43 protein-coding genes (1 of these 43 only partly in view) are annotated in these 57,671 nt (G+C 44.7%); 25 read left to right on the top strand and 18 right to left on the bottom strand.

What is annotated here, in order from left to right; translation table 11 throughout:
- On the bottom strand, positions 1 to 936 hold the 5' portion of the coding sequence (sapA, locus tag AB4482_RS13570; protein ID WP_372131661.1) for an ABC transporter substrate-binding protein SapA. The gene continues 687 nt to the left of window position 1, outside the view; the window shows 936 of its 1,623 coding nt (coding positions 1-936); it begins with the start codon at positions 934 to 936; its stop codon lies off the left edge, out of view.
- A 102-nt stretch (positions 937 to 1,038) separates the two neighbouring features.
- Entirely contained in the window at positions 1,039 to 2,061 is a 1,023-nt protein-coding gene (pspF, locus tag AB4482_RS13565; RefSeq protein ID WP_017060309.1) for a phage shock protein operon transcriptional activator, read from the bottom strand.
- 273 nt (positions 2,062 to 2,334) lie between these two features.
- Here pspF and pspA point away from each other — a divergent pair, with 273 nt between their 5' ends.
- From pspA to AB4482_RS13530, 7 genes are all read left to right on the top strand, one after another.
- Positions 2,335 to 3,006 carry a phage shock protein PspA gene (gene pspA / locus AB4482_RS13560; protein WP_108121478.1) on the top strand — a complete coding sequence of 224 codons (672 nt, stop codon included), beginning with the start codon at positions 2,335 to 2,337 and terminating at the stop codon, positions 3,004 to 3,006.
- Positions 3,007 to 3,020: 14 nt separating this feature from the next.
- Positions 3,021 to 3,254 (top strand): envelope stress response membrane protein PspB, encoded by a 234-nt coding sequence (pspB, locus tag AB4482_RS13555; protein ID WP_004734605.1) that lies wholly within the window; start codon positions 3,021 to 3,023, stop codon positions 3,252 to 3,254.
- Complete coding sequence (gene pspC / locus AB4482_RS13550) at positions 3,247 to 3,633, top strand: envelope stress response membrane protein PspC (protein ID WP_029222097.1); 387 nt, start codon at positions 3,247 to 3,249, stop codon at positions 3,631 to 3,633. Before pspB ends, pspC begins: the two co-directional genes overlap by 8 nt.
- A gap of 157 nt (positions 3,634 to 3,790) precedes the next feature.
- Positions 3,791 to 4,825, top strand: coding sequence for an efflux RND transporter periplasmic adaptor subunit (locus AB4482_RS13545; protein WP_108208855.1), 1,035 nt, complete (start codon positions 3,791 to 3,793; stop codon positions 4,823 to 4,825).
- A gap of 1 nt (position 4,826) precedes the next feature.
- Positions 4,827 to 5,912: an efflux RND transporter periplasmic adaptor subunit gene (locus AB4482_RS13540; RefSeq protein WP_108208854.1), complete on the top strand. Its 1,086-nt coding sequence runs from the start codon at positions 4,827 to 4,829 to the stop codon at positions 5,910 to 5,912.
- Positions 5,905 to 9,015: an efflux RND transporter permease subunit gene (locus tag AB4482_RS13535; RefSeq protein ID WP_108208853.1), complete on the top strand. Its 3,111-nt coding sequence runs from the start codon at positions 5,905 to 5,907 to the stop codon at positions 9,013 to 9,015. The genes AB4482_RS13540 and AB4482_RS13535 overlap by 8 nt, the downstream gene beginning before the upstream one ends.
- 76 nt (positions 9,016 to 9,091) lie before the next feature.
- Positions 9,092 to 9,658, top strand: coding sequence for a DNA-3-methyladenine glycosylase I (locus AB4482_RS13530; protein WP_372131665.1), 567 nt, complete (start codon positions 9,092 to 9,094; stop codon positions 9,656 to 9,658).
- Between the two features lie 244 nt (positions 9,659 to 9,902).
- Here AB4482_RS13530 and AB4482_RS13525 read toward each other — a convergent pair whose 3' ends face one another.
- Both AB4482_RS13525 and cls read right to left on the bottom strand, forming a co-directional pair.
- Positions 9,903 to 11,087: a cystathionine beta-lyase gene (locus AB4482_RS13525; RefSeq protein ID WP_017065338.1), complete on the bottom strand. Its 1,185-nt coding sequence runs from the start codon at positions 11,085 to 11,087 to the stop codon at positions 9,903 to 9,905.
- A 183-nt stretch (positions 11,088 to 11,270) separates the two neighbouring features.
- Positions 11,271 to 12,725 carry a cardiolipin synthase gene (cls, locus tag AB4482_RS13520; protein ID WP_372131667.1) on the bottom strand — a complete coding sequence of 485 codons (1,455 nt, stop codon included), beginning with the start codon at positions 12,723 to 12,725 and terminating at the stop codon, positions 11,271 to 11,273.
- A gap of 366 nt (positions 12,726 to 13,091) precedes the next feature.
- On the opposite strand from cls, the gene AB4482_RS13515 reads away from it, so the two are divergent.
- The 4 genes from AB4482_RS13515 (at position 13,092) to AB4482_RS13500 (ending at position 18,147) form a co-directional block, all read left to right on the top strand.
- On the top strand, positions 13,092 to 14,525 hold the full coding sequence (locus tag AB4482_RS13515) for a sodium-dependent transporter (protein WP_050543975.1): 1,434 nt from the start codon (positions 13,092 to 13,094) through the stop codon (positions 14,523 to 14,525).
- A 166-nt stretch (positions 14,526 to 14,691) separates the two neighbouring features.
- A complete protein-coding gene (locus AB4482_RS13510) occupies positions 14,692 to 16,308 on the top strand; it encodes a methyl-accepting chemotaxis protein (protein WP_372131669.1) in 1,617 nt (538 codons plus the stop codon).
- A gap of 178 nt (positions 16,309 to 16,486) precedes the next feature.
- Positions 16,487 to 17,185 (top strand): TIGR01621 family pseudouridine synthase, encoded by a 699-nt coding sequence (locus AB4482_RS13505; RefSeq protein ID WP_017060318.1) that lies wholly within the window; start codon positions 16,487 to 16,489, stop codon positions 17,183 to 17,185.
- Positions 17,186 to 17,193: 8 nt separating this feature from the next.
- Positions 17,194 to 18,147: a class I SAM-dependent methyltransferase gene (locus tag AB4482_RS13500; protein ID WP_372058812.1), complete on the top strand. Its 954-nt coding sequence runs from the start codon at positions 17,194 to 17,196 to the stop codon at positions 18,145 to 18,147.
- A gap of 93 nt (positions 18,148 to 18,240) precedes the next feature.
- On the opposite strand, the gene AB4482_RS13495 is transcribed toward AB4482_RS13500, so the two are convergent.
- From AB4482_RS13495 to AB4482_RS13475, 5 genes are all read right to left on the bottom strand, one after another.
- The gene (locus AB4482_RS13495) at positions 18,241 to 18,858 is read right to left on the bottom strand and encodes a CDP-alcohol phosphatidyltransferase family protein (protein ID WP_017060320.1); all 618 of its coding nucleotides are present in this window, start codon (positions 18,856 to 18,858) and stop codon (positions 18,241 to 18,243) included.
- On the bottom strand, positions 18,848 to 19,498 hold the full coding sequence (locus AB4482_RS13490) for an ATP-binding cassette domain-containing protein (protein WP_017065359.1): 651 nt from the start codon (positions 19,496 to 19,498) through the stop codon (positions 18,848 to 18,850). The genes AB4482_RS13495 and AB4482_RS13490 overlap by 11 nt, the downstream gene beginning before the upstream one ends.
- Positions 19,464 to 21,164 (bottom strand): ABC transporter permease, encoded by a 1,701-nt coding sequence (locus tag AB4482_RS13485; protein WP_017060322.1) that lies wholly within the window; start codon positions 21,162 to 21,164, stop codon positions 19,464 to 19,466. Before AB4482_RS13485 ends, AB4482_RS13490 begins: the two co-directional genes overlap by 35 nt.
- 5 nt (positions 21,165 to 21,169) lie before the next feature.
- Positions 21,170 to 22,336: an ABC transporter substrate-binding protein gene (locus AB4482_RS13480; protein WP_017060323.1), complete on the bottom strand. Its 1,167-nt coding sequence runs from the start codon at positions 22,334 to 22,336 to the stop codon at positions 21,170 to 21,172.
- Positions 22,337 to 22,764: 428 nt separating this feature from the next.
- The gene (locus tag AB4482_RS13475) at positions 22,765 to 23,211 is read right to left on the bottom strand and encodes an META domain-containing protein (protein ID WP_004734625.1); all 447 of its coding nucleotides are present in this window, start codon (positions 23,209 to 23,211) and stop codon (positions 22,765 to 22,767) included.
- 188 nt (positions 23,212 to 23,399) lie between these two features.
- On the opposite strand from AB4482_RS13475, the gene AB4482_RS13470 reads away from it, so the two are divergent.
- Together AB4482_RS13470 and AB4482_RS13465 are read left to right on the top strand one after the other, a co-directional pair.
- Positions 23,400 to 23,663 carry a DUF1289 domain-containing protein gene (locus AB4482_RS13470; protein WP_017060324.1) on the top strand — a complete coding sequence of 88 codons (264 nt, stop codon included), beginning with the start codon at positions 23,400 to 23,402 and terminating at the stop codon, positions 23,661 to 23,663.
- Between the two features lie 109 nt (positions 23,664 to 23,772).
- Complete coding sequence (locus AB4482_RS13465) at positions 23,773 to 23,940, top strand: hypothetical protein (protein WP_017060325.1); 168 nt, start codon at positions 23,773 to 23,775, stop codon at positions 23,938 to 23,940.
- A gap of 57 nt (positions 23,941 to 23,997) precedes the next feature.
- Here the strand turns inward: AB4482_RS13465 and AB4482_RS13460 are convergent, their stop codons facing one another.
- From AB4482_RS13460 to AB4482_RS13450, 3 genes are all read right to left on the bottom strand, one after another.
- The gene (locus AB4482_RS13460; protein WP_017065764.1) at positions 23,998 to 24,300 is read right to left on the bottom strand and encodes a thiamine-binding protein; all 303 of its coding nucleotides are present in this window, start codon (positions 24,298 to 24,300) and stop codon (positions 23,998 to 24,000) included.
- A 127-nt stretch (positions 24,301 to 24,427) separates the two neighbouring features.
- On the bottom strand, positions 24,428 to 24,649 hold the full coding sequence (locus AB4482_RS13455) for a hypothetical protein (protein ID WP_017057116.1): 222 nt from the start codon (positions 24,647 to 24,649) through the stop codon (positions 24,428 to 24,430).
- 253 nt (positions 24,650 to 24,902) lie between these two features.
- The gene (locus tag AB4482_RS13450; RefSeq protein ID WP_017071932.1) at positions 24,903 to 26,141 is read right to left on the bottom strand and encodes a DEAD/DEAH box helicase; all 1,239 of its coding nucleotides are present in this window, start codon (positions 26,139 to 26,141) and stop codon (positions 24,903 to 24,905) included.
- 209 nt (positions 26,142 to 26,350) lie between these two features.
- Here AB4482_RS13450 and AB4482_RS13445 point away from each other — a divergent pair, with 209 nt between their 5' ends.
- Positions 26,351 to 26,977: a LysE family translocator gene (locus tag AB4482_RS13445; protein ID WP_372174700.1), complete on the top strand. Its 627-nt coding sequence runs from the start codon at positions 26,351 to 26,353 to the stop codon at positions 26,975 to 26,977.
- A 267-nt stretch (positions 26,978 to 27,244) separates the two neighbouring features.
- Positions 27,245 to 27,601, top strand: coding sequence for a hypothetical protein (locus AB4482_RS13440; protein WP_017060329.1), 357 nt, complete (start codon positions 27,245 to 27,247; stop codon positions 27,599 to 27,601).
- 142 nt (positions 27,602 to 27,743) lie between these two features.
- Here AB4482_RS13440 and AB4482_RS13435 read toward each other — a convergent pair whose 3' ends face one another.
- Positions 27,744 to 28,868, bottom strand: coding sequence for a M14-type cytosolic carboxypeptidase (locus AB4482_RS13435; RefSeq protein WP_136974637.1), 1,125 nt, complete (start codon positions 28,866 to 28,868; stop codon positions 27,744 to 27,746).
- 135 nt (positions 28,869 to 29,003) lie between these two features.
- A complete protein-coding gene (locus AB4482_RS13430) occupies positions 29,004 to 29,279 on the bottom strand; it encodes a nitrogenase-stabilizing/protective protein NifW (protein ID WP_102333174.1) in 276 nt (91 codons plus the stop codon).
- Positions 29,280 to 29,586: 307 nt separating this feature from the next.
- Here AB4482_RS13430 and AB4482_RS13425 point away from each other — a divergent pair, with 307 nt between their 5' ends.
- The 3 genes from AB4482_RS13425 (at position 29,587) to AB4482_RS13415 (ending at position 33,505) form a co-directional block, all read left to right on the top strand.
- Entirely contained in the window at positions 29,587 to 30,681 is a 1,095-nt protein-coding gene (locus tag AB4482_RS13425) for a NapC/NirT family cytochrome c (protein WP_017060332.1), read from the top strand.
- A gap of 22 nt (positions 30,682 to 30,703) precedes the next feature.
- A complete protein-coding gene (locus AB4482_RS13420; RefSeq protein WP_017071931.1) occupies positions 30,704 to 33,151 on the top strand; it encodes a molybdopterin guanine dinucleotide-containing S/N-oxide reductase in 2,448 nt (815 codons plus the stop codon).
- 141 nt (positions 33,152 to 33,292) lie between these two features.
- Positions 33,293 to 33,505, top strand: a complete 213-nt coding sequence (locus AB4482_RS13415) for a TIGR02450 family Trp-rich protein (RefSeq protein WP_017071930.1) — start codon at positions 33,293 to 33,295, stop codon at positions 33,503 to 33,505.
- A gap of 40 nt (positions 33,506 to 33,545) precedes the next feature.
- Here AB4482_RS13415 and AB4482_RS13410 read toward each other — a convergent pair whose 3' ends face one another.
- Positions 33,546 to 34,283 (bottom strand): HAD-IIB family hydrolase, encoded by a 738-nt coding sequence (locus AB4482_RS13410; RefSeq protein WP_017068049.1) that lies wholly within the window; start codon positions 34,281 to 34,283, stop codon positions 33,546 to 33,548.
- Between the two features lie 639 nt (positions 34,284 to 34,922).
- Between AB4482_RS13410 and proV the strand changes: the two genes are divergently transcribed.
- The 3 genes from proV to proX are packed head-to-tail and all read left to right on the top strand — an operon-like array spanning position 34,923 to position 38,208.
- Positions 34,923 to 36,110 (top strand): glycine betaine/L-proline ABC transporter ATP-binding protein ProV, encoded by a 1,188-nt coding sequence (proV, locus tag AB4482_RS13405; RefSeq protein WP_372111044.1) that lies wholly within the window; start codon positions 34,923 to 34,925, stop codon positions 36,108 to 36,110.
- A 3-nt stretch (positions 36,111 to 36,113) separates the two neighbouring features.
- Positions 36,114 to 37,208, top strand: a complete 1,095-nt coding sequence (gene proW / locus AB4482_RS13400) for a glycine betaine/L-proline ABC transporter permease ProW (protein WP_102333175.1) — start codon at positions 36,114 to 36,116, stop codon at positions 37,206 to 37,208.
- Complete coding sequence (gene proX, locus AB4482_RS13395) at positions 37,201 to 38,208, top strand: glycine betaine/L-proline ABC transporter substrate-binding protein ProX (protein WP_017065955.1); 1,008 nt, start codon at positions 37,201 to 37,203, stop codon at positions 38,206 to 38,208. Before proW ends, proX begins: the two co-directional genes overlap by 8 nt.
- Positions 38,209 to 38,412: 204 nt before the next feature.
- Here the strand turns inward: proX and AB4482_RS13390 are convergent, their stop codons facing one another.
- Complete coding sequence (locus AB4482_RS13390) at positions 38,413 to 38,787, bottom strand: nuclear transport factor 2 family protein (protein ID WP_372111046.1); 375 nt, start codon at positions 38,785 to 38,787, stop codon at positions 38,413 to 38,415.
- 141 nt (positions 38,788 to 38,928) lie between these two features.
- Between AB4482_RS13390 and AB4482_RS13385 the strand changes: the two genes are divergently transcribed.
- Entirely contained in the window at positions 38,929 to 39,795 is an 867-nt protein-coding gene (locus tag AB4482_RS13385) for a LysR family transcriptional regulator (RefSeq protein ID WP_372111049.1), read from the top strand.
- A 28-nt stretch (positions 39,796 to 39,823) separates the two neighbouring features.
- On the opposite strand, the gene AB4482_RS13380 is transcribed toward AB4482_RS13385, so the two are convergent.
- Complete coding sequence (locus AB4482_RS13380) at positions 39,824 to 41,683, bottom strand: helix-turn-helix domain-containing protein (protein ID WP_372111051.1); 1,860 nt, start codon at positions 41,681 to 41,683, stop codon at positions 39,824 to 39,826.
- Positions 41,684 to 41,989: 306 nt separating this feature from the next.
- Between AB4482_RS13380 and AB4482_RS13375 the strand changes: the two genes are divergently transcribed.
- From AB4482_RS13375 to AB4482_RS13365, 3 genes are all read left to right on the top strand, one after another.
- Positions 41,990 to 52,384, top strand: coding sequence for a hypothetical protein (locus AB4482_RS13375; RefSeq protein ID WP_372181095.1), 10,395 nt, complete (start codon positions 41,990 to 41,992; stop codon positions 52,382 to 52,384).
- 27 nt (positions 52,385 to 52,411) lie between these two features.
- Complete coding sequence (locus AB4482_RS13370) at positions 52,412 to 55,927, top strand: hypothetical protein (protein WP_372174697.1); 3,516 nt, start codon at positions 52,412 to 52,414, stop codon at positions 55,925 to 55,927.
- A 62-nt stretch (positions 55,928 to 55,989) separates the two neighbouring features.
- Complete coding sequence (locus tag AB4482_RS13365) at positions 55,990 to 56,940, top strand: OmpA family protein (RefSeq protein ID WP_372125361.1); 951 nt, start codon at positions 55,990 to 55,992, stop codon at positions 56,938 to 56,940.
- 106 nt (positions 56,941 to 57,046) lie between these two features.
- On the opposite strand, the gene AB4482_RS13360 is transcribed toward AB4482_RS13365, so the two are convergent.
- A complete protein-coding gene (locus AB4482_RS13360) occupies positions 57,047 to 57,466 on the bottom strand; it encodes a BLUF domain-containing protein (protein ID WP_017067227.1) in 420 nt (139 codons plus the stop codon).
- Positions 57,467 to 57,671: the final 205 nt, after the last annotated feature.

Raw genomic sequence — 57,671 nt, 5'->3', positions numbered from 1 at the left:
AACTCGAGAGTCACGCAGTGCAGGGTGCTCAGTATTCAGCGCGATGAAAGAGACATTAACCGCCGGAGTAGCAGAAATCTTCAACTCTTCATGAGCCTGAATAATAGGGATTTGGCTAGAAATTGGTGAGTTGAGCACGTCACACTCACTACGCAGAAGCTTGGCAAGTGTGCCTGTTCCACGTTGCGAAGTATCGAACACAACTTGGTCCATTTGTACTTCACCTTTCCAGTAGTGCTTGTTCTTTTTCAAGCGCACTAGGTCGTTGATTTGGTATTCATCTAAGTAGAAAGGGCCAGTGCCGACTGGATTGGAATCGATTCGATTTTTCTCATCCGCTGCAATGAGCTGATTGGCATACTCCTTAGAGTGAATGACTGCATAGCTGGTGGCGATGTTATTGAGAAACGAATTGTCTGGGCGACTTAATTGGAATTTCACCGTTAGGTCATCAACTGCGGTGATATCGACAATCAGGTTTTTGAAGTCGATTCCGGCAAACCATGGGTATAGGCCGCCACCCACATAATGAAATGGGTTTGAACTATCAATGACACGTTCAAAGCTAAACACCACATCTTGTGCATTCATGCTACGAGTAGGGGTGAACCAGTCTGTCGTTTGGAACGCAACATTTGGGCGCAGTTTGAACGTGTACTCTGTACCTGATTTATCAACAGACCAACTTGTCGCCAAGTTCTGTTTTGGTCGGTACGTCATCGGATCAAGAGTGAGCAGTGTATCGAAAATTTGAGGACTCAGCGATTCTGCGGTAATGCCACTATCAACCAGCTGTGGGTTGAAGGTACTAGGATTACCTTGGCCGCAATAAATGAAGCCTTTTTCACGGATTTGCTCGTGATTCACACACTCACCACATCCAGCGAGAAAGCTCAGCGTACAGATGCTCAGTGATAGTCTTATTAGTGCTTTCATAAAAAGAAATACTTTTCGAAACGAGGCGTTAGAGGAGCCTCAAGATCCGGACAATTTAACATTTTATTTATTCGGCTCCAAATAATAATCAAGCGTGGACAGCTATTTATCGTTAGCTTGTCCGACAATCGCGTACTTCCTCACCATTCCACGTAATTGGTTGTAGGTTAACCCAAGTAATTCTGCGGCTTGTTTCTGGTTATATTTGCTCTGTTTGAGGGCTTGGTTGAGTAGCTTGATGTCTTGTTGTTCTTGCCATGCTTTGTAATCAAGCGGCAAAGAAAACAAGCTCTCTGATGAAGTATGGCTGTTAGACGGCTCATTGCCAGTTTCCGGAGAGGAATCTTGCTCTGTTTTCCATGCGGGTTTAAATGGGTTAAACACCAAATATTCAATAGGATATGGATCTTTTCCGTGCTGATAGATAGCTCGCTCAATGACGTTTTTGAGTTCTCGTACATTCCCTGGCCAAGAATAATCCAAAAGCGATTCAACGGCAGAGGGGGCAAAGCCAACAAACAACTCCAATTCCAATTCACGACACATCTTAATGGCGTAATATTCTGCCAGTAGCATGATGTCTTCTTTTCGCTCACGCAAAGGAGGGATAGTAATGACGTCAAACGCCAGTCTATCTAATAGGTCTGCTCGGAATTCGCCCTTTAATGCCATGTCTGGTAAGTCGGCATTGGTTGCACACACCAGTCTGACATTGGCACTTAGCGCCTTTTGCCCACCGACACGTTCATATTGCCCGTATTCAATAACGCGCAGTAGTTTCTCTTGAACCGCAAGGGGAGTGGTCGCCAGCTCATCCAGAAACAGCGTTCCGCCTTCTGCTCTTTCAAAACGACCTTGATGACGCCCTTTCGAACCCGTAAAGGATCCCGATTCATGACCAAACAGTTCTGAATCAATCAAACCTTCACTTAAGGTTGAGCAGTTCAATGAGATCAAAGGTTGATCCCAACGTCTTGAAAGGTAATGCAGTCTTTGTGCGATCAACTCTTTACCTGTGCCACGTTCGCCAATGATCAGAATGGGTCTTTCTATTGGTGCGAGTTGGGAAACTTTATCTAACACAGAGAGAAAGCTAGGTGATTCACCAATGAGGTTCTGCTGCATAGCGGGTCCTTGTATGAATTAATCGCTGGAGAGGTCATGTAAGAGCCATAGTGGTGAAAAATACCAATACTTGGCTAAATTCATCATAGCATGGTTCGAGTTAATCACCATTTTATTGTAAGTAACTGATAATAAATGGCTTAAAAGTTGGCACGCTACTTGGATTATTTATGGTAGGTTTAACAACAAACGTAAATTTTTGAGCAAGTGGATTGATAAAGTCGCACAACGATTTGAAACGCATTTGCCATCATTGTAATTAAGGAGTTCCTCATGGGTATTTTTTCTCGCTTTGCAGACATTGTAAATTCGAACATCAGTGCACTTTTAGACAAGGCTGAAGATCCTGAAAAGATGATTCGCCTGATTATCCAAGAAATGGAAGATACGCTGGTTGAGGTTCGCACTAACTCCGCTAAAGCTATCGCAGATAAAAAAGAGTTAGCACGTAAAGTTGAAGCTATCGAAACTCAGATTCTAGATTGGCAAAACAAAGCGACACTAGCACTGACTAAACAACGTGAAGACTTAGCTAGAGCGGCGCTAATCGAAAAGCAAAAACTTGAAGATATAATCAAAAGCCTTCACACAGAGCAAACCTTGGTTCACGAAACCATCGAAAAGCTGACCAGTGAGATTGGCAAGCTTGAAACCAAAATCGCAGAAACACGTGCGAAGCAGCAAGCATTAATGATTCGTAATAATGCGGCAAGCAATCGTCGTGATGTTCAAAAGCATCTGCATTCAAGCAAAACCCACGAAGCAATGGCGAAGTTTGAGCAATTCTCGCGTAAAGTGGATGAATTAGAAGCTGAAGCAGATGTTTACGCCAAAACAGGTAACGCAAAATCGTTAGACCAAGAATTTGCAGATCTACAAGCTCAAGATGAAATTGAAAAAGAGCTGGTGAAACTGAAGCAACAAGTTGAAAACCGCGATAAATAATTTAGGAGTTGTCTATGTCAACATTTCTAATTGCAGGCCCACTGATTGTCTTTTTAATCTTCGTGGCACCGCTATGGTTGTTCTTACATTACCGCAGCAAGAAGAAATCCAGTAATGGTCTTTCAGAAACGGATCTTCAGCGTTTGCACAAGCTTTCTGCTCAAGCTGAATCGATGCAAGACCGAGTGAAAACACTAGAAAAAATACTGGATGCGGAGTCACCTAACTGGAGACGAAACTATGAGTAGAGAACTGTATCGCGATCCTATTAACGGTAAGCTGTCTGGCGTGTGTGCAGGGTTAGCGAACTACTTTGGCCTTGAAGTGTGGTTGGTTCGTATCTTGGTTATCTCAGCGGCACTGCTTGGTGGTAGCTTTTTGGTGTTATTAGCGTATGTAGCTTTGACATTTATGCTTGAAAAACAACCACCTCAGTATGTCGATCAAATGAAGGCTAAACAGGAGCACACGCTCAAGCAAAAACCTTGGGAAAAAGGGCAAACCGCAGAGTCGTTACTGGGCACTTTAGAGGGTGATTTCCAGAAATTAGAGACTAGTGTCCGCAATATGGAAGCTTATGTGACTTCGGATACTTTCAAAGTCGACCGCGCATTTAAGAACATGTAGTGGTAAACCTAAAAAAGATTAGATAACGGTTTAGGAAAATTTATTCCAAGCCGTTATTTTTTTTAATAATTTTTTCTAAATAAATCTTACGCTGACTGGTAAGTTACATGTGATTAATCTATGTTATAAAAATATTTATAGATATGGATGATCACCAATGTATAGAGCCTCCCTTGTCCTATTGACAGCCTTAGTTGGGTTGTCTGGGTGTGGTAAGGAGCTTCCTCCCGTGCCTGAACCTGAGTCCAGACCCGCCAAACTCTTCACTGTCTCCGTCGGTAATAATGCCTTTGAGCGTAATTTCCCTGCTACCACAGAAGCTGGTGACAGAGCGGTACTCGCATTCCGTGTTCCTGGGTTATTGCAGAGCATCGATGTGACCGCTGGGCAGCACGTGTCTAAAGGCGACGAGCTTGCTAAGTTAAATCCCGATGAATATCAACTACTCGAGAAGCAAGCAAAAGCGAATTTTCAGCTAGCCGATGTTCAATATCAACGTGCGATCAAACTTCGTAAAGATCGTGTGGTATCAGAGCAAGATTTCGACCAAGCGAAAGCGAACCACAATTCAGCTCGCGCGGTGCTTAATCAAGCTAACGCGAATCTTCGCTACACCACTTTGGTTGCGCCGTATGACGGAACCATTTCCATCATTCCTGCTGAAAACCATGAATACATTGCGGCTAAACAAGGCGTGATGAATATTCAAACCAATCAAATTCTTAAAGTCGTCTTCTTATTACCCGACCAACTTATTACGCGCTTTTCATCAGGGTTCGAGATGGATGCAACCATGGTTTTTGATGCGTTTCCTGAAAACTCTTACGTTTTAACCTTCCAAGAAGTTGATACTGAAGCGGATCCCAAAACCGGGTCGTACAAAGTCACCATGGTAATGGAAAGACCCACCGATGTTGGTATTTTGCCGGGTATGTCAGGCACAGTTCATTTAGTTTCAGCGTTAGCAGCCGCCACAAAAATTCCCACATCAGCAATGATGACTGATGGCGATGATGTCTCTGTGTGGCGCGTGAATAGCGACGGTATTGTTGAAAATGTCGCAATCATCATCGATGAAAAGCGCCATATTGTTTCAGGGTTGAACGATGGTGATCGCATCGTAACTTCTGGTGTTAATGGTCTTGAACCGGGCGTTAAAGTTCGAGAGTGGATCAAGGAAAGGGGGCTATAACATGAAAACACTTAAAGTGGCCGCTGGACTGTCGTGCTTGGCTTTACTTACGGCTTGTGAAGATAAACAAGTTGTAGAAGTGAATAACACGCCCTTGGTTAAAGCTATCGAGATTTCAGTCATCGACTTTAGCGACAAACTCTATTTCCCTGCGGTTGCAAACGCTGCCGAGAAGGCTCATCTCAGCTTTCGAGTCGCTGGTGAAATCAATAAGCTTGATGTGAAAGAAGGTGAGCGTGTTTCACGAGGAGACATCATTGCAGAGCTTGACCCTACCGATTATCAACTGGATGTCGACAATGCTCAGGCGCGTTACACGGTAATTAACAGTCAATACAGACGTTCAAGTCCGCTAGTGAAGAAAGGTTTATTGGCGAAGTCACAGTTTGATGAAATTGCTGCTCAACGCCAGATCGCTTATGCCGAACTGGAGCTCGCAAAACTGCGCTTGTCGTTCACTAAGCTTCGTGCCCCTGTTGATGGGATCATTTCTCGTGTCAGTGTTGATCAATATGAAAATATTCAGGTAGGCCAGCAGGTCGTGAACATTCACAGTGTCGAAGATGTTGAGGTTGTTATCCAACTGCCTGACCAGATTTACGTGAATCAGCCTAGCGAACAGCTGTTATCGAATGTTGAGGCTGTGGTAAGAGTACCCAGTGGCAATGAATACACGGCGGCTATTAAGGAGTTCACCACTGAACCTGACCCAAGCACGGGCACGTTCACGGTGACGCTTGCTCTACCTATGCCGGAAGATGATTTAATTCTGGATGGTATGGCCGTTGAGGTGACGTCAAATGGGCGAGATATCGGCTTGGAGTTAAAAGCTGGGGTACTTATCCCAATCGAAGCTGTGTTTAATGCGGATGGCGATGATTTAACGCGCCAGAACTCTTATGTATGGGTGCTTAACGACGACAAGACAGTCTCGAAACAACAAGTCGTGTTAGGAAAAGCAAACCAGGAAACATTGCAGGTAGTGAAAGGATTGGAAATGGGGCAGCATGTCGTTGTTGCAGGCGTATCGCGATTGCGAGATGGGATGACAGTGGAAGTATTGTCTCAGGAGACGAACAATGAGTGAAGTAAATAACAAGCCCCAAAATGACGATCAACAGGGTGATGATCAGATCACAGGTGTTGCTTCTTACTTTATACGTAACAAAGTCATTAGCTGGATGCTATCTCTGATCTTTCTTATTGGTGGTGTTTCAGCATTCTTCGGTTTGGGGCGTTTAGAAGATCCTGCCTTTACCATCAAAGATGCAATGGTCGTGACTTCATACCCGGGGGCAACGCCTCAGCAGGTGGAAGAAGAAGTTACCTACCCACTAGAGAAAGCGATTCAACAGCTTACCTATGTCGACGAAGTGAACTCTATTTCAAGCCGTGGCCTGTCTCAGGTAACGGTAACGATGAAGAACAACTACGGCCCAGACGATCTTCCGCAAATTTGGGATGAACTTCGCCGAAAAGTGAATGATCTTAAGGTTGAACTGCCACCTGGGGTCAATGATCCTCAAGTCATTGATGACTTCGGTGACGTTTACGGGATCTTGCTTGCGGTGACGGGTGATGGTTATAGCTACAAAGAGCTGCTGGATTACATTGATTATCTAAGGCGAGAGCTGGAGTTGGTTGATGGGGTCAGTAAGGTCTCTGTTTCTGGTCAACAACAAGAGCAAGTATTCATTGAGATATCGATGAAGCGGATAAGCTCTCTGGGTCTGTCTCCAAGCACGGTATTTAACCTTTTATCGACTCAAAATATTGTATCAAGTGCAGGAGCAGTAAGGATTGGTGATGAATATATTCGAATCCATCCAACGGGTGAGTTCCAGAACGTTGAACAGCTTGGAGATTTGATTCTTACGGAAGGTGGCGCTCAAGGGCTTATCTATCTAAAAGATGTGGCGAATGTAACTCGTGGTTACGTTGAGGTACCGAGTAACATCATTGGTTATAACGGCGAACTCGCGCTTAACCTGGGTGTCTCTTTTGCGCAAGGCGTGAACGTGGTCGCAGTGGGTGAAGACTTTGATCGAAGACTCGCCGAGCTTAAATATCAACAACCCGTCGGTATCGACATCTCCGAGGTTTATAACCAACCTAAAGAGGTGAACAAGTCGGTAAGCGGATTTGTGGTGAGTTTAGGGCAGGCGGTTGCGATCGTAATCGTGGTGTTACTGTTCTTCATGGGAGTACGATCGGGTCTGTTGATTGGTTTGATACTGCTATTGACCGTATTCGGCACCTTTATTTTCATGCAGTACTTCAAAATCGACCTTCAACGTATTTCACTGGGCGCGTTGGTTATTGCCTTGGGGATGCTGGTGGATAATGCCATTGTGGTGGTGGAGGGGATATTGATCGGCACGCAGAAGGGGCGAACCCGGATGCAGGCCGCCACTGATATCGTGACCCAAACCAAATGGCCACTGCTTGGCGCAACGGTGATTGCGGTCACCGCGTTTGCTCCAATTGGTTTGTCTGAAGATTCAACGGGCGAATACTGTGGCACTTTGTTCACGGTGCTATTGATTTCATTGATGCTGAGTTGGTTTACTGCCATCTCGATCACGCCGTTTTTTGCCGATATCTTCTTCAGAGGACAGAAGGTTGATCCCGATAACGAAGGCAAAGATCCATACAACGGGATGGTTTTTGTTATCTATAAAAACTTCCTTGAGTTCTGTATGAAACGCGCGTGGCTAACCATGATCGTTCTGGTGATTGGTTTAGGTGCGAGTGTGTACGGTTTTGGCTTTGTGAAACAAGCATTCTTCCCATCTTCAACTACTCCGATGTTCCAAGTGGATGTTTGGATGCCAGAAGGTACGGATATTCGAGCAACTAATACCAAGTTGAGAGTGCTTGAGAGTTGGTTGTCGGAACAAAGTGAAGTTGAACATATCACGACCACGGCCGGTAAAGGTCTGCAGCGTTTCATGTTGACCTACTCACCCGAGAAGAGTTATAGCGCGTATGGCGAAATCACGGTTCGTGTGACAGATTATCAGGTACTTGAAGGGCTGATGCGTCGCTTCCGTGAACACGTTGACAGTCAGTTCCCTGAAATTGATTACAAACTTAAGCAAATTGAATTAGGCCCTAGTGGCGGTGCGAAAATTGAGGCTCGAATCGTCGGTTCAGACCCAACCGTGCTACGTTCAATCGCAGCTCAAGTTATGGACATCATGCGTGCTGATGACGGAGCATTTAACGTTCGTCATGATTGGCGTGAAAGAACTAAGGTATTAGAGCCTCAGTTCAATGAAAGCCAAGCGCGTCGTTATGGTATTACCAAGTCTGACGTTGATGATTTCCTAGCGATGTCTTTCTCTGGTAAGTCGATTGGTGTGTATCGTGATGGTACTACGTTGATGCCTATTGTGGCTCGTTTACCTGAAGATGAGCGAGTTGATATTCGCAACATCGAAGGTATGAAGATTTGGAGCCCGGCATTAAGCGAATATATTCCGTTGCAGCAAGTGACGCTTGGCTACGAATTGGAATGGGAAGATCCACTTATCATCCGTAAGAACCGTAAGCGTATGCTGACGGTAATGGCCGACAACGACCTATTGGGTGAAGAAACGGCTTCGACGTTACAGAAACGCTTACAGCCACAAATTGAAGCGATTGAGATGCCACCGGGTTATTCGTTGGAGTGGGGTGGTGAATATGAGTCATCTGCTGATGCACAAGCGTCTCTGTTTACCACTATGCCGATGGGTTACCTGTTCATGTTCTTGATTACCGTGTTCTTGTTCAACTCGGTCAAAGAACCGCTAATTGTTTGGCTAACGGTTCCATTAGCGCTAATCGGGGTAACGACAGGCTTATTAGCCTTGAATACACCATTTGGCTTCATGGCATTGCTAGGCTTCTTGAGTTTATCCGGGATGCTACTTAAGAACGGTATCGTACTGCTTGACCAAATTGAGATTGAGATGAAGTCCGGTAAAGATCCATATGTAGCGGTTGTTGATGCGGCACTGAGTCGTGTTCGTCCGGTATGTATGGCTGCGATCACCACCATTCTTGGTATGATCCCTCTACTACCGGACATCTTCTTTAAACCAATGGCAGTAACCATCATGTTTGGTTTAGGCTTTGCGACTGTACTCACGCTAATCGTAGTACCTGTGCTGTATCGTTTATTCCATAAAATTGAAGTGGCTTAACGTCAACTAACCTTTGAAATAATGCCCCTAATTGGGGCATTATTTTTATGTACGATTACTAAAAGAGACTATCGAAATGGAAGCGAATACAGTGGATAGAACGTGTGCATGGGCGCTTAAACATGAGCTTGAAAGGGAGTACCACGACGCAGAGTGGGGAGTGCCTGTTTATGATGACCAAGTTCTGTTTGAGTTCATTACTTTAGAAGGCGCTCAGGCGGGTCTTAGCTGGATTACGATCCTTAAAAAGCGTGAAGGCTATCGTGCTGCATTTGATAATTACGATTTAAACAAGCTAGCTGAGTTGAATGAAGACAACGTGCCTCATATCATTGAAAACTTCGATGTGGTTAAGCATAAGGGCAAGATCGCCTCTGTATACGGTAATGCTCGAGCAACACTTGAACTCCAGAAAGAGTTTGGCTCTTTATCAAATGCTTTGTGGCAATTTGTCGATAACAAGGTGATAGAAAACAACTGGACTGAGATGTCTCAAGTTCCCGCTTCTACCGAGCAATCTAAAGCAATGAGTAAGTTTTTGAAAAAAAGAGGCTTTAAGTTTGTAGGGGAAACAATCTGTTACGCGTTTATGCAAGCGACAGGTATGGTTAATGATCATTTAGTCGGTTGCCCACACAAATAAAGTGTTATTTATTTCAGCGGAACAATCACTTAGAAATTGAAAAATTCATAGCCATTTTTTCATCGCTCTGAGATCTTTAAGTGGATGTGCTTTAAGGTTCAATATTGGCTTTGAAAGCTTCTGGACTATGAGCGGTTTGTATTATGAGCTGAAGTATCTGAATATGAGTATTTTGAGTTATGCTTTAAACAGAAAAAGGCAGGAATATCCTGCCTTTTTTGCATATTAGACCTATCGTCTCAGATTAAATCAGAGCGCTATAACGTTCTAATCCCGCCTCTAGATCAGCAATCAGGTCATCAACATCTTCTAACCCAATATGAACACGTATCAAGGTACCTTCGAAATTAGGATTGGCAACAGTTCTCAAGCTGTCAAAACTGCTTGGTTCGTTAGCTAGAATCAAACTTTCAAATCCACCCCAAGAGTAACCCATACTAAAATGTGTCATTCCATCAAGTAACGCTGTCGTCGCTTTGATATTAGAGTTGTTTAGTACAAAAGAGAACAAGCCATTACCGCCAGTAAAATCTCGTTTGAAGAATTCATGGCCTGGGCAAGACTCAAGAGCAGGGTGACGAACGTGGTTAACTTCAGGACGAGTCTCTAACCATTTTGCGACCTTCAAGCTGCTTTCTGCGTGTTGGCGTAGACGCACATCAAGAGTACGAATGCCGCGAAGCCCTAAATAAGCATCATCAGGTGAGACACATTGCCCCATCAAGTAACTTTGCTCTCTTAGTTGATCCCAGCATTTCTCATTGGCGACTGCCGTACCTAGCATCACATCAGAGTGACCCACGATGTATTTGGTCGCTGCTTGAATCGAGATATCAACACCAAAATCAAACGGTGAGAAGTTCACGCCAGCCGCCCAAGTATTGTCTAGCATAACGATGATGTCATGTTCATGAGCGATACGCGCTAGTGTTGGAATATCCTGCACTTCCATGGTGACAGAGCCTGGAGACTCAGTAAACAGCACCTTAGTGTTTGGCTTGATAAGGTCTTGGATACCTTCACCAATCGTTGGCTCGTAGTAAGTTGTCTCTACCCCCATCTTTTTCATGATGGTGTCACAGAAATCACGAGTAGGTTCGTAGCAGGTGTCAACCATTAAAATATGATCACCTGTTTCTACAAAAGAGAGAATGGCATTCGAAATTGCTGCTGTACCACACGGGTACAGTGCACAACCCGCGCCGCCTTCTACTTCAACCATCGCATCTTGGAAGGCAAAATGAGTGTTGGTTCCACGACGTCCGTAAAAAAGGGTCTTGTTAGCGCGGTTAATCGTAGCTTTACGCTTCTCTTCTACTGAGTTAAATACGACAGTTGAAGCGCGTTGTACTGGTGGGTTAACAACACCATTGGTCCACTTCTTATCACGACCGGCAGTGATAAGTTTAGTGGTTTTGTTCTCGGACATGCTGTGAATTCCTTATCAATCGGTTATGTCCTATTTAAAACATGCCAAGAGTGTTCAAAGCAAGAGCGGAGCGGGGATTTTTTGCGCTTTTCTTACGATTTTTAACCTTTCACTCAGTTAACAGTGAAAGGTTAAAAATGATCGATGGGGAAACAACGAGCCATAATCGACTCATTGCTGGAATTATAGGAGTGGGTTGAACAAGTAGAACAGCCTCTCAAAGAAGCGATTACTAAGGTTTCTTTGCTCCCACTGTTCTAACTCTACAGAGTGGGATGAAGAGATATAAGATTTCTGCAGCTCAGACAGTTTTTGCGTGAAATGCACATCATCCACAGCCAGAGTCACTTCAAAGTTGAGCCACAAACTGCGCATGTCGATATTGACGGTTCCGATCAAGCAAAACTCTTCATCGATCACTACCGATTTGGTATGAAGAAGGCCACCGTAAAATTCATAGATCTTCACGCCAGCTTCAAGCAACTCGGTATAAAACGCACGAGAAGCCCATTTAACCATTAGTGAATCGTTATTGTGTGGAATGATCAGTTCTACAGTTACGCCGCGTTGAGCTGTCATCTTAAGTGTTTCGAGTAAGTCAGCACTTGGCACAAAATAAGGTGTAGTAATACGTACAGAATGATTCGCTTGATTGATGGCGATGGTCAGTACTTGTAAGATCAAATATTCCGGCATGCCAGGGCCAGACGGCACTACTTGAACCGGATGATGTGTCATGATTTCTTCAACTGGGCATTCAGGTATATCAGGGAGAATGCGTTCACCAGTCTCAACTTCCCAATCCCAGCCATGAATAGCGGATAACACATTAACGGTTGGCCCAGTCACTCTGACCATTACATCAATCCACTGACCAACGCCGGAACTTTGTTTGAAGTGAGCAGGATCGACCATGTTCATTGAACCCGTATAGGCGATAGTCTCGTCAATCACAATGATTTTGCGGTGTTGTCTTAAATCTAGGCGACGTAAAAAAATACGCCATGGGCTCACTTCTAGTGCTTGTACGACTTGAACGCCTGCGTCCTTCATCATTGACTGCCAGTGGCTTTTGAAAAAGCGAGGGCTACCGGCTGAATCGAGCAAAACTTTAACATCTACGCCACGTTTTGCAGCGCGAATCAGCGCAGAGGCAACCGAATCGGTCAGGCCACCTGGATGCCAAATATAGAAAACCATCTTGATACTGGTTTGTGCATTTTCTATATCTTCGATAATTGCGTGTAGGATCTCGTTTGGTGAAGATTGCAGCGATAGAGTGTTTCCACTGAGTGCAGGGATGCCCATTCGATTGTTACAAAGCTCGTCAATCTTATGGATAGGGGAGCCGACTTTCCCTGGTTGGTGAAGTTGGCAATCATTCAATTGACGGAACCAGTCGCCGAAAGGGGTAAACATACGATGAGCGCGTTCAGCCCTTTTTCTGCCTAGGTTTAGCTCACCAAAAAGGAAGTAACAAGCTACACCAACAATCGGGATAATGTAGATAACCATTAGCCAAGCAAGAGAAACGCTGACAGAGCGTCGTTTTAGTACAACACGAAACGTCACACCGGCTACGAGAACCCAGTACAAAACAACAGAGGCCAAAGTTAAAAAATGATAAAGCTTATCCACATTGAATACTCGAAAAAAGAGACACTTAGATAGTAATGCTATTTAACGGATATGGGAATTTAAGGAATCAACTATTTACAAAATAGAGCAAAAGATGTAAATAGGTTAAAGTTGTTAATTTTTGGTCAACTTAAGAAGAAAACGATTGTTTTGTATGAAAAGTCGGCATTTAACCATAAAAATTTACATCTTTAACGAAATTTGTACGGTATGCTCTTCCAATTTTATTCTTAAACTGGTTTACTTGCTAGACAACGAGCGTCAATCAAATCTTTTAGGTGTGTAAATTTATTTATACACCTTCCTTTTAAAGACGCCACCCAAAGCAAAACACAACATCACATAACACAAAAGTTTGGAGTACACGTGGCTACTAGTAATACAACCACAACACCCCGCGATACCTGGGGTTCGAAGTTAGGATTCGTAATGGCTGCAGCAGGTTCTGCTGTTGGCTTAGGTAACATTTGGAAATTCCCATACACAGCAGGCGAAAGTGGCGGTGGTGCATTCGTTGCCATTTACCTGTTTTTTGTAATTTTTATTGGTTTCAGTGTCATGCTGACTGAATTTGCGATTGGCCGTCATACGCAAAAATCAGCAGTAGGTGCATTTAAAACAACTGACCGTCGTTGGACGTTCGCTGGCGTTATCGGCGTATTCAGTGGTCTACTTATCATGGGTTTCTACCCAGTAGTAGGCGGTTGGTCAATCGCATACATCGGTAAAATTGCAGGTGGTCTTCTAGACGCACCAGAAGCAATTGGTGATAGCTTTGGTGGCTTTATCTCAAACCCAGTTCAACCACTAATGTGGATGGGCTTATACCTACTACTTAACGTTGTTATCGTTATGAAAGGTATCTCTGGTGGTATTGAGAAAGCAGGTAAGATTCTGATGCCGCTTCTTTTCATTATCCTTATTGTAGTATCAATCAAAGGCATTATGCTTCCGGGCGCGATGGCTGGTCTTGAGTTCCTATTCAGTCCTGACTTCTCTAAAGTAGACAGCAATGTAATCCTAGCCGCTCTAGGTCAAGCATTCTTCTCTCTAAGTCTTGGTATGGGTTGTATGATGACATACGGTTCTTACCTTAAGAAGAAAGAGAACCTAGTTCAGACAACAGCAATGGTAACCGCAATGGATACTGGTGTTGCTATTCTAGCTGGTGTTGCAATGTTCCCTGCAATGTTCGCGTTCGGTATGGAACCTGCAGCGGGCCCTGGTTTAGTATTCGTTGTTGTTCCTCAGCTATTCGCTGAAATGGGCGGCGTAATCGGTCTTCTATTTGCTCTTATGTTCTTCGTTGGTTTGAGTGTTGCGGCACTAACATCTTCAGTATCTCTACTTGAAGTTGTGGTTTCTTACCTAATCGATGAGAAAGGCATGAAGCGTGTAACAGCGGTACTGTCTGCAAGTGTTGTAATGGCGATTCTATGTATCTTCGCTTCTCTATCACTTGGCGGCTTCGGTCCAACACTGTTTGATACTGGCGCGTTCGACATTTTCGACCTACTAACGGATAAGATTTTCCTAGCGGTTGGCGGTATGTTGGTATGTATCTTCGCTGGTTGGAGACTAAACCGTGCAGACCTAGAGAAAGAAATCACTAACGACGGTGAAGTCTCTTTCCCACTATTTGGTCTATGGTACACACTAGTTAAGTACATCATCCCTGTAGCTATCGCAATCGTTGCGTTCATGGGTATCTCTTCTGGCTTCGATAGCGGTAAAGGTGCAATCATGCTACTAGGTATTGGTATCATTGCTGGTTTTGCGCTGATTTCTAAGAAGTTCTAATCGCAAGATAAAGTAATTTGATAAACGGGAGCTCATTAGCTCCCGTTTTTTTATGTCTGGAACTTAATTATCTAAGAAAAATAACCATTAAAGGTATCCGTCTGATAGCCGATATAAATGGAACGAATAGCTGTTAGAGCTATATTTTGATTTAGGTAGGTGTTGTTTGAAATTGTCAGTGAGAAAGAAACTGTATGCCGGTTTTGGCTCTATATTGGCGGTGCTTGTCACGTTAGTCGGTATTGTATGGATGGAAGTTATTGGCGCTCATAAGAGCGCCGATGAGATTAGATTAGATGATGTACCGGGTACCGTTACCTACCTTGTTTTGATCGATGAAGCTGGAGATGTCTATCGAGATGCTCTGGGTGCAATCACTCTGGTCGATAATGCACTCAATGATTATCGAACCAACAAGAACGAATTTGCTCAAGCTATCGAGCAGGCTAAGCGTTTGGAGAGTAGAGGTTCGGAAGACCACCGCCGTATTCAGCGAATTGAAGACCTGATGGGGCGTTTCACTCAAGAGTTTGAATCAAAGCTTGTGCCGAAGATCAATGATGAAGCTGCGCTACTAGCCAATATTCAACAGCTACGATCTTTGTATGAGAGCAATCTTATCCCTATTGAGAACTTACTGGATCAAGCGTCAGCAAGTGAGCGCGCAGATACAGAACAGTCACTACTGACACTAACCGACACGTTTACTACCATCGAGCGCACCATCATGGTGTTGTCTGCTATTGCGATTGTCTTTGGTTGTGTGATTGCGTATCTATTGTCTAGCTCTATTACCAATCGTCTTACTCGTGTAGAACAAGTAGCACGACGTGTAGCAAATGGTGACCTAACGGCAGGCGACATTATTGATGATTCTGGTGATGAATTGGCTGAACTGGCTAAGTCGATTAACCAGATGCAGAAGTCGTTAGTGGACTTATTAGGTTCTATCTCTTCTGTGACCCATGAAGTTCAATCTGTTACGGGCGAACTATCTTCTATTAGTCAAGACATCGTAACGGGCGCTTCTGCTCAAGCTGATAAGGCCAACTTAATTGCAACGGCTGCTGAAGAGTTAAGCTTGACCATTTCAGAAGTGGCGCAGCAGGGCACGTCTACTTATGAAGAAGCACGTCGCTCAGAAACCTCTGCAGAAGATGGCCGCAACGTGATTGTTGAGATGGTGGCGAGTATTCAACAAGTGTCGACTCAAATGAGCGATATGTCGTTGCAAATGAATACTCTAGGTTCTCACGGTGAGCAGATTGGTAGCGTTATCAAGGTAATCGAAGACATTGCTGAGCAAACTAACCTGTTAGCTCTTAACGCTGCGATTGAGGCTGCGCGTGCAGGCGAGTTTGGTCGTGGTTTTGCTGTGGTAGCCGATGAAGTGCGAGCGCTAGCAGAAAGAACAACCAAAGCGACACGAGAAGTCTCGGGCATCATTCAATCGATTCAATCGGGCACTCAAGAAGCGGTGACTTACACTCAAGATAACTGTCGTTTAGTTGAGATTGGTGTTGAGCAAAGCTCAGGTGCGGTTTCGGCTCTAGAAGCGATTGTGAGCGGTGCGGGCAATGTACAAAGCATGGTTAACTCTATTGCGACTGCGGCAGAAGAACAGACGGCTGTGACCAAAGAAATTGCAGCGGACATTACCGCGATTAGCGATATCTCTGAGCAATCTCTGCAGCTAGCAACTCGTAGCTCCGAAAATACATCAGGCTTGAACGCTAAGGTTGCTGAGCTAGAAGCATTAGTTGGTAAGTTTAAACTGGGGTAAAGCGGTAGCTTGGTTCTATTTACCTATTGGTAATCGAGTAAAGACCACGCACTGATCGCTAGTTGCTGAAAAGAAGCCCAACGATTCAATATTTATTGAGTGAGTTGGGCTTTTTCGTAGCTGGAATCTGGGTTCAGACGAGGTATACTCCACGTTCTACAATGGAGCTAGCCTTTACATGTTCGATATTCTTCTGAACCACTCTGATTTTTTACTTATCAATAAGCATCCTGGAGTCAGCGTCCACAAAGACGATGGCGATACCATGTTGCTTCAAGAAGTTGCTAAGGCAATTAATGAGCCTAAGCTGTATCTCGTTCATCGACTAGATAAAATGACTTCGGGCATTCTGCTGCTGGCAAAAAATGCGTCGGCGGCGAGCGAGCTTTCACAGCTATTTGCAAAGCGTGAAGTAGAAAAATACTACCTTGCGATTGGCTCTAAGAAGCCAAAGAAAAAGCAAGGTTTGATCTCAGGAGACATGGAGCGTTCACGACGCTCAAGTTGGAAACTTCTGACATCCAAAGAGAACCCGGCGATTACTCAGTTTTTATCAGCAACGGCTGAACCCGGTGAGCGTCTGCTGTTATGCAAACCCTATACAGGGCGAACTCACCAGATCCGTGTCGCGATGAAGTCGATCGGCTCAGCCATTGTTGGTGACCCTATTTATAATCCATCGAGTGAGGCTGACAGAGGTTATCTACATGCCTTCGCGATTCGATTTGCCTATCAATCACAAGCCTACGAATATGTCTGCGACCCAAGGAGCTTAAACTCTTTGGGTGAGAAGTGGCATCAGGAAACCGTGTCGAACGGTTTGGACAGTTGGCTTGAACCTTGGTCATTAACTTGGCCAAAGCTAAACACTAAGTGAGTGAAATAATGGAAGCATCAGCTTTACCTCTGTTTTTTAGTCATATTGAACAGCAACTTAATGAAGTACCAAACGAACTACGCCGTATTTTCCACGGGCGCGGTAAGTTTTGGCCTGGTCTAGAGCAACTGACATGTGACTGGGTTGATGGACAGCTACTGGTTAACGTGTTTAAAGAAGTCAACGATGAATTCTTGTCATCTCTTAAAGCTGGATTGGTTGAACTCACCAACAAAGATATCTGGCAATCAAAGCAGGGCACAAGCATTGTTCTGCAACACCGTTATGCCGATGGTGCGCCTTCAGAGGTTCTATGGGGTGAGTTGAATGACTCTCCGGTTGTGGTTGAGCATGGCCTTAAGTACCAATTAGACATTGGCCGTAATCAGAACTTCGGTTTGTTCCTAGACATGCGTAATGGTCGTCAGTGGGTACAAGATAATGCCAAGGATAAGAACGTTCTTAACCTGTTTGCATACACTTGTGGTTTCTCTGTCGCGGCTATCGCTGGTGGCGCTCGTCAATGCATGAACGTGGACATGTCACGTGGCTCGCTAAACAAAGGTCGCGATAACCACCGTCTGAATGAACACGATATGCGCTCGGTTAACTTCCTTGGCTACGATATCTTTAAGTCGTGGGGGAAAATCAAGAAGGGCGGTCCTTACGAGCTCGTTATCATCGATCCACCTTCGTTCCAAAAAGGCAGCTTTGCTCTAACCAAAGATTACAAAAAAATCTTACGTCGTTTGCCTGAACTTCTAACTGAAGGCGGTGAAGTGATTGCGTGTGTGAACTCACCAGCAGTATCACCAAACTTCCTGATTGAGACGATGGCAGAAGAAGCACCAAGCGTTGAGTTCATTGAGCGTCTGGACAACCCGCCTGAGTTTGTCGATGTCGACCTTGATTCAAGCCTAAAGGTATTGAGGTTTAAAATCACGGCTTCAGCTGAAGCTTGATGTCATGATTTAGCGGGCATTATCCATACTAATATAGAAAACGCCGCTCACAATGAGCGGCGTTTTTATAGGTGCAAGAAACTAACTCATTTATTAACTAGCTTGGTTTTTTAGTGTCTGAAAACCAAAATAAATACGCATGAACGTGGTTAGCCAACAAGCTGCACCAAAGGTGTAAGCGATAACTGCAAAGTGTTGAGGCCAAATACAAAACGCGATGAAACAAGCGATGGTTTCAGTGCCTTCGGTTAGCCCTGACATGTAGTACAGAGACTTATGCTTATAGACTGGGTTTTCAATGCCTCGCTTGCCTGCCATAACCGCAAACGCTAAAAAGCTGCTGCCTGTGCCGATAAAAGAGAAAATCAAAAATGCACCGGCAATGGCGTTGTGTTCTGGGTTGGCAATGACAAATCCAAAAGGGATCAGCGAGTAGAATAGGAAATCTAGGCTGATATCGAGGAAACCGCCCGCATCACTAATGCCTTGGATTCGAGCCAAGGCTCCATCAAGCCCATCACATACTCTATTAAACACAATGAAGCCTAACGCCCACTCATATTGTTGAAATGCCAACGCTGGAAACGCTAAACACCCAATCAGAAATCCGAATAACGTGGTTTGATTGGCCGTGATACCCAATTGGTTTAGTAACTTAGCAGACTGATTTAATGGCCACTTAATGACCTTAATGGAGTACTTATCCAGCATGGTTACTTCTCCATGGCCAAGACAGTACTTCTGCCCCTTGAGGTACATCGGCTTCGTCGTGCGTGACCATTAATGTAGGGATATTCGCTTTGGTCAGCTGTTCGAAGACCCAATCGCGAAATTGTGCTCTGAGCTCTTGGTCTAACTTACTGAACGGTTCGTCAAGCAGGGCGAGTTTAGGCTTGGCTAACAACATACGAGTCAAGCTTATTCTTGCGCGTTGACCGCCGGATATTTGATCCGGGAAAGATTCAGCTAAGTGAGTTAGCTCTATGTCTTTTAGTGCAGCCATTGCTTGTTTTTGGCGAGCGGAACCTTTAACAGAGTTCGGTAACGAAAAGGCCAAGTTTTCCCATACTTTGAGGTGCGGAAACAACAAGTCATCTTGAAACAAAATACCGACTTCACGCTGATGTGATGGAAGCTCGTCGAGCTGAATATTGTTCAACACAACGGTGCCAGAGTACGAAAACTCTTCACTTAAGTGACCAGCAATCGCATCCAGTAAGGTCGACTTTCCGCAGCCACTCGGCCCCATCAAAGCCAGTATTTGGCCAGATTCTAATGTGACGTTTAGCGCTGAGAACAGCGAATCTCCATCGGTTTTACGGATGGCGAGGTCGTTGAGGTACAGACTCATTACTTAGGAAACCTTTAAAAGTAAGACGGCGATATCTGAGTTGAAGTCGGCTGACTAATATCGCTAAAGAGAAAAAGAACAGAGGCAATAGGGCCTGCCAAATGGCATAGATTGCTGTCACCCTGCGGTCGAAACCACTGGTAAGTGCAACGGCTTCTGTGGTGATCGTGCTAATACGGCCCGCGCCGAGCATTAATGTTGGAAGGTATTGGGCCAAACTCACGCTGATCCCGACCGCCCAAGCAAAGGCAATCGCAGGAAGCAAGATTGGTAGTTTGATCGAATACCAACTCTGAAATGGCGATTTACCTAGGCTCAGCGAGGCTTTAATCAACCCATCATTGAAGCTTTTCCACGGGCCATCCAAAGACAGATACACGAACGGGAAAGCAAAGAAAACATGCGCCCAAATCACCCAGAACTCATAGGCACTACTGCCGATGTAGAGGGTCGTGACTTGCATACCAAACAACACTGAAAGCTGTGGTATTAGCATTGGAATAGCGATAATGAAGCCCGGAACTTGCCACTTGTATTTGATTCTGTATTCGTGAGCCACCAGCGCAAGCAACAAAGCGACTGAAGCGGCAATCAGACCAATCCATAAGCTTTGACCCACAGTACTCATGATGGCATCCCACTCGAACTCCCAGAAGCGCATGCTGTAGCGGCTCGGCAGTAAATCAGGGAAGCGCCAACGCTGAGCAACGCTCCAAATTACCATTAAAGGAATGATCAGCAGTGAAAGGCTAGCAAGGACAGTGAATACCGTTTTCCCCGGAAGGTTTGCCCCTGTTCTTCCGGAATACTGCCAAGTTCGAAAGTACTTAAGAACCGCCCATTCAACTAAACGCGCCAAGGCGATGATCAACGAAGCTAAACCAAACAAAACGATGGCACCAGCAGCAGCTCGCGGAAGTAGGTTAAGATCCGGATCGTTGAACCATTGCCATACCAAAACGGCAAAGGTCGGCGGGTTGGTTGGGCCTATGATCAAAGCAATATCGACAACCGAGACACTGTAAGCGAGTACCGCCAGCATTGGGAAACGAAGCTTGGTAAACCATTGTGGGAAAATACATTTCCACCAGATCTGAGCGCGGCTGTAACCGAGCGATGCACTGACCTTGGTGATACGCTCTACATCAATTTGCTGAAGTATCGAAATGCTCATCAGCAATAAGAAGGGGACTTCTTTGAGTGCGAGCATAATAATTAAGCCGAACGCGTATGGGTCTTTCACCAATAACGCCAATTCAGAGCTGGTAGCCGATTCGCCGAGCAAGTGATGTACCGCTCTTGCGCCAAGCCCCGTTGGACTAAACAGAAAAGCAAAGCCGATAGCGAAAGCTACATGTGGAATGGCAAGCATTGGCGATAGCGTAAACTCAATCTTTCTCCAAAACTTGTTTCCCCAAGAGGCTTGAAGAATACAAAAGGTCAGGAAGCAGGCTATATAGCTGCTTGCAATTGCTGAACCTAGGCTTAAGCCAATAGAGTGCCAAGCCCCTTCCCATTGAAAGACTTGGCTAAAACCGTTGAGTGTCGGCTCCTCTAAACCAAGGGGCGGGATGAAACTCAGTGACGAAGCCACGACTCCCGCTACCCCAGGAATGGTCGGGATAATGCATACAGCTATAACAACAAAATATAGAGCGCGTAGCATGAAGACTAGTTACCGTATCGCTTAAGCCACTCTTTCTCGAGCGCGTTTTGCCAGCTAGGGTGTGGTTCATCAACCGATTTAAATTGCTGGGTGTTTTTAGCGCTGCCAGTCAGGTATTTGCTGCTCAGAACCGAAGGATCGCCCCAAACATTGAGGTCACCCTTGCGAGACTGTGCTTCCGGGCTCAATAAGAAGTTAATGGTCACTTGAGCACCTGCGGTTGCATTGGCATTCCAAGGAATCGCCAGGAAGTGAATGTTAGATAGAGCGCCGCTTTCTAGAGCATAAGCCTTAGTGGTTTCGGCTAAGCGACCACTGGCTTGTGCTGAATAAACAGAGTTTGGATTAAACGTAATCGCGAGATCGATCTGTCCGTCATCCAGAAGTTGGATGCTTTCCGATGTGCCTGCTGGGAATTGTTTGCCACCGCGCCAAGCCACTTTATGGAATTTATCTAAGTAAGCCCACAGTGGTGCCGTCACTTCTTGGAAGTTGTCTTCTGAAACCGGCTGAGCCAGTGCAGGGTTATTGTTTGTTAGTTCAATCAATAGAGACTTAATGAAGCTCGTGCCATGAAATTCTGGTGGGCGAGGGTAGCTTAAGCGATTTGGGAAAGCTTGAGCGTAGCTCAACATCTCTGAAAACGATTGTGGCGGGTTGTGTAGTGTCTCTTGATCGTGAATGAACACAAGTTGTCCCACGCCCCACGGTGCTTCCAAGCCTTCTGTCGGCTCTGAGAAATCAACATCAATCGGCAGAGACTTATCGACATACTGCCAATTTGGAAGTGACTCTGTAAATGGCCCAAACAATAGCGCGTTGTCTTTCATCGAGCGGAAGTTCTCGCCATTAATCCAGACGATATCGACGCTGCCTTCACTGTTCTTTCCTGCTGCTTTTTCAGCAAGCAGTCGAGTGGTGGTTTCCGCAATATCGGTCACTTTCACATGCTTTAACGTGACACCGTAGTCACTTTGTAATTTCTTGCCTGCCCACTGTAGGTAACGATTGATCTCTTGGCTTCCGCCCCAAGCGTGAAAGTAGACAGTTTCTCCCTCTGCCTGCTGTTCTATTTGGTTCCAGCTGTCGGTGGATGTTGCTTCATCAGCATAAATGGTTGCGCTGTATGCAACGGTTGCCATGATTCCTAACGTACTTACTATCTTGTTCATAAACTTTTCCATTTGGTAGTGAACGGGCAAGAGCATTGTATTTTCGAACTCCCTAGTGCGTATTGACCCTTCGTGGTTAACGAAAGATCAACATGCCCTAATAGTTATTCTATCTGTTTCTGAAATAAATTCTAATTCAACAGTAAATTCAATCAATTACTTGAGAATAAGCAGGGAGTTCGCGGTCGAGTTTTGTTCGATACGTAATCATCTCGAAAACTCGACAGACTCTAGGCTTTTGCCATCCTAGCAACAGACCGCTGAACCGTTGAATTTATTGCATCTAAATGAGAGATTTTTGAGGTTTATTGGAGGCTGGTACGAAAAGTCGGCGATGAGCGTCAATTTTGAAGAAGTAGTGAGGGCAAGCTGACAATAAAAAAGGAGCCATCAGGCTCCTTTAATCAGTATTTGGTTTCGATGACGGATTAGTTTACCCAGTCACGAATTGTGTACGTTAGCGTGTGTACATCGTTTTTCAGTACTAGCGTATCGTTTGTTAGCGTTACGTCGCTCCACTCGCTAAGAGTAGCAGAAACCGATTGTTCGATTTCCATCGCAGAGCCGTGACACATTTTCATTGTCATGCCCATTTGCTTGATACGGAATTGACCGTCTTTCAGCTCGCCTTGACCGAAGAAGTTGTTACAACCAGCCATGCCGTTTGCAGTCATCTTTTCGCCGATCTCTAGACGAGGAGCTGCTTGGTCTTCGCTTTTCACAATGTCCTTGCCATCAATTTGCGCAAGTTCCCAATTATGGTGCTGTAGATCGGTTGGTGTTACTTGCATCGCGTTGTCACCTGTTGTTGTGCATGCTGCTAGCATCATAGGTAAAGCGGCTACTGCTAGTAATTTTTTTGAACTAAACTTCATATTATAAGGCTCCAAAGGAAAGAACGAAGTTACCGGATAAGTGTAACTTGATGGGTTCAAAGTATAGTTTACAAAACACTATATGTGTCAGTATAAGGTCATAGTTTAGTATGGATTTCACGAGCCAGGCGACAAATTAATCGCTTATTTTTGAGAGAGTAAGCGTAATTTTGAATGTGTAAGGAGGCATGGTGGAGCAGTTAGAGTTTTTCCAAGTTCCAAGCCCTTGCGTTGGGGTTTGTTCAAGCGATGACAAAGGCTATTGCAACGGTTGTATGCGCAAGAGAGAAGAGCGCTTTAATTGGATGTCGATGACACCGTCAGAACAATTGCACGTGATAAAGCTGTGTCGTCAGCGCTATAGAAGAAAAATAATGAATCAAAAAAACTTGATTGGTAAGCAGGTCGATGAAGAGGGAAATACCAGTCCCCAAAGAGATCTTTTTGGCTAAAGAGGAAGTATTTAGATTTTATTTAACTCCGAAGTAACTATTACTTTACATAATGGTTGGGGTGTAATATTAAAGTAGGTACCTTTGTACCTGAAGGAGTGGTGTCGGTATGAATAAAAAGAACGTAAAAATCAAAAAAGAGCCAGTCAAAGCACTTGACCGAAAACCGATCGGGGCAAAAGATGACCCTGAAGAGACTCCGCGTGATTGGCATTCGATGTCAGAAGAAGAACGAATGGAAATCCTTTCTCACCTCTCAGACATGCCTTTCCAATAACACCACTGGTTCTTCAGAGCCTTTCTTAAAGCTCAGTTTTCAGAAACAAAAATGTGATTAAACAAACATGTGATTCGCTTTCGTTACACCACGATGGTACGTGCAAAATGTATCATCGGCCTCGGTGGTTTTACTGTGAATCTTAATGTTTGTGATCACTTCTACCGCCCCTGCATCGTAGCAAGCTTGTTCTGCTTTTTTAACGATATCGAGTAATTGGTTGAGTTCACCTTTCATCGTAGTTTCCATCGCACCGACTTGGAAAGGCACATCGGCAGCTTTCACAACTTCAATGGCTTTATCAACCACTTCGAAGTTGTTGCCTTCTTTAACGCGAGGTATCACTTGGAAGGCAACCATCACTTCTTTTTCTCTTTTTAACTCAGACACTTTCTGCTTACTCTAGGATAGGGAATTGTTGCAGATGATAGGTTAATTCGGAGACGAATTCTACAGCGATTATGCTGGTTGGATTACTCTCTTTGTCCTACTTGTTACCCCAGTGGTCACTTACCCAACCACCTATGTGCTCATCAAAATGACTGCCACTGAACCTCTGGTTGCGTTCAACCGAAGTATCACAATCATCTTTATTATCTATTAGGGTTTGTATGTAGTTTGCCATCGGGTCATTGGAACGTTGACGATCTCGGCGAGTTGCCACTTCCTTAATCAGTTGTAATCGATATGTAGAGCTAGCACGTTTCATTTCAATGACCTCCTGTTGTAGACACTAATAGAAAAATCTAGTTGCTAGATATAGGGGCGTCAACGTGATTTAAGAGTATTTTTTTTGAGCAACCAAGAATCAATACGTTGGCATCATAATTCACAAAAGTGTCATTTAAGTTGGCAACTTTAGGGAAGTTTTTGGGTGTGAATTTGTATTTTGTTGCATATAAAAAAGCCCAGTACAAACTGAGCTGACCATTCTATTTCTGGTTACTTAGAGTTATTTCTGGTTACTTAGAGCTATTTGGTTTGCTTTTAAATTGCTTAATGCTTTTCTTTTTAGCTGTTCTTCGATTGGCCATTTTATCTTTAGGTGGACGCTTGCGAGCGGTCGTTTCAGATGCAGGTTTGTCGGTAACCGGGAAACCCTCTAATGGTTGCAGCACTAACGGCTTATTGGTCAAGGTGCGAATCGCATTGAGGTAGTCAGTTTCGCTGTGGCTAACCAGAGAGACCGCGCAGCCAGTACTTCCTGCTCTTGCTGTACGACCAACGCGGTGTACGTAAGTTGCTGAGTGAGAAGGTAATTCGAAGTTAATTACGACAGGTAATTGATCAATATGAATGCCTCTAGCCATCACGTCTGTCGCGATAAGCACACGAGTCTCGCCATTTTTGAAACTTTCTAATGCTTGCTCTCGTTCTTCTTGGCTCTTATTTCCATGTAACGCACTCACACTGATTTTGGCTTTATTCAATCGTTTGGTTAATGCATCGGCATTGTCTTTTGCGCCAATAAATACCAATACTTGCGGCCATGTGTGTTGATTGAGTAGTGCGATGAGCGCTTGAGCTTTACTGCCTTTGTTCACTAAATACAGGGTTTCTTCAATAGCCGCGACCACGCTGTTTTCTTGATGTGTCGTGACCTTAACTGGATTTGAAAGAAGCTCTTCAGCCTGACCTACTAATTCGGGCGGAAGTGTCGCAGAGAACAACAGTGACTGACGTTTGCTCGGTAGTGCTGAAGTAATCGCTTGAATATCTGGCCAAAATCCCATGTCGATCAGGCGGTCGGCTTCATCAAGAACCAATGATGAACACCGAGCTATATCCAGTTCATCACTTTTGATTAAAGCAAGTAGGCGGCCCGGTGTGGCGATGGCTAATTGTGGTTTAGTCGATAATTGTTGCTGTTGATCATCAGTATTTACGCCGCCCGTTAGCGTTACCAATTTGATATTGAGCGTTGTCGCGATCGGTTCTAAAGATTTGGTCACTTGAGATGCAAGTTCACGGGTTGGAACAATGATCAGTGCTTGCAGTTCATTCACATCTTGGTTGATGTTATTCAGTAAAGGTAAGCCGAACGCCAATGTTTTACCGCTGCCCGTTTGAGCCAATGCGAGTACGTCTTTCCCCGCAATAATGGTAGGAATTACCGCTTGCTGTATCTCTGTCGGCTTATTGAATTGAGATGAGAGCGCGGAGACGGTTTTTGCGTTAAGGGTTAGGCTATCAAATGACATAAATGAACCAAGTATCAAAAAGGAGGTGGAGTCTATCAGGGCTACAAATGTTAGAGAATCAGTTTTGTATGTTAGACGATAAACACATTCATTATACGCGCGAATTATGTCTGTTAGCTATACGCGATAATTAAGCGTTTATCATATTGTAATGGCACTGAATGGACGTACAATGTCCGCCCTAAAAATGTTCATGAAATGAGATCGAAATGTGTTGGGACAGTATCTGGCTGTTTATCGTTATCGTGTTTTTTATTGCCATTATCCCGGGCCCAAATGCGCTGTTGGTATTAAGCACAGCCTTAACTCAAAGGAAGCTGTTCGCATTTGTGAACGTGTTGGGCGTGTCATGTGGTTTCTTTTTTCATGCCTTTATCTCGGCTAACGGCATAAGCTTATTACTGTCGAACACTCCCATGGCCTTTGAAGGGCTAAAGTGGGCTGGGGTTTTGTATCTTGTCTGGCTTGGGTATAACCATTTTCGTGCGGCGCTGCGCGCTCAAGAGGGCGTGCTCTCTGTGGTGAGCGCATCGGGAAGTAAGCTATATCATCAGTTTTTCAAAGGGCTTCTCACTAATCTACTGAATCCTAAAATTGTCCTGTTTTATCTTTCTATATTCCCTCAATTTGTTTCAACAGATGCGATTGTGACAGACAGTTTGATACTTGGTGCAATTCAAGCGTCAGTGGTGTCGATGTGGTTCTTAGTTGTGATCTTAATGGCGGATACCTTTAAGCGCTTGTTAGTTCAAAAGCGCACCTCGCAAATGGTGAACATTGTGTGTGGGATTCTATTCGTGGGCTTCAGCATTCAGTTGGCATTGTTTCAGCTTTAGGGTGCGATGCGAAGAATTGGGTTTTTAGCTATTGGTTCAGTTCATTTCCGGCTTAGTTCTCGTTTCCATCTTAGTTTTCATTTCCGATTCAGTTCTCATTTTTTACTGAATGCTAAGCAATCCGTGTTTCTCTGTATAAATCTCTAAAGCATTAGCTCGGGAAGTCGATATAATTATTAGCTATCAATTTGGTGAATGTGTTTATTTGAGACCAATTGAAGCTACAGCCTATTGCTTGACCGAAATAACAGAGACAGGGAGTCACTAATGCGTGAAGATTCATTCACCCAGAAACGCAAATATTACCGCTTAAAGTACCCTCAAAAGGCTCGTCCGGTGATGCGAATTAAGGATGAGCTTTTTCATGTCAGCGAAGTTTCTGAAAAGGGTGTACGCCTGATGATGCGTAACATCATTCCGGTTTATCGTGGCTTTTCAATGGCCGGCACCTTGAGGTTGCATGACAACAACAGTATCGATATTAGCGGTGCTGTATTGCGACAAGAAGGTGACGAAGTGATCGTTCAGTTATCACAAGGCCCAAGCTTCAAAGATATGGTGTCTGAACAACGCCACATTAGGCAAAGATACCCAGTGTTTTTTGCTAGCCTCAGAGTGGCATAGAAAGCTTTTAAAGTTAGATTCACTCATCCAAGCCGATATTAAAAAACCAGCACTTTCACAAGTGCTGGGCTTTGTTCTATCTATAGCCCAGATTCTTATAAACCAAAGGCGATACAGGTAAAGCTAATGAGCTTAGTTCGCCTTATAGCTCGTCTACTGTAGCCCAAACTGCGGCTAGCATGTCGTGACCAAACGCGACACTTCGTTCTGGAGACCAGCCGTAAAGTTCGTCAGCGTGACTGATGTGATCTTTAAATGGCATCTCGACGGTGTAAGCCAAACACTTGAATTGCTCACCAATCCAGTTTGTGCCAACTGTCATGTTTGCTTTGCCTGGTTCGTCTTTATCGTAACCAAATTCATCTTGGAACTCTGGCGTGATAGTGAGCAGTGCTTGCTTGAAGTGGCTCTCTAGCTTCGCGATGCGCTCGTTGTAAGAAGGTGTGCCTTCGCTACCTGCTACAAAGTTATATGGAATCGCTTCGTCGCCGTGAATATCTAGACACAGGTCAACGCCCGTTTCCAGCATACGCTCGCGAACAAGGAATACCTCTGGGCTGCGTTCCATAGAAGGTGATTGCCATTCACGGTTCAGGTTTACGCCAATCGCGTTAGTACGCAGGTGACCGCGGATGCTGCCATCTGGGTTCATGTTTGGTACAACTCTGAACACAACGCTGTCTAGAAGAGAGCGACCAACCGTATCTGTTTCATCAAGTAGGCGTTGTAGCAGGCCTTCGATCAGCCATTCAGCCATCGTCTCGCCAGGGTGTTGGCGACCAATAACCCAGATGTTTTTCTTCTCTTCACTTGGCTCGCCGATGGTTAGCAAAGTGATGTCGTTGTTGTCTAGCGTCTGACCTAGAGTTTCAAGCTTACAAGCAGGGTGCGTTTGAGCATTGTGCAGAAGATCTTGGTGACGATCGTATGAGTACGGCGCGAAGTACGCGAAGTACATTGAATCGTGTTCAGGGATGATATCGAAGCTTAATGTATCGCCATCGAACTGAGATGGGATACGGAACCACTCTTCACGGTCATACGATGCAACTACATCGTAATCTTTCCAGCCTTCAGGGTAGGCAGATGTTGCCAATTGACCGATTTCAAAGTGGTGAGCTTGTTGAGCTTCACTTTCTAAGCGGAAGTGAAACCACTGAGAGATTTCAGTTTGGTAGTCTGCTGGGATAGTCAGTTGAATGTTTTGTGGTGAATCTGCAGAAACGACGTGAATGTTGCCGCTTTCGAAATTGCTGAAAATTTTCATTGTAGTTTTTATCTCGTAGTTGAGTTGCCGTAAGACTAGCACACTTTTTTTCGAGCAAACCACTAACTAAATCGGAATGAGATGTTATTTCAACTATCTACTTTTTAGTTCTCTACTTTGAGCAGTACTTCCTATCTATCGACGCTGACAAGTTGTACACCCACGACAGGCTGAACGTGTGTGGCGATCTAACTTGCTGCGTTGAACCTTACAATAAGCGTTTTTCAGCGCTCTTCGTCCAGAGAACCAATCATCGGGTTTTGACAGGATCAGATAACCATTAAAGCGTTTCATAAGCTCGACTCTATTTTGGTCGATGAACTTGCTATCAAAGCCAATCTCAAAGTAATCAAGCGCTTGTTCGATGGCAGTGAAACTCGCTATTTTTTGTTGGAATTCTGTTTGGCTCATTGAGTGAGGAGTTTATGAAAAATAGATAGCCAATATTGTAATAGATTTACAATTTACTTCTTTGACTTAGAAAGCCGTTTTGTCTCGTTGATGTTGGATTAATCAATAATGAATATTTAACCGCTGCCTCTTATTTGGTGGGTGATTGTATCTGGTGGGGAATAATTTCGTGAAGTGACCTTGGGTTCTCATAAAGGTTCAATTTTTGTTCCTCAGAATGCGATTTATGATCCAAATCAAACTGATCTACCCCTAAAGTACTATTCTGATCTTAATTGTAACCAATTGTTGAAGATGATTAAGAATTATGACAATAAAAAAACGTTATATCGCACTAATAGCGGCGGTTGGTATAGGTATTGGCTGGTTAACCTTAGGGGGAACTGCAGCCGTTATGCACTATACATCGAGCACTGAGTTTTGTGTTTCTTGCCACACAATGGAAGCACCCCACAAAGAATACCAAGGTTCTGTACACTTCAGTAACGCAAAAGGCATTCGAGCTGAATGTGCCGATTGCCACATTCCAACTGATCCGATTGACTACGTGATCACCAAAGTAAGAGCGTCCAAAGACATCTACCACGAATTTATTTCAGGTAAGATAGACACGCCTGAGAAATATGAAGCACACCGTGAAGAGATGGCTGAGACAGTTTGGGCTCAATTCCGCGAGAATGACTCAGCGACTTGTCGCTCTTGTCACGAATTCGATGCAATGGAAGAGTTCGAGCAATCTCGTGATGCAGCAAAAATGCATGCTTATGGTCGTGAAAATAACCAAACGTGTATCGATTGTCACAAAGGCGTTGCACATTTTGCTCCTGAAGCTCAGCTAGATAGCAAAGCGTTCGATACCCTGATCGCATTTACGAAAAACACGCCAGCAGATGCGAAAGTGGTTTACCCAGTAACCGATATCGCAATGGGTGACTTCGGCAGTGTAAACCCAACAGCAGAACTGCAAGTGGTTAAGGCTGAAGGCGACAACCGTACTGTGACTTTGAATGCATTCCAAATGAAAGGTGCAGAGCAAGTGCTTTACTTCGGTGAAGGCCAACGTGCAATCGTTGCGACATTGACAGACAAAGGTCAAGAAGCACTGACTACTGGTGACTATAAAGCAGATGCTTATGGTAACGAGTGGCGTTCAGTTGCGCTAACGGGTGATATCACTTCTCCAGTTGTCGATAAACTAGACCCAATCTGGTCTTACGCAGAAGAGTTGGACAACGTTTACTGTGCAACGTGTCACGCGAAAATTCCTTCAAACCACTTCACTGTGAATGCTTGGGGGCCTGTTGCGAAAAGTATGGGCGACCGTACAGACATTTCTGAGCAAAACCTTGAGCTGCTGACTAAGTACTTCCAAAACCACGCGAAAGACGTTGTTGGTCACTAAAGAGAATTAGAAGGATAAAATTATGACTAATATGACACGTCGTGGATTTATGAAAGGCACAGGTATTACAGCTGGTGCGTTGGCATTCACATCTTTGACGCCGATGAGCGCAATTGCTTCGGACAAACGTGGTTCTGGTGTTCTAACATCAGGTCGTATGGGACCAATGCTGTGTGAAGTGAAAGATGGCAAGTTAGTGTCGACGACGAATGCACTGGCACAAACGGTTCCAAATAGCCTGCAGACCACAGGCCCTGATCAAGTACACACCAAAGCGCGTGTTAAGTACCCTATGGTTCGTAAAGGCTACTTGGCTAACCCATCTGCACCTGAAGGTGTACGTGGTAGTGATGAATTTGTTCGTATCTCTTGGGATGAAGTGTACAAATTGATTCACCAACAACACTCACGTATTCGTCAAGAGCACGGTGCGGAATCTGTATTCGCAGGCTCTTATGGCTGGCGTTCAAGTGGTGTTCTGCACAAAGCGCAAACGCTTCTACAACGTTACATGAGCATGGCTGGTGGTTACTCTGGTCACTTAGGTGATTACTCAACAGGTGCTGCGCAAGTTATCATGCCGCACGTTGTGGGTTCGATTGAGGTGTATGAACAGCAGACGACTTACCCAGTTATCCTTGAGCACAGTGATGTGGTGGTACTTTGGGGCCTAAACCCAATTAACACCTTGAAGATCGCTTGGAGCTCAACCGACTGTGCAGGTCTTGAGTTCTTCCACCAGTTGAAGAAGTCGGGCAAGACAGTGATTGCGATTGACCCAATGCGCTCTGAGACTATCGAGTTTTTTGGTGACAACGCAGAGTGGATTGCTCCTCACCCAATGACTGACGTAGCCATGATGATGGGTATCGCACACACGTTAGTGAAACAGGGCAAGCACGATAAAGAATTCTTGGGTAAATACACAACAGGTTACGACGTATTCGAAGCTTACTTGATGGGTAAGGAAGACGGCGTAGAAAAATCTGCTGAGTGGGCGTCTGAGATCTGTGGTGTGCCAGTGAAGCAGCTTGAGCTACTTGCGGATATCTTCAGTAAGAACCGTACTATGCTGATGTCTGGCTGGGGTATGCAGCGTCAACAATACGGTGAACAACGTCACTGGATGTTGGTTACGCTAGCGACAATGCTAGGTCAAGTTGGCTTGCCTGGTGGTGGTTTCGGTCTTTCTTACCACTACTCAAACGGTGGTAACCCTGCTCGTGATGCAGGCGTACTTCCTGCGATTTCAGCGTCACTTGGCGGTGGTTCTTCGGCGGGTAACGATTGGGCTGTTTCAGGATCTGTGAACGCATTCCCTGTAGCGCGTATTGTTGAAGCGCTAGAAAACCCGGGTTCAAGCTACCATCACAATGGTCACAACCTAACGTTCCCAGAGATCAAAATGATCTGGTGGGCAGGCGGTGCGAACTTTACTCACCACCAAGATACCAACCGCTTGATCAAAGCTTGGCAAAAGCCTGAGCTGATTGTTATCTCAGAACCTTACTGGACAGCAGCAGCTAAGCACGCGGATATTGTTCTGCCAATTACTACATCGTTTGAACGTAATGATATGACGATGACGGGTGACTACAGTAACCAACACTTAGTGCCAATGAAGAAAGTGGTTGAGCCACAAGGTGAAGCTCGTAACGATTTCGATGTATTTGCGGACATGTCTGAGTTACTTGCTCCGGGTGGTCGTGATGTGTACACCGAAGGCAAGACCGAGATGGAATGGCTGTATGGTTTCTACAAAACCGCACAGCAAGGTGGTCGTGGTCAGCGTATCGTAATGCCTAACTTCAGCAAGTTCTGGGAAGATAATCAGTTGATCGAGATGAAGTGGAACGAGAAGAACGCACAGTTTGTTCGTTACGCTGATTTTCGTGAGAACCCAATCATGAACCCACTAGGTACACCAAGTGGCAAGTTCGAGATATTCTCAAGAACCATTGAAGGTTACCAACTAGATGATTGCCCTGCACACCCAACTTGGTTAGAACCAACAGAGTACACAGGCAACGCTAAAGATGGCGAACTGCAACTGATGACAGCGCACGCCGCGCACCGTCTGCATAGCCAGTTCAACTACGCGAAGATCCGCGAAGAGTATGCGATTGCAGACCGTGAACCGATTTCAATTCACCCTGAAGATGCGAAAGCTCGAGGCATTAAAACGGGTGACTTGGTTCGTGCACATAATGGTCGTGGACAAGTATTGGTGGGTGCATTAGTGACGGACGGCATCAAACAAGGCTCTGTATGTATCCATGAAGGCGGTTGGCCTGATTTAGATAAAGAGACAGGCCTATGTAAAAACGGTGGCTGTAACGTGCTTACGTTAGATATCCCGACTTCTCGTTTGGCGAATGGCTGTGCTGCAAACTCTGCGCTTGTGAAGATTGAAAAATACACAGGTCCAGTATTAGAACTCACGGCATTTGATCCACCTAAAAACGGCTAATCTTTAACAAGTAATAGCTAACTGAATGAAGCCAGCCTAATCGCTGGCTTTTTTTGATCCTTTTCTTGCGATGAAGACTATTACTCAATGTCGGCTAGACATCCCATAATAATCAATGACATCTAAGCGAGAAGTAAGCTCATGAATCGAATCAATCCAAAGAAACTACTTCGCAGTAAATGGACGGCCGTTAGCCCAATAAAGAAAGAAAAACACTTCATGGTCACAGAGGTCGAGTTTGAAGAAGGGGAGGTCATTCGTTGTTTAATAGAAGCGGTGATGACCAAACGAGAGGAAGACATCAACTGGCGGGATCTCACCGACAAGGATCATTGGCTTCCCGGTTGGAAATAAGGATAGCAAGTAGGGAGCAGTCGGTCACCTCTACTTATTTCTAATTACCCGCTGCTGCACGCCCTTGCCAGTATTTAAGGCCTTCTAAGACACCCTCAGCATGTGTTGCTCTACTCGTGTATACGTTGTCTCTATCCGATAGGTGAGCAACCTCTGGGTAATGGTTAGCAACCAGTATCGAGTTTACGCCTTCAATGGTGAGCATTGAGGTGTCGTTAGCTGAGTCACCTGCGACGCACACTTCTGCAACGCTCAAATCGTGTTGTTCGAGTAGGTGGTGAATCGCAGTCGCCTTGTTTACGCCTTTTGGTGTGATATCTAAGTACCAATCATGAGAGTAAGTCAGGTGAACATCTAATCCGTGCATCTCCAAGCTAGATTCAATCAGTTCGTGTTGAGGCTCTGAAAGCTTTCCTTCAAAGGTGATCTTGTAATCGCCTTGATGGTTTTCTATGCGTTCACCCATAAAATCAAGGGGGGCGAGAGCCGTCTCTACCCTTGATTTGTTCCAAGAAGCTTCCAGTTGGTTATGCCAAACATGGTCTGGTTTTTGGGAATGAACATGATGAATTTTGGTGCCCACATCGCTAATAATACTGTGTGGCTTCGGGTAGTTATCCGATTCTAAACCCATTCGAATCGAAGGTAATGTTCTTCCTGTCGCGATGATAAAGCGAATATCAGGTTGTTCTGTGAGGTAATCAAATAGCTGGTTAACACCGTGAGATGAGCCTCCATCAAGCGTACCGTCAAAGTCACACACCAACATTTTTATCATTCGAATTCCTTGTCTTTTTCTCTATTTCGTCACGGGAAAATGCTTATTTCTTTTATAAAGAATGGCTCAGCAATGAGCACTCTACAAGTTGAAGTTCAGCTTAGATAATCACCAATTGACAGTTTGCAGCAAGTATCACAGTTGGTGTGACGTATTAAAATTCTTGGTTGAAAAGGTTGATTTCAACTCGCTGACTTTAGCCGGTTGACCTTTGGTTTTTAGGTAGAGATTGAGAGTTGATCTTATATTTTTTACCGAGCGAACTTTCGCCTCGGAAACATCATGAAAGCTTAATAAATAGTTCGTGCTCGAATTATTTGTGCACGAACTAATTATGGCTTTTGTTGGTTCATTCATCCTATTAATCACTCTAATGTAAAATTAATATTCAATAATCTACGACTACGTAATACATAATATTGGCCGTACGCTTATCTAATTTATCCCTTTTATTATCAGTAGCTTGCTTTGTTTTTGCTTATTTTTGGTCTTGTTGTTGCTGGTCTGGTTTCAGTCTGTTGCCTTGTTTTACCGAACGAAGAACCTTGATTTACATGTGTCAATTACTTAGAGTACTAATTGTTTTTCGGGTTTAAATAACCAATTTAAGTTTAAATAACTGATAAAGGATTAGATTACATGGATCCCATACTGGAAGTTAAGGGACTGTACAAGGTGTTTGGTGAAGACACCGACCGTGCTTTTACAATGATTAATGAAGGCGCAAATAAAGATAAAGTTTTCGAAGAAACAGGGCTAACGATCGGCGTTAACGATGTTTCTCTTAGTATTCAAGAAGGCGAGATTTTCGTCATAATGGGACTGTCAGGATCTGGCAAATCAACCCTAGTACGCCTTCTTAACCGCTTGATCGAACCTACCAAAGGCAATGTGCTTCTTCGAGGCAAAGACATTGCCCACATCTCAGAAGATGAACTCCGCGAAGTTCGCCGCAACAACATCTCCATGGTTTTCCAAAATTTCGCTTTGATGCCGCATATGACGGTTATCGAGAATGCCGCGTTTGGTCTAGAGCTTGCGGGTGTTGAAGTTGAACAACGAAAGCAATCAGCACTTGAAGCACTTGAGCGTGTTGGCCTTGGCTCATATTCAGAATCTTACCCAGATGAGTTGTCTGGTGGTATGAAGCAGCGTGTTGGTTTGGCTCGTGCACTAGCATGTGACCCAGATATCTTGTTGATGGACGAAGCGTTCTCGGCGCTCGATCCTTTGATTCGTACTGAAATGCAAGATGAGCTTATTCGCCTTCAAAATGACGATAAACGAACCATTGTTTTTATCTCGCATGATTTGGATGAAGCGATGCGTATCGGTGACCGAATTGCGATTATGCAAAATGGCGAAGTGGTTCAAGTCGGTACTCCAGACGATATTCTTAGTAACCCAGCGAATGATTATGTCGAAGCTTTCTTCCGTGGTGTGAACGTAGCAAGCGTACTTACTGTGAAAGACATTGCGCGTAAGAAGCCAGCTGCGGTATTTAAAAAATCAGAACACGATGGCCCAGCGTCCGCTCTACAAATTTTGATGGATAACGACCGCAAGTACGGCATCGTAGTTGAGAAGAGCAGCCGTTACTCCGGCATTGTCTCTATCGACTCGCTTCGTAAAGCCCACAAAGAGAACAAATCACTCATCAGCGCACAGCTCGATGATGGACTAACGCTGAACCCTGATTTACCAATCAATGATGTGCTTGGCCTAGTTGGTGGTGTGCCTTACTCAGTGCCTGTTGTGGATGAGCAAGGTAATTACTTTGGCGTGGTGACTAAGTCACGACTGTTACAAACATTGGATAAGGGGTAGATCATGTCGTCTGAACAAACAAATAATGACCCATGGTCTCAATCGGCTCCTCCAGCTCAACCTGCAAGTGATCCTTGGGGTCAATCCGCTGATACCTCACCGTCAGCGGATTGGTTAAGCAGCGAAACCGTTGAAACGACACCTTTTGATCCACTTGACCCTTTTGCAGAGGCTGTGCTGCCTGTTGACACTTGGGTTGAGTCTGGACTGAATTGGTTAGTTGAGCACGGACGCCCACTATTCCAGGCAATCCGTGTGCCTATCGATTTTATCCTAAGTTCATTTGAAACGGCGTTGGTGTCTACGCCAGCACCATTCATGTTGATCATCTTGTTTCTAGTGGCATGGCAGTTTTCAAACTTGAAGCTTGGCGTTGCAACGGCCGTATCTTTGACTTTCATTGGCTTGATTGGCGCTTGGTCTGAAGCAATGACCACATTGTCACTGGTCATGACATCCGTATTCTTCTGCCTATTGATTGGCTTACCCATGGGGATATGGCTCGCTCGAAGTAACACGGCGGCTAAATTCGTGCGCCCAATTTTGGATGCTATGCAAACCACACCAGCCTTCGTTTATTTAGTACCGATCGTCATGTTGTTTGGTATCGGTAACGTTCCGGGTGTCGTGGTGACCATCATATTCGCACTTCCTCCTGTTGTTCGTTTGACCATCTTGGGTATTCAGCAAGTTCCGGAAGAATTGATCGAAGCGGGTCACTCATTCGGTGCAAGCAAAAAGCAGATGCTTTACCGAATTCAACTGCCACTTGCATTACCAACTATCATGGCGGGCGTGAACCAAACACTGATGTTGTCGTTATCGATGGTGGTTATCGCATCAATGATTGCGGTAGGTGGTTTAGGTCAAATGGTACTGAGAGGTATTGGCCGTTTGGATATGGGACTGGCCGCTGTTGGTGGTTTAGGCATCGTTATCTTAGCCATCTTATTAGACAGAATCACCCAAGTACTGGGTGTCAATGCTGGTAATACAAAATTACGCTGGTATCGCATGGGACCTGTTTCCCTTGTACTGAATGTACTTAATCGCGGTAACAAATCAGAACTTCAATTAAGGAAAAACACCAATGAATAATTCATGGAAGAGTAAACTCGCAGTAAGCATCGTTTCTACATTAGCGGTATCGACTAACGTGTGGGCAGCAAGCCTACCGGGTGATGGCGTATCAGTTCAGCCTGTTCAATCGTCTGTAGCGGAAGAGACATTCCAAACATTGATCGTTAACCGTGCTCTAGAAGAACTGGGTTATGACGTGAAATCAACTCAAGAAGTGGACTACAACGTAGGCTACACCTCGATTGCAAAGGGTGACGCAACGTTCCTAACGGTAGGTTGGTTCCCGCTTCATGCTGATAAATACACAATGGCAGGTGGTGATGAGAAATTCTACCGTGAAGGCCAATATGTAAGCGGCGCTGCTCAAGGTTACCTAATTGATAAGAAAACGGCTGAAAAGTACAACATCACCAACATTGGTCAATTAACTGATCCAAAAATCGCGAAGCTGTTTGATGCGGACGGTGATGGCAAAGCAGACCTAACAGGCTGTAACCCAGGTTGGGGTTGTGAGATGGTGATTGAACACCAACTTTCAGCGTTCAAACTGGACGATACGGTAACTCACAACCAAGGTAACTACGCTGCAATCATTGCAGATACAATTTCTCGTTACCAAAAGGGTGAATCAATCCTTTACTACACGTGGACACCTTACTGGGTAAGTGGCGTATTGGTGCCTAACGAAGATGTAGTTTGGTTAGAAGTTCCTTTCTCAGCACTTCCTGGCGAGCGTTCGAACGTGGATACGACGCTATCTAACGGCAAAAACTACGGCTTCGAAATGAACTCAATGCGCATTATTGCGAATAAAGAGTTTGCTAAGAACAACCCATCAGCAGCGAAGCTTTTTGAAATCATCAAACTTAACATCAATGATGTAAGCGCTCAGAACATGATGATGAGTAAAGGTAAGAACAGCTCTGCGGATATCGAAGCGCACGTAAACGGTTGGATCAAAGCGAACCAAAGCACGTTCGATGGTTGGATTACAGAAGCGAAGAAAGCAGCACTGTAACTTTGACTTGTATTTGTTCTGTCTTACCAGACACTTTGATTTGAAATGATGAGCGTGTTGAGTGATTGTGTAGAGTCACTCAATCACCTTCAAACCAAGTGAAAGGGCGACAAGAGTGAACATTATAAAGCCAGCAGTCCATTTGGATTGCTGGCTTTTTGTTTTCTGTTTCTATTTTTGAGCTTCTAGCTGTTAATTACAGCTCTAGCGTTCGCCTTGAACTTCGAAGTTGTCGCTGACTAAGCGAGCGCAGCCATCGGCTTCAAGTGCCCAGTGTTCATGATGTACAACGCCAAACGCTTTGTTCATTGTCCAACTCGCGGTAAGAATGTAACCGCCGTCTGGGTGCTCTTCCCATTTTACATCGGTGTAATCAACGTCTTTGAAACCTTGGTCGATGATGTTTTGCCAAAATGCTTGAATCGCTTCATGACCTTCAAAAGTACCAAATGGACGCGCTTCCATTACGCAGTTCTCTGTATATTGGTCTGCACAACCTTTCGCGTCTTGGCTGTTGAATGCTTTTTGCCATGCGTTAATGCCTTGCTTACACGCTTCTAATACTTGATTGTTTGACATTGTTTTCTCCATAACAGTCTTCTTTGAAACACTGTGTTTTTGATTGGGTTATCTCGATAAGTTGAATACAGTTTAGCTTTGGTAATTAACTTGAAAAACAGAGATAATAGAAAATACTGTTTGTAAAAAGAGAACAATAAAATGAGTAAGCTAAAGCAGATGTCGATTTTCGCTCATATCGTGGAACAAGGCTCAGTATCGGCCGCGGCTGAAAAACTAGAGTTGTCTAAATCTGTTGTCAGTCAGCATCTAAAAATTTTAGAGCAAGAGCTCGGTGCTTCGCTTCTTAAACGAACAACGCGAAGACAAACCTTGACCAGTATGGGGGAACGTTTCTATCTAAGCTGTAAGGATATTAATGTAATCGCCGAATCGGCATGGGATATGGCGAAAGCTGAGTTGGAAGAACCCCAAGGTCGGATTCGTATTACTGCTCCAAATGCACTGATGGACTTGTTGGTTGCGCCTGTTATTGCGGATTTAATGAAGCAATACCCGAAACTAAAGCCTGAGCTGATCAGTGATGATCAACACTTGGATTTCATGGATCACGATATTGATCTCGCGGTACGAGTGGGTAGCTCGCGCGACAGTAATCTTAAGCAGAAACGGTTAGGCGAGTTTAAAGACGTGTTGTGCGGCGTAGAAAGCATGCGAGAGCGTGAACTTGAATCAATTCCTTATATTGCTAACTCATGGCAGGGAAAGCAGGTGACTCATCATTTTAGTTCTCAAACTGAGCAGGACTTTGTCTACCAACAGCAAGCTAGTTGCGTCACCAATTCGTTCCACAGTTGCCTTGCTCTGATTAAATCAGGTGTTGGTATCGGTGTGATTCCAGATTTCTGCATTCCTCAGTTATTTGGTGATGTTGTCGACGTGCTGCCAAGCTTTGAATTACCCACCAACACGGTTTATGCGCTAAATCCATTCGCTTCAAATACGCCTATCGCCATTAAGCTGTGTATCCAAGCGTTGGAAGAAAAGCTTAAGCAGAATTTAGTATAAGCTTTCTATCGTTGGTAAAATCCGGTGCTTAACCATATTTACTAATAAAAGAAATAACATGTTTATTACTCAGTAATTCGATCTTGTCGATAGTCAGTACGCAATAGCGGTAGTTTTTGTTTTTGAAGGTGATGTTCGACTTTTGTTCTGTTGGTTCTGAAAACTTCCATATTTCAAATCCAAGGTTTTTCATCAGCTCCAATGCATTTGGGTTTTTGATCATCATAGAGAATTTCTTGATCTTAGTATTGCTTGCAAGAAGCTTCATATCGGAAATCAGGTTCGCAATAGATTGTTCGCGCTTCTCAGAGTGACCGCTAACCACAATGTAATTTAAGTTCTGGTTAGAATCTAAAGAGCAAGCTTGCTTAATATGTAGATGCTTATTTTGGTATTGCTCGAACACCTCTTCGTTGAAGAAAAAACCTAGGCTATGACTAACAATATCGCCATTAACATCGACCATTTTTCTGCCATGCGCCTTTTTTTCACTGCAATAGAGAAACAGATCTATGGTATCAAGGGCTGAAGGATCCATCTTTGTATATTGTGAAATCAGCTTTATTCTATCTATTACTGCTTTGTCATTCTGATCTGTCATTAGTGGCATGATCTGACAGTCGCAGCCTTCTTCTATTTCCCCTTTAGAGATAGACGATATTCGGCTTTGAAACGAAAAGAACCTCTCACGAAGGAAGTCTTCAAGTAATGCACTGTCTTCGTTATCTTCTGAATCAAAGGATTTCAACGTTGTATACAAGTCCAGACCAAGGCAGTCCAATAGCTTTAGGGCTTTGTAATTACTTGGTTTTACTTTGCTATTTTCCCATCGATTTATCGTTACGACATCTACAGAGCTGAATTCATCATCTAAGTGATTAATGTATGCCGCAAAATCCTTTTGCGTTAACTTCAATTTTTTGCGCGCTTCGCGCAGTAATTGCGGAAATTTCATCATGGTAGAATATTCATTTTTGATTAGTGACATTACGTTCCGATTAGTCAGATAGTCTATTTTATCAATCGTTAATATACAGTAGCTATAATATTTATTTTTGAATGTAATATTACATTTTTTAGCAGAAGGTTCTGAAAATTTAAATACTTCAAACCCCACACTCTTCAAGAGTCTCATCATATTGGGGTCTTTTACTAAAACAGAATATTTTTTAATGTTTTTGTTCTGAGAAAGTAACTGTATATCTGAAACTATATGCTCAATAACATGATCTCTTGTCTCTGAGTGTGAGCTTATATTAAAATAATTTATGCTTTTGCTTGAATTTAAAGAGCAGGCCATTCTTAGATCTAGCTCTTGAGTTTTTAATGTTTCAAATTGATGGTCTTCAAAGAAAAAGCCTACGTTGTGACTCACAATGTCACCATCTACATTGATCAGTTTGTGACCATGTGCTTTTTTCTCACAGTAGTAGAGATATAAATCAATTTGGTCCAATGGCGAAATATCGACTTTTGTGAATTTAGAAAGTAGTTTGATTCTGTCGATAACGCCAGTGTCACACGGCTCTGACATTAAAGGCAGTGACTTAAAGTTGCGTTTGCCTTGTTGTTGATTCAGGCCTGATAGAGCTGAAATTCTACTTTGAAATGAGCCATAGGATTCGTTTAAAAACAGTTCGATTAACGTGTCTTTTTGTTCGGAATTAAAGCTCCTTATTGTCTCAAACAAATCTCCGCCAAGGTACTGTAATATCTTGAGTGCTTTGTATGTACTAGGCTTTACCTTACTGTTTTCCCAACGATTTATCGTTACGACGTCAACCGCATTAAACTCGTCGTCCAGCTGATTTAAGTAGGTTGCAAACTCTGTTTGTGTAAATTGAAGTTCCTTTCTGAAGTTACGTAACAACTGTGAAAACTCACTCATTAAAACATTAACCTTCTGATAATTAACTCAATGTCTTGATTCTAATTTAGACATCAGATTCTCTATTTAACATCTTCAGTAATTTGTTTTTTACAGATGTTAATTGTTCGGATTATTTGAACTGTATGTTGCGCATGTCCCTAATAGGCTAAGTGCCAAATTAGTGACGTCAAATCTATGGCTTTTTGCCTAGACACTTGTCAATCTACTGTGAAGTGCGCGTTAATGTTCAGATACAACCTTGCCTTTTTCTTATCTATTTTATTGATTCCATTTGCCTCCTATGCGGACACAACGGGTCTTGTTATGGATCTGTCTGTTGACAGCGCGTCTTACGACAACGACCAAGAGGTGGCTTATACGCTTGTTTTAACGAATGAGTCGGATAAAGCTATTGCTGAGTTGGACGTTAAGGATGAGCTGTTAAATATCTTAACGACAGATGACCAAGGGAATAATGTCAGCGCGTTCTCGCAAGTCTTGACTCAAGCGCAATCCTCCTTCCTTTCATCTCCAGGTGATTACAGTCGCTTCGGAAACTTAGATGCATCAGGTGTGCGTATTGCGGCTGGTGGGTCGGTGACCTACACCATGGTCGCCACCGTTTCTGGTGACGCAGCCGGTACGATTGATAACGTCGCAAGTGCGAGCACTGGACTGTTGGATGCTGTTGAATCAAATACAGAATCCATTCAGCGTGGTGTGTACCAACATGATGTTGTTGTTTCGGTCGATAAGACGAACTATCAACTCAATAACAAGCTCACCTATAAGATTAAGGTTTCGAACACTGGCGATACGTTTATTCAGGCGCTCGACGTTCAAGATGTCCTTTCAGATATAAAGGCACTCAATATTGAAGGGGCTTTGCAACAAGCCTTTACTGACAACGTTAATTCAGTTAGCAAGGTTGAAGGCAGCAAAAGCGATCCAGGCACCTTCGCCGAATCAGGGGACTTATCAGTAAGTGCTGCGTCGATTGATATTGGCGGGTCTGTGACTTACGAAATTCAAGCAACTGTTGCCGACAATTTAGTCGGCGACATTGTTAATGACGACATAACTGCTGAAACACGCGATGACTTGGTTACAGTTGATGAGGTTATCACTCCACCCACTGAGCCTAGTATCACCCTGACACATACCTTGAACCAATCGGATAACTACCTAGTCGACGATGAGTTTTCCTATACGGTCACGGTTGCCAACCAAGCAAACTCCGGTATTGCTTACCATTATTCGGTTCAGCAGTTTCTTGCAGATCTTGAAACCGATCTAGGTAACGATGTCAGCAACGAAAAGAACGCAACTGACACGGTTGGTAACCCTTACGATTTTTGGACTAATGAAGTGAGCTCAATCGGTTCTAATAGCCTTTCAGAACTCAATGCATCTGGAAAGGAGTCCAACAAGTCACTAGAAGACAAAGTGTCTATCTATCCCGGTGAGCAGATTGTTTATTCCGTTGTGGTGGACGTTAGCCCTGTGTCTATTGGTCAAATCCCCCAAGTTGTTGCCCGAGTAGTTGATGCTGATGGCCTCGCAGATTCTGGCGATGCTTTGGCTAATATTCTTGATTCGAAAGGCGTTCTGACGACGTCATCAAGTCAAATTACACGTAATAAGAACACCACAGATACTACTTATGTTCCGGGGATAGCCGGTGATAACGAAGTGGTCTATGACATTGTTATTTCTAACAAGGACACAGAGTTTTTTGCCAACGATATTGAAGTTGTCGATAAATTTGCTTGTATCGTGACAGAGCAAGCGGATGGCTCTAACGCTTCAGCATTTTCCGAGTGGAAGCTTGAAGTCGCCGATAGAAGTGGTGACGGATCGAACTATGGCTCATTTAATTACAATACTTGGACAACAAACGACATCAATTTGAAAGTCGACCTCGCACCTGAGGGCTACGTTCATTATAAGCTGACCGCAAAAGTGGCAGACACCAGTGTGGGTCAGATTGTTGATGATGGTACCGATGCCGGCTTGTGCTTAGGGGATAACTTAGGCGAGTCGGGCTCTGGCGTTCAAATGCCAAACTCGAAACTAAAAGTCCAAAAGGGAGTTGATTCTCGTTACTACTCAGCTGGCGGCACCCTGAACTACGACATCACGGTAGAGAATAACGGTGACGGCTACGCGATTGATATACCGGTTTATGATGATTTAGTCTCTGTCATGACTCAGTCTATTAATGATACACCGACTAAAGCGTATTTGAGCTGGATTATTACTGCGAAATCTTATGCCTCTGACGGCTCAATTTCGACAAACAGTGATCCCGGCTTTACTGGTCAAATTGAAGGTAATCAAAGCAATAAACTTATCCTGGACGAGAAGGCTAAGCTGGCCCCACACGATAAGATCGTTTATAGCATTGCAGCGATCGTAAACCCCATTGCCGATGATGAAATCCGTAATGAAGTGACGGTCGACAGTGTGCTTTATTCCGACAGAGGCTCATACCCACGAGATTACTACTTAGTATTGGATAAGCGTGTTGATGGTCATAACGAACAAAACGCGTATACCGACACCACCAATACTGTCACTTATACGATCAGCATTACCAACCCAGCAGGGAACGGTTTCGCCTCTAACATCAATGTCAAAGATGAAATCAGCACCATAGAAGCTGAGCTCCTTCACGAGCCGGGTGAAACCAAGCCCGTGTTCTCATCGTGGACGATCAGTGCAGAAAGAGAGGCAGACTCTCCGTGGGTGAAAGCTGTGACTGACCCTGGATCGTTCTCGGATAACAATGATCTGGATGCCACCGCTCAGATCCCGCCAGGTGCGACGATTACTTATACCATTGTTGGGACACTCGATCGCAGTGTCGACAGTGAGATTCTTTGGGGAGCATTCACCAATACCGCAACAGTGACAGGACCAGATACTAATCTATCGGATACGGTACGTACCTATCCTAGCGAGCCGAATCTTGTAGTCGCTAAGACCGCTCAAAATACCGACTTTGTTGTAGGTGAGCGCGCTACGTTCGATATTTATATCTATAACCGCGGTGTTGGCTATGCAAATGACGCAACGGTACAAGATAGTATTTCAGCGCTTAACTTCTTTAATAGTTGGACAATTGTAGGTTCGACCAACACAGATAAACCGGGTTCTCGTTACGGTGACATTGCTAACGACACTGACATCGATACCGACGTTGATATCACTCCCGGAGGGTGGGTTCACTATGAGGTGAGCGGCATTGTTAAGTCTGACTATGAAGAAGAACAAGTATCGAACCGTGTTGATGTTTACGATCCTATTACAGACCGTGACCACAGCTCTTCCGCTCAAATAGATAACTCACACAGTACCTATGACATCAATGTTTCACTAGCTAAAACGACCGATGTTGTCCGTTACACACCGGGTGAAGATCTCACCTATACCATCGTTATTGGCAATAACAGCGACACTGATGAGACTGATCTTATCTTCATGGATCGCCTGAGTGAGATCACTACTACGCTAGCGAATGATAAAGATGGTGAAGTAGAAGATGTTCTTAATCAAAACCCGTTTGACTATTGGTCTGTTGATACTGGCTCTGGTTTTGGCCCTCAAACGACTGAAGATGTGGAGTTCCCAGTTTCAATTCCGGCCAAAGACTTTGTCACGGTGCGTATTAAGGCGCATGTCAAAGACAATGCGGTATCTAACGGTGTAGCGGACAGAGACGGCGGCATAATCCGCAACGAAGCCGTGCTGATTCATGATGATAATGCCGGTTGTACTGACGATTGTGAGTATGCCAAACGTGCCGTGGCTGAAAACCATCAGGTACATAATAACGGCGGCGTTGTTCGCACTACTAACATTAACCGCTACTCTCCGGGAGATGAGTTGACTTATACCATTAGGTACAACTCTCAAGATGGACATGGTTATCGAAACAACGTAGACGTTAACGAACTGATTAATGACATATCAGTGGAGCTACAAGATGGCAATTCAGGTAATCCATTTTTCGATGATTCGGTAGGTTCAAACAAGTTTACGGTGGCGGTTGCTAAGAGCGATCCTGCGAACGCGGGTACAACAGATGGTACCAAAGACGGTGATGTTGCGAACGACACTGACATCGTAACCTCGATTGATATCGATGCTGGCGAAGACGTGACTTACACAGTAACAGGTACCGTAAGACCGGATGCGGTCGGTAATATTCATTATCGAGATACCGTCGTGATTCCCGATGACTACCATTTAGATTTTGATAAAACGACTGATGAAGCGGTGTACGAGCCCGCTCAAACCGTGACCTATCACTTAGTGATTGAGAATGACGGCAAAGGTAACGCTCACGATATTCCAATCGTCGATAACCTCGAAGATATTACGGTCAGCTTAGTGGATGGTAATACAGGACCAGCGTATTCAGATTGGACCATCACATCGATCGCAACTGGAACTGATTCTGAGTATGTGGATGCGGGCGCAGGTGCTGGCAATGTTTACACATCAACCAACAGTAACCTAAATGTTGAAGCCGATATTCCGATGGGCGCTAAGCTTGAGTACCAAGTTGTCGCGACCATCAATGACAAAGCCAATGGTGATGTTGTTAACGTTCTAACCGTTGATGGTGACACGATATCTCATGATATTCGTCAAGAAGCTCGAAAAGTTGATTTTGAAAAGAACATTCTGGCGTATTACGACACGGATGAAAACGAACTGGTTGGCGCAACTAACTACATGCCAGGTGGTTATGTTGAGTATGAAATTTTAATTGAGAACATTGCGAGCGCCCACGTTGATGATATGAGCTTGCGTGATGACATCGACCAAATTAACACTCAATACTTTGATGGAACGCGTGGCCCTGCCTTTGATAGCTGGACGATTGAAACATTCACTGATAGCTCAGGTATTTCCAACCCAGATGTTGATAACTCAATCCAAGACAATAAGCCGATTGATACTCACTTCGATATCTCGGCAGACAACTTTGGCCGAGCTGCATCGTCAGCGTTTGTCCGCTATGTCATAAAAGCCAAGATCAGTCCGAAAGCAGTAGGTTCTTTCACTAACCGAGCGTACATCGATGAAGATGACGGAAATGAACTAATTGCCGTATCTCCACCTGCAAAGATGGCTGAGCCTGAAATTTCGTTCTCTAAGAAAGCATTTTATGACGCAGGCCTCTCCTCGGCAAAGACTGAGTATTCTCAAGTCGCTGGTGAAAGTGAGGTTTACTACCGAGTTCAAATTAAGAACACGGGTAATGGTATTGAGTATGGTTCTCGCCTTGAAGATACTATTTCTGCAATTCAGACTCGCATTGCAGAAGATGCCTCGACGTCTGGCACTGACCCTGTCGGCCAGCCATTTTTATCTGGTTGGGAAGTGCAGCTAGAAAAAACGGCAGCGGTAGGTTCGATTACAGACGCGGTTGACTTCGTTTCTGGTAATAACGTCAATATTGATAACGACATTGTTATCGCGCCTCAAGAAAGCCTAACGTTCACCATCCATGCTGAGATTCGTGAGGATGCGTTGGGCGATATTCAAAACAAAGCGAATTATGACGGTAAGGTTCGTACTGCGACTCTAATGCCACTAGGAAATAATATCAGTGTTGAAAAACGCGTGGTGTCGATTAACGGCAACCCGTTCAATGATGGGGATACCTATCTGCCGGGTGACGAAGTTGAGTATGAATTTGTGGTCACTAACACTGAAAACGGTTGGGCGAATGATATTCAGATCAAAGACACAATCACAGACATTCAAGTCGAAGTGATTGGCGGTAAAACGGAATCCGCTTTTGTTTCTGGCGATATCACCCATGAAGTCAGCAATGGTATTGATGCCAACGCTGATACTTATGTACCAAGCTACAACACCAGCGGCAACCTTGATATTGATACCGATATTGCCGCGGGAGAAGCGCTGACCTTTAACTTAACCGGTATCGTTCGTGACGACGCTTTGGGCACGATTGATGCGAACCAAGTGACCGCAGGAAGTGACTCTGCAACATCGCAAGTGATACCACCTAAAGATGCTGAGCTCGATTACTTCAAAACCTTGGTGTATACCGATGGTGAATCGGCAGGGTGTTCTGTTCCTTCAAACGATGGCAGCGGTTGTACTTACGCACCACGTGGTGATGTTGAGTACCAAGTTACGTTAGATAACACAGGCGATAGCATCGCAAATGACGTGAGCGTTATTGATGCGATTCACACCATTAAAACCGAAGATGGCGATGATGCGTTCTCTAGCTGGACAACGGCTATTGCGGTTGAACCTGTTGGCACTTATGACGTGCAAGGTAACTACAACGGTAGCGTACCATTGAATGCAACTGTCGATCTTCGTCCTGGTGAGCGTATTGTGTTTGACGTGAAAGGCACCGTGTCGACTTCAGCGACAGGCACTATTACCAACACGGCGCAAGTGAACGGTGATAACACCAACGACATCGTACTTGATCCGGGCCGCTCGAATATCCTGATTGATAAATGGACGGATACGCCTGAGTACGTGCCGGGTGGAACAGTGAATTACTACATCGACATCACCAATGACGATGTGGATTCTGGCCTGTTTTCGATTCGTGACATCATCAGCGGCTTTGAAGTCGAAACCGTCGATGGCTCAATGAAAACGGCATTGACAGAATGGACGGTTGATTACGATGTGCTTTATAACTCGGCGCCGTCAGACCCTGACGCTAATGATTTTTCAGAGCTAGATAAGCTAGTTGCTCAAAACAGTCCAGACATCGATTTACCTGTCGAATCGATCAAGATGGCAGGGCGTGACGATGCCGGTACGGGTGGCGGCGATAAGTACACAGTTGTCCGTATTCACGTCCAAGGCAAGGTACGAGATGACGCGATTGGGCGCTTTACCAATACGGCTTATCTGCGACATGGTTTGGACGATTCGAAGATCGCTCGCTTACGAGAAGGCTTTATCACTCCGAAGTCGGGTCAATTGGTTCTAACCAAAGAAACGACGCCAATTGCAGAACCTGATGCTAAGTATCAACCGGGTCAACCTATCTCATACAAGATCACCGTGGCTAACACAGGTGAAGGTTACCTTGTCGATCAAGTCCTGACGGATCGCATCGATACCATCATGACAGAGGTGGCTAACAGCCCAGATCAAGAGCAAGCGTTGACAGGTAATTGGATCATTAGCGACGAACAGCTTGATGGCAGTGGCGATCCAGCCCTGAACGCTCGCAAAGATGTGGTTAATAACGCACAGGGTTATAGTGCGACTTACAGCATTCACCCGGGTGACAGTTATTCATTTGTCGTGACCAACACTGTTAATGATAAGGCCAAAGGCGAGATCACTAACGTCGTTAAAGTTGATAGCGACGACGGTGAGCACTCTGCAGACGCGACCTACATTCCAGAAGATGCGCAAGTTGAGATCACTAAAGATGTCGATAAAGCAGAGTACCTTCCGGGAGAAACACTTCAGTACACCGTGACCGTTAAGAATAACGGCTTAGGTTGGGCTGAAGATGTTGCTATTGAAGATGCGCTGAAGTCGGTTGAAACCACGATTGCAGGTGGTACGACTGAACAAGCTTTTGACCCTGCTTCAATCCAAATATCGGCGGTATCGACAACCGGTGAAACCCCAGTACCGGATGCAACCCGTGGTGAAGACCTTCATGAGACGCTCGATATTGCGCCTCAAGACAGTATTGTTTTCACTATTCAAGTTGCGACTAATCCGTTGGCGACAGGCGATATTACTAACATCGCATCAGCGACCTTTGACGGCACAACATTTGATGACAGTGCTACCAGTACACCAGTGTTGGCGACGGTTTCGGTCAAGAAGACGGTTGATACGCCATCGTATGAAGTAACCAAGCTGATTAACTACGACATCACCGTAACCAACAGCTCTGATGCGTTTGCATCTGGTGTTCAACTTCAAGACATCATCAGTGACATTCAAGTCGACACGACCGCGGATAAACAAGAGTCGGCATTCCTACTATGGGAAGTGAGCTTTGACGCCTCGGATGATCGCTCTGTTGTCACTCCCAAGACGTTCGACTTGAGTGAAGACATCGATGTGAGTATGGATGTTGCGCCACAGAGCACTGTGACTTTCCATGTTAAGGCGTTAATTCGCACGACAGCGATTGGTGATATCAGCAATACGGCAACCATCACTTACAACGGTGCCCCACAAGACTCTACCGTTACGATTACACCGAAAGACTCTGAGTTTGTTGCGACCAAAACCAATGTCCAAACAGAGTATGAACCGGGTGGTGAGCTGGAGTTCTTGATCACCATAGAAAACACCTCGAACAACTACATCAGTGACTTAAGTGTTGTTGATGACATGAGCACGATAGAGGTGGGCTATTACGATGGTACCACTGGGCCTGCTTTTGTTGCTGGAACCACTTCTTTGGTTGTTGAGTCAACCACGGTAGGAACGACGACGGAGCAAATTAGCCCGATTGAGTACAGTGTGGATATTGCACCGCACGGCACAGTTGTGTTCCGCTCAAAAGGCACCGTAGTCGATACCGCGACCGGACACATCATTAATACTGCGCAAGTAGATGGCGGCGATGTTATCAGTCCTCCAGTTCAAACAGTTGCGGCTGTGGTTCAAGCTGAGCTGTTTACCGATGCCCCGTATTACGTGCCGGGAGAGCAGGTTGAGTATCACTTAGTGGTGCAAAACATAGGCCGAGGTATAGCCAAAGATGTCGCGCTTTACACCCAGTTCTCTGAATCCATGGGTGATCATATTGATGGTAATTTTAGTAATGCGTTTGATGAATGGACACTAACGGCAACATCAGAAGGGGCTGAAACTCAACCTGGCACCTTTGATGACGACAAAGACCTGTTCACCTTGGTCGACATCGCGCCGGGCGGCAAGATTGATTACACGTTCACATTGACGGTCAATGAAGACATGCTGACTAACATCGATGTGCTTGGTTACTACCTCGACTTAACTGGCAGCCCAGCGATGCGCGCTCGTTCTAAGGGCATGTTGGCGTCTGAAACCTCGATGCAGGCAGTGGCAGACCAAGTATCGGCTTTGGATTTACCGCCAGTGGGTGCTGATCTGGTTGTTGAAAAACGTTCAGATAAACCTGAATACACCGAAGATGACGACAGTGTCACTTATTACTTAGCCGTGACTAACAATGGTCAAGGTAACGCGGCCAATGTTCGTCTAACCGATGAGATCAGTGAGCTACAAAACAGCACAGGTAATAAAGTCTTTATCGATTGGACAATTGAAGGTGTGGAAGTCGACGACTCGGGCGCGGTTATTCAGCGTAATTCTTTCCCGTCGAATAAAGACTTAGACACCACCGTTAACCTGAAATCCAACAAACGAAATGCTTACGCGTTTGAAGTGGTGGGCACGCTAGGTAAGGGCTTGGATGATGACATTACCAATACCTTCACGGCGACTGAATCTGACGGTACTGAAACCAGCGACAGTGTAACTACTCACATCAAGAAGATTCCTGATAACTCTGGGGAGTTGGAGCTGACCAAGTCTGCGCTGCAAGATACCGCGCAAGTTGGCGATGCGGTTGAGTACGAGATCATCGTTGAGAACAACAATGAATCTTACTTTAAGAACGTGACGGTGGAAGACCGTTACCCAGGTGGTCTGAAATACATCGTGGATACATCAGAAGTTGTGCTAAGCGGCATTGATGGTGAGTTTGGTACAGAAGACGATCAGGTTATCTCTCAAGAGCCATCAGACACGGGCAAGTTAATGTTCACATCGTTGAACTTTGATCCGGGCGAGAAGCTGCGTATTCGTTACTTATTGCGTGTCTCGGTAGGAGCAACGTTTGGTGATTACATCAACACCGCAGTAGCAAAGGTTGATGGCACGGCTGTTTCTAATGAAGACACCGCCAAAGTAACCGTAGAGCCGGACAAGGTGTTCGATACCTCATCGATCATCGGTAAAGTTTTTGAAGATCACAACAAAGATGGATTCCAAGCCGATGCAACCGCGTTTGATGTTGAGCTAACTGCGAACTTAGCAACGCAAGGCTACATCGCTGATTCGACGCACATCATTCGTGATGGTCAAGACGTTGCTATTCAAGATGGTGCGATAACCACTGCACTTGAGCAAGGCTTGGATCTTGGTGATCTTTGGGGACATTCAGTGAACCGAACGCTGCCAGAAACCAGCAAAGTGGTTATTCAATTTAAAACTCGCACACAGCAGAGCTTTGATTTCTACGTCACGACCGATGCGGGCTCTCGCATCGAGTTCGACGCACAAGGTCAGATTCAGTTTAAGCATGAATCGGACAAGAAAAAGGGACTGAGTGCGGAAAACCTCAATGTAACCAGAAACCTATATCGCGATGGCGAGGATTACCTGTGGGAAATCGTTATCGAGAACAAAGGTATCTACGAAGATGGTATTCCGGGCGTTAAGTTGATGACGGTTGAGGGAATCGTTATTTACACAGACCAGTACGGTCGTTACCACGTGCCCGACCAATGGGTACTCAATAAGAAAGGTAAGAACTTCCTAGTGAAGTTGGACACTGATTCGCTCTCCACCTCCATGGAAGTAGTAAGCGAAAACCCGAAAGTGTTGCGAATTACCCCGAACAAGCTCACCAAGTTCAACTTTAGCGTTCATCGTAAAGACCAACAAAGTGAACAGAAGTAAGCCATTGGAACCGTATCTGGAAATTGTATGAAAGTATTTAGTAAGTCTCGTTTAGCGACGTGTGTGTTAACGGCCATTCCTGTGATGGCGGTAGCGAAAGACACAGGTAAGCTTGAAAAACTCGGTTCTGAGACGACTGGCATTGAAATCACTAAGCCGAACCAAGATCAAGATAGTTCGCGTATTTACCTAGAACAAGGCGCTATTTGGGCAAGCCGTGACATCACTCGCTTTGACCCAGTATTAGATGTCAGTGTCAGCGATGAGTTGGAAGTCGAGCAGGGCGCACTGCGAGACAGTGTCGGTTTCACCATCACGACTAACTATGGTTACTACATCAAAAGGTACCAGTTGGAAGTGTACCGAGTGGGTGACTTTGGCTTGTCTGAGCCAATCGCTGTGCTTGAAGGCGACAAACTGGCGAACGACTCTGACATCAATTGGGATGGTCAAATTGATGTTGATTATCAGTTTGAGGTCGGTGAGCAGCTGATGTTCCGCCTAAAAGCGTGGGACAAAGATGGCAACATGGATGTGACCACCGTTGGTGTGACTGACTTAGTCAAGCCGGACTCTAAAGTCGAGATCGATCGAAACGATAACGACGATGAAGAGAGTAAAGATAAAAGCTACGGCCAAGCTAAGTTGATGCGTCATAACATCCCGACCAATGCGGGTTTAGCCAAGTTCATTGGTACCGGTTTGAAAGGCGTTGATAAAGTTATCATCGGTGAAGATGAATTTGATGTCGAAGACGGCAACTTATACGCAGAGCAGTACTTACCTACAGACTCCTACATTTTCCCTACCAAGGTTGTGTTTGATAACGGTGATGAACGTCGTTACAAGCTTTACGTTCGTATTCCAGATACGTACTACGCACAAACCGGTTTGGCTGATCTTTATGTTGGTAAGAACAATGTGTCTGGTAATAGCGATGCATTAAGTGTCGATGACCAGTACCAAGATGACATCTATAACCAAGGTCGTTTAGCGTACTTTGGTCAGGGTAAATTTGGCGACAAACTTCGTGTAACGACTCACTTTGATACGCGAGAAAGTGAAATCAAAGACATGTTCAAACATCCCTTCGCCTCGGACGATTCGGATGTGTTTGATATCCTCGAAGACGACGATGAGCTTTATTACGGCAACTATGGCGATAGCTCAAACATCGAAAAAGTGGTCAACACCAAGGGCAAGGTTTACCTCAATGTGGAATACGATAAGTCTCAATACTTGTGGGGTAACTACAACACGGGTTTAACAGGCACCGAGAACAACGATTACAACCGTAGCCTCTATGGTTTCAAAGCTGATTATCGTACTCGCGATACTACACAATATGGTGAAGATCGCTTGAACGTGGTCGGTTTTACCGCAGAAGCAGATTCGTTGTATGCACACGATGAGTTCTTGGGCACAGGCGGCTCTCTGTACTTCCTTCGTCATGGTGAAGCGGTACCAGGAAGCGACAAGGTTTATGTAAAAGTAAAAGATGAATCTGGCCTAGTGCAGAATGAAATCCCACTTGAGCCGGGTGTCGACTATGATTTTGACCCATACCAAGGTCGAATTATTTTGACCAAGCCACTCGACAACATCCTATCCGATAGCTTTGGTAGCGTGATTGAAAACGGCGATGATTACGAAAACTTTCTGGTTGTCGATTATGAGTATGTTCCACAAGGTTCAGATTCATTAGACGCGATGTCTTACGGTGGTCGTGCTAAAGGTTGGATCAACGATTACGTTGGTGTTGGCGTGACGTATGCAACTCAAGAAAAGGACAACCAAGACTACGAGTCTTACGGTACGGACTTAACGTTGCGTGCAACAGAAGGTACCTACATTAAGGCTGAGTTTGCACACAGTGAAGGTACTCAAACTGAGTCGAATTTTGTCTCTGTTGATGGCGGCTTAACCTTTACGCCAATTGGCGACACATTGGAAGACCGCGAGGGCGACAGTGTCCAAATCACAGCTGTCACCAGCCTTTACGATCTTGCTCCAACCATTTTTGGTGCTGTTGGTAATGACCTGAAACTTTGGTATCGAGACAAAGACGCGGGATACAGCTACGCAAGCAGCAGCGATGATTTAGAGCAAGAGGCATACGGTGCTGAACTTCGTTTGCAAGCTACCGATCGCTTGGCGGTTCTCTCTCGCTTCTCGACCAATGAAGAGCGCGATGTCGATGGTAATCTAGAAACAGATACTGAAACGATTGAGATTGAGACTCAAGTTAAAATCACCGAGCACATTAAGGTTTCGGCGGCAGGGCAACAAACTGAAGAGCTTAACCAAAACGACGAGCACAGTGATGCCACCTTAGCGGGTGTGCGTTTGGAATACATGTGGGACAGTGAGAACAGCGTTTACGTCAAAGGGCAAAAGACCGTCGACCAGTCGGATGACTATGATGAAAACGACAGCGCGTCGATTGGTGCTGAATTCCAAGTGTTGGAAGACTTGTCTCTTGGTGGCGAATACACCGATGGCGACCGAGGCCAAGTAGCAGAAGCGACTGTGACTTACGATGTATCCGATGACCACTCAACCTACGTAACTTATGTAGATGATAACTACGAAGGCCAAAACAACGTGATTGTTGGTCAGCGTGCAGACCTGACTAGCAGTGTCGATTTCTACCAAGAGAACCAGTTTGTTGATGAAAACGATGGTCATGGCCGTATCGACTCGTACGGCTTTGGCTACGATGTGACGGAAGATGTCGAGATGGGGATCGGTTATCAGCTTGGGGAAATTGAAGATGACCAGAGCATCACCACAGAGCGTGAGTCCATCAGCTTCAATGCTTCAATTGACCTAGATGACATCACCCTAAGCCACAAATTTGAGTATCGAGTGGATAAGAGTGAAGACGACCCTGACATCGCTCAACGAGAACTTCAACAAATCGTGACGACCAACCGTTATACGCATCACTTAACGGAAGAGTACACATTGTTCGGCAAGTACAACTACTCCATTACCGAAAGCGAGACTACGGGCGAAACCATGGCGCAATTTACTGAAGCCACTGGCGGCCTCGCGTATCGTCCGATCTACAACGATCGACTCAACTTACTGAGCCGCTACACGTATATTGCAGATTTCGATCAACTGGATCGCGATGTGGATTATCAAGACGAAACCAGTCAGATCATTGAAGTTGAAGCGATCTATTCGATCGACCAACACTGGGATGTTGGCACTAAATACGCGCATAAAGACAAACAGCAAGCTTTTGAACGAGCGTCTGGTTCGAATGAGCTGGTTAAAAGCGATATCGACCTATACGGATTAAGTGCTTCTTACCGCGTGATGAAAGAGTGGGATGTGACGGGTGAATACCACTGGAAAACAGACACTCTCAACGATGAGCTAGAACACGGTGCATTAGTTTCGGTGAACAAGCACATTGGCGAGAACTTCAAAATGGGGATTGGTTATAACTTCTCTGCGTTTGATAGTGACTTAACCAATGATGATGACTACGACGCATCCGGTGTGTTCATTAACTTAGTCGGCAAGATCTAAGCCAGCCCAAAAGTGGCTTGAAAGTTAAGAGTTGAGAATTCGAAGTGACAGTTAAGAGTAAGATGAAAACAATTATTTTCCTAATAAGCGCAGTGATGAGTACCTTGCTGCTGTCCGGCTGTGCAACCGACACGTACGTGAGTCAGGAGAACCGAGACAAGTTTGCTGGCATAGACGTGTCTAAGTTTTTAATCAGCGAGTGTTTGGCGCCAGAGCGTGAGGTGCACATCGCCATCGCAGAGCATTTTGCGTTTGATAAATATCAATTACGCGACCTCGATAAGATCAACTTGGATACCTTTGTTAAAGAGATCAGAGGCCTCAAAGGGCGTATCACGATTGTCGGCCATACTGATTACAAAGGTTCTCTGGAATACAACGAACGTCTTTCACAGCGCCGTGCTAAATCGGTCGCAGATTATTTGAAAGGGCAACTAGACCCAACGCAATATGACTGGGAAGTGAAACACCTTGGTGAGACTCAACCTCTTCTGTTTGGTAAGACAGATAAAGACCGAGCGGAGAACCGCCGTGCATTTATTGTGTTTGAAGAAGCTCAGAAGTACGAAGAGATGCCTTTCTGTGAGCCACCAAAACCAGAACGTAAAGTTTATATGGCAATGACGCCACACTTCGATTTCGATAAGTCAGTACTCAAGCAAGAAGATCTAACTCAGTTAGATGACTTCACAACGAAGTTGAGCGGCCTGCAAGGCAGCATAATGGTGGCAGGGCACACCGACCAATCGGGTTCACTTTCTTACAATGAAAAGCTGGCAGAGCGCCGCGCAGAAACGGTGGTTGAATACCTCAAAACCAAACTCGATCCTAAGCAGTTTATCTGGGAAGTGAAGTCATTTGGTAAGTTGCAGCCTGCGATTAATGAACGCTCTGAAAAAGCCGATGCATTAAACCGCCGCGCGTTCATTGTGTTCAAAGAATCTGATATTACCGCCGAACAGCAAGCTCTTGCTGGCAGTGAACAAGAAGCGGTGAGCAGCGAGAGCGATTAGAGTTCACCGAAGAATAACGAATAGTTGCCTTTACAATAAAACGCAAAAAGCCCCATACGTTGGGGCTTTTTGTTGCTTGCTCTACGGATTAAGTTGGGTCGAAGAGCTATTCTGATGGCAAATTCTGTTTCAATTCCAGAAGCATTCGGTAGGCACTTTCTCCTGACATCTCATACGGGTTGAACTGGTCTGATGTTGAAAACTGTAAATTAACCAGTTCAGTTAGGCTAGATTGTGGAATATCACCCATAGACCAATCACCAAACTGCCTACAATCGATCTCTTTGAAATATAAAATCATGACGTTTTTGTGTCGCGTGTCATTCAAGATATGATTGTAAGTATGGTTCACTGCGGTTCTCGAACCTTCAATACATTGCAGGAAATACTTATCATTGTGGCTTAGAAGGCCTGTTAAATGGCTTTGCTTATTGCGGTCGTGTGAAATCTGAAGAATGTCGTTCAAAGCCTGAGAATCGCAACTTTCACAGAGCGTACTGACATAAATTAACCGAGTTAGGAACATAGGCATCATTTCGAATTTTTTTTCAAAGGATATTAATAAATATAAGCCAAGATCATGGAATTGCGAGTTATTGATTTAATTGTCACTCGGTGGCTTTTGGAAGAGAAGAGGGTGGGGATGAAGTAGAAAAGGGCAGGTTGCAAGATACGCTAAAATGACTCGAATGTTGGCCATTCAATTATTTTAGCGACCTGCTTGTGAGCTC

Source organism: Vibrio sp. 10N.222.55.C7 (assembly GCF_041473335.1).
In the GTDB taxonomy this organism is placed as follows: domain Bacteria; phylum Pseudomonadota; class Gammaproteobacteria; order Enterobacterales; family Vibrionaceae; genus Vibrio; species Vibrio crassostreae_C.
Note: the sequence above shows the minus strand (reverse complement) of the source record. Positions and strands in the feature narration are given on the sequence as shown.

Excerpts from the sequence above, each read along its gene's own strand:
- pspF (WP_017060309.1), bottom strand. The coding sequence starts at position 2,061 with ATGCAGCAGAACCTCATTGGTGAATCACCTAGCTTTCTCTCTGTGTTA.
- pspA (WP_108121478.1), top strand. The coding sequence starts at position 2,335 with ATGGGTATTTTTTCTCGCTTTGCAGACATTGTAAATTCGAACATCAGT.
- pspB (WP_004734605.1), top strand. The coding sequence starts at position 3,021 with ATGTCAACATTTCTAATTGCAGGCCCACTGATTGTCTTTTTAATCTTC.
- pspC (WP_029222097.1), top strand. The coding sequence starts at position 3,247 with ATGAGTAGAGAACTGTATCGCGATCCTATTAACGGTAAGCTGTCTGGC.
- AB4482_RS13545 (WP_108208855.1), top strand. The coding sequence starts at position 3,791 with ATGTATAGAGCCTCCCTTGTCCTATTGACAGCCTTAGTTGGGTTGTCT.
- AB4482_RS13540 (WP_108208854.1), top strand. The coding sequence starts at position 4,827 with ATGAAAACACTTAAAGTGGCCGCTGGACTGTCGTGCTTGGCTTTACTT.
- AB4482_RS13535 (WP_108208853.1), top strand. The coding sequence starts at position 5,905 with ATGAGTGAAGTAAATAACAAGCCCCAAAATGACGATCAACAGGGTGAT.
- AB4482_RS13530 (WP_372131665.1), top strand. The coding sequence starts at position 9,092 with ATGGAAGCGAATACAGTGGATAGAACGTGTGCATGGGCGCTTAAACAT.
- AB4482_RS13525 (WP_017065338.1), bottom strand. The coding sequence starts at position 11,087 with ATGTCCGAGAACAAAACCACTAAACTTATCACTGCCGGTCGTGATAAG.
- AB4482_RS13505 (WP_017060318.1), top strand. The coding sequence starts at position 16,487 with ATGTTCGATATTCTTCTGAACCACTCTGATTTTTTACTTATCAATAAG.
- AB4482_RS13500 (WP_372058812.1), top strand. The coding sequence starts at position 17,194 with ATGGAAGCATCAGCTTTACCTCTGTTTTTTAGTCATATTGAACAGCAA.
- AB4482_RS13495 (WP_017060320.1), bottom strand. The coding sequence starts at position 18,858 with ATGCTGGATAAGTACTCCATTAAGGTCATTAAGTGGCCATTAAATCAG.
- AB4482_RS13490 (WP_017065359.1), bottom strand. The coding sequence starts at position 19,498 with ATGAGTCTGTACCTCAACGACCTCGCCATCCGTAAAACCGATGGAGAT.
- AB4482_RS13485 (WP_017060322.1), bottom strand. The coding sequence starts at position 21,164 with ATGCTACGCGCTCTATATTTTGTTGTTATAGCTGTATGCATTATCCCG.
- AB4482_RS13480 (WP_017060323.1), bottom strand. The coding sequence starts at position 22,336 with ATGAACAAGATAGTAAGTACGTTAGGAATCATGGCAACCGTTGCATAC.
- AB4482_RS13475 (WP_004734625.1), bottom strand. The coding sequence starts at position 23,211 with ATGAAGTTTAGTTCAAAAAAATTACTAGCAGTAGCCGCTTTACCTATG.
- AB4482_RS13470 (WP_017060324.1), top strand. The coding sequence starts at position 23,400 with ATGGTGGAGCAGTTAGAGTTTTTCCAAGTTCCAAGCCCTTGCGTTGGG.
- AB4482_RS13465 (WP_017060325.1), top strand. The coding sequence starts at position 23,773 with ATGAATAAAAAGAACGTAAAAATCAAAAAAGAGCCAGTCAAAGCACTT.
- AB4482_RS13460 (WP_017065764.1), bottom strand. The coding sequence starts at position 24,300 with ATGGTTGCCTTCCAAGTGATACCTCGCGTTAAAGAAGGCAACAACTTC.
- AB4482_RS13455 (WP_017057116.1), bottom strand. The coding sequence starts at position 24,649 with ATGAAACGTGCTAGCTCTACATATCGATTACAACTGATTAAGGAAGTG.
- AB4482_RS13450 (WP_017071932.1), bottom strand. The coding sequence starts at position 26,141 with ATGTCATTTGATAGCCTAACCCTTAACGCAAAAACCGTCTCCGCGCTC.
- AB4482_RS13445 (WP_372174700.1), top strand. The coding sequence starts at position 26,351 with ATGTGTTGGGACAGTATCTGGCTGTTTATCGTTATCGTGTTTTTTATT.
- AB4482_RS13440 (WP_017060329.1), top strand. The coding sequence starts at position 27,245 with ATGCGTGAAGATTCATTCACCCAGAAACGCAAATATTACCGCTTAAAG.
- AB4482_RS13435 (WP_136974637.1), bottom strand. The coding sequence starts at position 28,868 with ATGAAAATTTTCAGCAATTTCGAAAGCGGCAACATTCACGTCGTTTCT.
- AB4482_RS13430 (WP_102333174.1), bottom strand. The coding sequence starts at position 29,279 with ATGAGCCAAACAGAATTCCAACAAAAAATAGCGAGTTTCACTGCCATC.
- AB4482_RS13425 (WP_017060332.1), top strand. The coding sequence starts at position 29,587 with ATGACAATAAAAAAACGTTATATCGCACTAATAGCGGCGGTTGGTATA.
- AB4482_RS13420 (WP_017071931.1), top strand. The coding sequence starts at position 30,704 with ATGACTAATATGACACGTCGTGGATTTATGAAAGGCACAGGTATTACA.
- AB4482_RS13415 (WP_017071930.1), top strand. The coding sequence starts at position 33,293 with ATGAATCGAATCAATCCAAAGAAACTACTTCGCAGTAAATGGACGGCC.
- AB4482_RS13410 (WP_017068049.1), bottom strand. The coding sequence starts at position 34,283 with ATGATAAAAATGTTGGTGTGTGACTTTGACGGTACGCTTGATGGAGGC.
- proV (WP_372111044.1), top strand. The coding sequence starts at position 34,923 with ATGGATCCCATACTGGAAGTTAAGGGACTGTACAAGGTGTTTGGTGAA.
- proW (WP_102333175.1), top strand. The coding sequence starts at position 36,114 with ATGTCGTCTGAACAAACAAATAATGACCCATGGTCTCAATCGGCTCCT.
- proX (WP_017065955.1), top strand. The coding sequence starts at position 37,201 with ATGAATAATTCATGGAAGAGTAAACTCGCAGTAAGCATCGTTTCTACA.
- AB4482_RS13390 (WP_372111046.1), bottom strand. The coding sequence starts at position 38,787 with ATGTCAAACAATCAAGTATTAGAAGCGTGTAAGCAAGGCATTAACGCA.
- AB4482_RS13385 (WP_372111049.1), top strand. The coding sequence starts at position 38,929 with ATGAGTAAGCTAAAGCAGATGTCGATTTTCGCTCATATCGTGGAACAA.
- AB4482_RS13380 (WP_372111051.1), bottom strand. The coding sequence starts at position 41,683 with ATGAGTGAGTTTTCACAGTTGTTACGTAACTTCAGAAAGGAACTTCAA.
- AB4482_RS13375 (WP_372181095.1), top strand. The coding sequence starts at position 41,990 with ATGGATCTGTCTGTTGACAGCGCGTCTTACGACAACGACCAAGAGGTG.
- AB4482_RS13370 (WP_372174697.1), top strand. The coding sequence starts at position 52,412 with ATGAAAGTATTTAGTAAGTCTCGTTTAGCGACGTGTGTGTTAACGGCC.
- AB4482_RS13365 (WP_372125361.1), top strand. The coding sequence starts at position 55,990 with ATGAAAACAATTATTTTCCTAATAAGCGCAGTGATGAGTACCTTGCTG.
- AB4482_RS13360 (WP_017067227.1), bottom strand. The coding sequence starts at position 57,466 with ATGTTCCTAACTCGGTTAATTTATGTCAGTACGCTCTGTGAAAGTTGC.